Source organism: Sphingopyxis sp. LC363 (genome assembly GCF_000756385.1).
Lineage (GTDB): Bacteria > Pseudomonadota > Alphaproteobacteria > Sphingomonadales > Sphingomonadaceae > Sphingopyxis.
In genome coordinates, this window is sequence record NZ_JNFC01000001.1 from 113,081 (window position 1) to 170,751 (window position 57,671).

A 57,671-nucleotide genomic window follows, 5' to 3' on the forward strand; every position below is an offset into this window, starting at 1 on the left:
GTGGCAAGCCGCTCGTCGCGCATACGATCGGCGCATGGGCGCCCGAGAGCGAGATCGCCGACCTGCTCCGCCTCGGCGAAAAGGAGCATCCGGGGGTTGCGATCGGCAGCTATCCCTTCTTTCGCGATGGCAAGGTCGGGGCGAATTTCGTCATTCGCTCGACCGATGGCGCCGAGGTCGCGGCCTGCATCCAGATGCTGACCGCGGGCTTCGATGCGCTCGGCTATGCGGTGACCGACGGCGGCATCTGATCGGCCGGCTGCGCGCGCGGCAGGCGGCGGAGCATGGCAATCGCTAGCAGGCCAAAGACGGCGGCGACAATGAAGGCGGCGCCCGGAAAATGCACCGGCGCCTTGTCGGCGGTGAAATAAGCCATCGTTCCCGTGAGCAGCAGCGGGGCGACGAGCTGCCCCAGCCCCATCGCCATCGCCGAAATCCCCTGAACCTCGCCCTGCGTCTCCGCCGTCGCGCGGCGCGACATCATCGCCATCAGCGACGGCTGCACCGGCGCCTGCAGCGCGATGGGAATCAGCAGCAGGAAGGCGCCGATCGTCGAGGTGGTGAAGGCATAGCCGATATAGACCGCGACCGCGACGAGGATGCCGAGCGTCGCCGCGTCGCGCTCGCCGAAGCGCGCGACCGCGGGCCCGACGACGAACGCCTGCCCCAATGCGATCATCACCCCGACCGCGGCAAGGCTCGCCCCGATCATCCCCGGCGTCCAGCCGAGCTGCGCGATGCAATAGAAGCTCCACGTCATCGGATAGACGAGGCTTGCGATTTGCCACAGCACGAGCACCCCCGCGACGCCGTCCATGCCGGGCAGCGCTCGCATCGTCTGCCACGCGCCCAGCGGATTGGCGCGGCGCCAGTCGAAGGCGCGGCGGCGTTCGGGCGGCAGCGTTTCGGGAAAGATGAACAGGCCGTAGAGCATGTTCGCGGCGGCGAGGATCGCGGCGGCGACGAAGGGCGCGCGCGGGCTCATCTCGCCGAGAAAGCCGCCGATTGCCGGCCCCGCGACGAAACCGATCCCGAACGCCGCGCCGACGAAGCCGAAGTTGCGCGCGCGCTCCTCGGGCGCGGTGATGTCGGCGATCGCCGCCTGCGCCGCGGCATAGCTGCCGCCGAAAATGCCCGACAGCGCGCGCGCGACGAACAGCCAGGGCAAGGTCTCGACCACGGTGAGCAACGCATAATCGACCGCGAGCCCGCCCAATGCGAGCAGCAGCACGCGCCGACGCCCGAAGCGGTCGGAGAGGTTGCCGAGCACCGGCGAGGCGAGGAAGGTCGCGACCGCCATGACGAGGCCGATCCACGCGCCGACCTCGATCGCGTGGGGCAGGTCGATTTCGCCGACCTCCATCACGAGCTGCGGCAGCACCGGCATGATGATGCCGAAGCCGATCGCGTCCATGAAGATCGTCGCGACGATGAACGGGATGGTCCGCGCCGGCGTCACTTGTTCTTTTCCCTTGTCCCGGCCTTTGTCCTATTAAGCGCCACCGAACCCTCCTTGATGCGTTGCCGATAGATGAAACTCGAAATCTCCGCCTCCCTAAATTACCGCCTGTCCGAACCGGTCGACCTGATGCTCCAGATCGAGGCGGCGAACGGCGGCGGCCAGCATGTCGAGGACGCATCGCTCGACCTCGGCGAGCCCGAATCCATTTCGCGCGTACCCGCGGCCGACGGCATCTGCGACCCGATCTGGCTGCGTGCCGAGGGCACGCTCCGCGCCGAATATCGCGCGCGCGTCGCGGTGGACCGCCCCGACATCGATCTCGCTTCGCTGGCCGAAGTGCCGCTGCACCGCCTGCCGGCCGGCGCGGTGCCCTATCTCAACGAATCGCGCTATTGCCCCTCGAACAAGTTTCACGCCTTCGTCGACCGCCGTTTCGGCGAGCTCGAAGGCGGGGCGAAGATCGTCCGCATGCGCGACTGGATCGAGAACCGCTTCACCTATGTCGCGGGCACCAGCGACGTCGATACCGGCGCGCTCGACAGCTTCGTCGAACGGCGCGGCGTGTGCCGCGACTATACGCATGTGATGATCGCGCTCGCCCGCGCCGCGCATATCCCGGCGCGCATGGCGAGCGTCTATGCGCTCGGCGCCCGGCCCATGGACTTCCACGCCGTCGCCGAAGTCTATCTGGATGGCGACTGGCATATGGTCGACGCGACCGGGATGACGAGGCCGTCGGGATGCGCGCGCATCTGCATCGGCCGCGACGCCGCCGACATCGCTTTCCTCACCGCCTATCGCGAGATCCAGCTGGTCGAGCAGTCGGTGAGGGTGAAGCCCTGCGAAGAGAAGTAGGCCCGGCGTGGCAAAGCCACGCCGTCAGTCCCCGCGTCGCGGGGCTGGCCGAGCTTTCGCTGATCGCGATTTGCGAAAACTGGAGCGGTGAAGGGAGTCGAATAGAGCCAAGAATTGGCTAAAAACCGGCCTATTCTCTGATGCATCGTCTATCGGGCCCCCAAATAAGCCCCCGAAGGCGAGGCTTTACCTCGGGATCGGGCACCCGTCTGGGAAACATGACCGCGAAGAATCGAGGCTAGCGGTCCAATCTACGACGGGGGAATTTTTATTTAGGGGCTACTCAGAGGTCAACATCTATAGCGCTGGCTGCGCGCCTTGAAAGGCAACGCAGACCGAAATTCGGATCATTTTGACGGCAGCATAGCCTCCTGTTGAACTCTGCCTTTCAATATTTCCCGATTATTATAGGGCGCTCAGCCCACCTCTAAACCCAGAAAGAAGAACTAAATTTCATGACGTTGAAGAGCACTAGCTTTTCGACGGCCGCTGCTGTTGCGCCGTCGGAAAACCAATCGATGCAACCTCGCAAGCGCGGCCGCAAACCAAAGCCCGTCGTTGAGTTTCCTCAAGCGGTCATCTCTGAATGGACGGACGTCCCATGCTTCCACGAAGCTTTTGCCTTGCACCTCGAACGACACGCCGATTCCATTGGACACCTGCACAAGGCACTCAGCTATTTCGGCGCGAAGATCGAACGCTCGACGTTCGTCCAATGGGCAGCCGGCAAGAAAGCTCCGACTTCCGTAAAGAGCATCGCGATCCTAGCGATGATCGAGCGACGATATCGTCTCCCGGCCGGTTACTTCAAAGCCAAATTGACCAATAATTCACGCGCCGCGAGCGGGCACACTCGGCTAAGCGGCGTCACTCGCTCCGAGCGGCGAAGGCTCGCATGGCATCTGCCCGACGATTTCGATGACCGGCCTGCGCGCGAACGGCAGGAAATATTGCAGTGGGTGCGATCGGTCATCATATCCGGCACGACGGACTATCGGCGCTATCAGGCAGAGGCAGCAAAGCACCGGTTTGCCATACGCTTTCCTTCGCTAACGCACCGTCGGCGCCTGCGTAATTTCGATCCCGCGAACGAGGGCGAGATTCAATCAGCCGATGAAGCAGACTTGGAACTGGCCGTGGCCCGCACAGATGCGCCGCCGCCGTTGGAAGCGGAGATGGCGGACCTCGTGAGGTTCAAGACAGCGACGTTGACGGACATTGGGTTCCACAGGAACGGTGTCTGGAATGAAGCCACGGCCTTTCAGAAAATCGAGCACTTGGGGCTTCTCTTCGGCGCTCTCGCGGCGTCGCCGCGTAGCGTGGTCAAGGGATACGGTGTTCCGACCGAAAGGCTGGCGATGGGACTGCTGGTCTTTCCTGCCATCCTAGATTGGTACGTCCAGTGGCGCGAACGCCGCCGCGGCTTCTATACGGTCTGGGAAGCGAACATGTTCCAGCTCGCGCTCGCTTTTTGCCGTGTCGAAACCGGCTGGCTACGCCAGTCCCCTCACTTGGCCTCGCGTCTTCAACCAATCGCCGGGTTGGTGTCGAGCGCGGACATCGAAGAGGTACGGTCGGATTGGGACGGGGCGTGCGACAGGCTTTATAAGCACGGCCTGTCTCGCGTGAAGGAGATCGAGCGCGTTGCTCGCGTGCACCGTGACCCGTTCGAGCCTATCATGCCCGTCCTTGAGGCCGACAGCCCGGTGGGCGAGTATCGCAAGATCACCGACGAGATCCTCAAGCTGATGCCGAACGCCCTTCGCCATCCTCGCGCCGCGGCGGAAGCCTCCCGATCCTTCCTAATGCTTCGCCTCGGTCTGCACTTGGGCGTTCGACAGAAGAATCTTCGCCAATTGCTAATCTGCCCCAAAGGGCGACTGCCGACGGCCGAACGCCATCTCGAAATGCGGAAACGCGGCGAACTCAGATGGAACGTCAAGGAGCATGGCTGGGAAGTCTTGATCCCAGCGTCGGCCTTCAAGAACGCTAGCTCATCCTTTTTCGGGAACAAGCCCTTTCGCTTGGTGCTGCCAAACCTCGGCGGTCTTTATGAGCATATCGAGGCTTATATCGACCGGTATCGCCGCGTCCTTCTCGGTCGTGCCAAAGACCCCGGAACATTCTTTGTGAAGACGGTCAAGACGAAGACCCGCGATGCCTCGTATAATCAGACGACCTTCTACGAGGCTTGGCGACAGATCATCCAAAGATATGGCATCCGGAACCCCTATACCGGACGCGGCGCGATAGAAGGCCTCTTGCCTCATGGACCGCATAATGTCCGGGACGTGCTGGCTACTCATATTCTCAAGCAGACCGGGTCATATGAACAGGCCAGCTACGCGATCCAAGACACGCCCGACACGGTCGCCGCGCATTACGGACGCTTTCTGCCACAGGATAAGGCCGCTCTCGCGGCTCAAATTCTGAACAGAGTCTGGGACGCGGCTTAGGCGATGGGCGATCCCATTTCGTTCTCTGACTTACTGCCCAATTGTCCGGCCATGACTATTTGATCGGCCGTGCAATTTGCCGCGAGCCCGGAACGGGCGAGCGGCGCGCGATTTTTCGGCTCCAAGGGTAAGGGCGGCGACATGGGCATCGCCGCCCTCAGCTTTACGCGGCTTTACGCTGCGGTTCCTCCTCGGCTCCCTGAGGGGCCGCTTCGCTAGGTGCGACCACGGCAACGATCCCGCCGCGCTCGGTGTAGGCGGCGGGCGGGAAGGCCATCCACCTCGGCACCCACCCCTCGACCTTGGTGCGACCATTGTTGCCGTCCAGATGATCGCGGACGATCGCCTTCAAGGTCACGCCCTTCTCTTTGGCATTGGCGGCGGCAACCTCGCCCCCACCGACCTCCGCAACCAGCGCGGTCAGTACCTCCTTATCGCGAAGACCGGCGAAGAACGCATCGTCGGCGCTCCACCACGCAGCCATGTCGATACCGATGTGGAGGCCCGCCGCTTCGACGACTGCGCTCCCGGCGAACAGAGTTTCGCCCATGACGATAGCGATGACGTCCATTACCGCCCGGTCGGGCAGATCGAGCAGTCGCTGGAACAGGTCCGCGAGCGGCATCGGATTGCCGCCGGTCACGGTCGGTTCCTCGGTATCGAAGCCGAGCAGCGCCAGCACCGCGCGCCGTTTCTCGTCGAACACCGCCTCGGCACTGCTGACCTCGACGCTTTCGCGCACATCATCATTCTTGGCCGACTGCGGCTCGACCCGCACATTCCAGAGCGGTGAGCCAGCGATGGCGTGGGCGACCATCATGCGCAGCGCGACCGGCGGATGGCCGGTCAGTTCAGCGCGGACAGCGGCATGGCGATGAAGATCGACATAGGTCTGCGTCCGCGCAGTCAGTTCGGGACGCGACGCCTTGGGCGCGGCTTCGATCTTTTCGCCCGTTTCAAGCCGTGCCGCTTCCTTGGCCGTGACATAGCCCTCGTGGATATCGACTTCGCCGCTATCGCGAACCTCGATATAGACACGCCCGCCCTTGCGCTTCGCCGCGTGACGATGTTCCCATTCGCGAAAATAGTCGCCCTTGGGCATGACGACCACTTCGCTCCACCCCGCGTCCAGAAAGCGCGCCCGGCGCTCCTCGACGGCGGCAAGCTGCGCCGTCCAGAAAGCATCGCTGTCCGCAAAATAGCGTTCGTCCCCGAACAGGTCGGCAATGATCGCGAGGCCGCTCGCCTCGACGTCGAACAGCGCATGGGCTGCACTGATCGCACCGCCGCCGAACAGCCAGTTCTTGAGCTGCTGCCCCTGCGGGCAATAGGCATCCGCGTCGTCGAACAGCGACAGCCATGCGCGCTGCTGCGACTTGGACGCCATCGTTAGGTGCCGCACCGTGCCCGCGCTGATCTTCTCCTTTGCGTAGAGCGAACGGATGCGCGGCAACAGATTGCCGAGCGCGAGGATGCGCTTCACCATTGCCTCGGGCATTCCGAACGTGTCGGAAATATCGGCAACGCTCCGGCCCTCGCGAACCAGCCGCGTATAGGTGACCCATTGCGTCACCTCGTCGGCATCGCGCCGCGCGACATTCTCGATCAACGAGGCTTCGAGCGCCGCGGCATCGTCGCCTTCTTCGAGGATCGCGCAAGGGAGCGGCTCGGCTTCGCCTCTTTCGCCCGCGACGATGGTCGCCGCCGTGAAGCGCCGCGCCCCCGCCACGATCTCGAACGCGCCCTCGGCGCAGTTTGGCCGGACGATCAGCGGAACGAGAACGCCGCGCGCACGAACGGTAGGCAGGATATCCCCCACATCGGGCGCCTTCTTGGCGTAGCGCATATTGGTCTTGCTGATCGACAGCTTGCCAAGGTCGATAAAGTCGAGTTTCATTGTCTTCACCTTTCTTTGTGGAAGGTGCCGGTCCGTCGAGTTTCGCGATTGGGCGGACCGGCTTTAGGTTCGGCGGCGAGACGCGCCGCCCGCGTCTGCCTCAGCCCTCGGACTTCGGAAGTTCGTCGCCGCGCGCGGCACGGCGGAAATTCTGTTCGGCGGTGATGATCGATCCCGCGCGACGCGCCGCAGCGGCCCAGCCCGACAGCGGAACCTCGGACGCAAAGCTAAGATCGCGCTCGATGCCGAGGCCGAAGGGCAGGCGTACCGACGCCAGTTCGGACAGGCTGAACGAACCGAGTTCGGGGCAGCCGAAACCCAGATCGGCAAGCCCGAACAGCGTATCGCCATCCTCGCCCAATTCGGTCGCGAGCCACGTCGCCGCACCGACCGGCGAGAAGAATTTGGCAACCGGCACGAAGTCCGGTTCCACCGCACCCGCCATCACGGCGGTACGCCGCGCCTCGTCATTCGCGCGCAAGGCGTCATGAAGTTCAGCGGACAGAAGCTTGCCCCCATCGCGGCGCTCTTTGGTCTTTCCCATGTCATCCTCCATTCCCGCCCCCCAACCATCAGGCCCCCGGCGGAGCGGGGGTGGGCGGCGAGAACGACCTGCCGGGCGCGGCCAGGGAGGCGGCCCGCACCCGAAGGGCTGGAACGAAGAGGAAGAGCCGCAGAGCGGCTTGCGGGACGCCGGGACTCGCCCAGAGGGGAGAGCCGGCCAACCCAGCGACAGACGGGAGGCCGATCGATATCGCCGCCGCGTTCAACGCGGCGCCAACATGATCGTCAGCGACGAAGACTAATTCGCCGTTCCGGCGGATCTAGAGAAGGATCGCACTCTCGGAACGGCCGCAGGCGGTGCGGCGTGCGTGCGCAGATGTGCTTAGCCGCCGCACCGCCAAGATTGCCGGGCCGAGTGCGCAGCGCGGTCAAGACAGACGTGCGATCCCTGTCGGCGCCTGCCGTCGGCAGCGAGCGCCCATTTTCAACCGCGCACCGTATCGGGGGCGTCGCGGGGGCGGCCAGCCTCTGCGGAAGGGGTACGGACGGACTACAGGCCGGCCGTCAGGGGAAGGCTTTCCCCTTTCAAAAATCCAAACCGCCGATCCCACGGTGCCAAAATTTCGTGGCAACCACCATGGAACGTCGGAGTCCCAACGGCGCGGGCAGACAAAACTGGTAGCCAGTCCGCGATCAGCCGATTAGCAACGCGGCATGACACCGCACGAATTTATCGCGAAATGGCGCAATAACGAACTGAAAGAACGGTCGGCGTCACAAAGCCATTTCAACGATTTATGCGCGTTGTTGGGCGTCGTTGATCCGATTACGGCCGATCCTGCGGGCGAATGGTTCACCTTCGAAAAGGGCGCGTCGAAGACGAGCGGGGGCGAAGGATGGGCCGACGTCTGGCGCAAGGCCTGCTTCGCCTGGGAGTACAAGGGTCCTAAAAAGGATCTGAAAAAAGCGTTCGACCAGTTGCTGCAATATAGCGTCGCGCTGGAAAACCCGCCGCTGCTGATCGTCAGTGATATGAACCGCATCCGCATACACACAAACTGGACCAACACGGTCCAGGAGGTCCACGATTTCGAGCTGGACGATCTGATCGACGGCGACGTGCGTGAGCGGTTGAAGCGCGCCTTTACCGACCCTGAGCATTTCAAACCCAGCAAGACGCGGCAAGCGCTGACTGAGGAAACGGCCAAGGAATTTGCAGGGCTGGCGCAGCGGCTGCGCGACCGAGGACATGACGCCGGGCAGGTGGCGCATTTCGTCAACCAGCTGGTATTCTGCATGTTCGCGGAGGATGTCGGCCTGCTGCCCGACAACCTGTTCACGAAGATGCTGGATCTGTGTCGCAGCGATCCGGCGAGCTTCGCAGAACATGCCGGAATGCTGTTCGGCGCGATGGCGAAGCAAGGCGGAAAGGTTGGCTTCACGCGGATCGACTGGTTCAACGGCGGATTGTTCGCTGACGACTACGCGCTGCCGGTGACGCGCGACGACGTCGAGGATTTGTACAAGGCGGCGCAGCGCGACTGGTCGCAGATCGACCCGTCGATCTTGGGCACCTTGTTCGAGCGTGGACTGGACCCGGCCAAACGCAGTCAGTTGGGCGCACATTATACCGACCGGGACAAGATCATGATGATCGTTCACCCGGTAATCATCGAGCCGCTGGAGGCCGAGTGGGCCGCATCGCTGGCGAAGATGGCGGCTCTGATCGACGGGGCGCCCAAGCGGACGAAGGAACGGTTGTTAACCCCGGCAGAAAAGCGCCGGGCCGATAAACTGATGAGTGAAGCCGCAGCACTTCATCAGGCATTTATCGAGCGGCTGGTGAATTTCCGCGTTCTCGACCCGGCGTGCGGATCGGGCAATTTCTTATATGTCGCGCTGCGCGCACTGAAAGATATCGAGCATCGCGCCAATCTGGATGCCGAAGCGCTGGGGCTTTCGCGCGGGTTCCCGCGGGTCGGGCCCGAATGCGTACTAGGGATCGAGTTAAACCCCTATGCCGCTGAACTCGCACGGGTGTCAGTCTGGATCGGCGAAATCCAGTGGATGCGGCGTAACGGCTTCGATGCGGCGAAGAATCCAATTCTGCGCAACCTCGATACGATCGAATGCCGCGACGCTGTGTTGAATGACGATGGCACGCGGGCAGAGTGGCCGGTGGCAGATGCCATCATTGGTAACCCGCCATTCCTCGGATCAAAATATCTGAGGAAGGGACGACCAGCCACCAAGAGCAAGCCTGCCCTAGAGGGCCTCGGAGATGCCTATGTTGATGCGCTGTTCGCAGCATATAAGGGAGAGGTTCCCGCCTCAGCTGACTTGGTTAGCTATTGGTTCTCTAAGACGTGCGCAGCGATAAAAGGAGTCCGCCTCCATTCGTTCGGTATGATTGCCACCAAGTCGGTCGGGAAGGGCGCTAGCAATCGCCCTTTGGCGGCCATCCAGGAGAAGACGGATTTCCATATCTTTCACGCGTGGCGGAATGAACCCTGGGTGGTCGATGGAGCGGATGTACGGGTAGCAATAGTATGTGCTGGTTTAGACCCTACGTCCTTTCTGTTGGACGGGGTCAACGTCTCAAAGATCAACGCTGACCTAACGACGGGGATAGATCTTAGCAAAGCCCTGCCGCTTCATTCAAATCGCGGGAAAGCGTTTCAGGGCGTCAAGCTCAATGGTCCATTCGAAATAGCGCATCCGGAGGCGCGAAGTATGCTTCGCGCGCCCTTAAACCCCAACAACTTGCCAAATGACCGCGTAGTGAAGCGTTTTTGCGGCAACGATGATGTGACGATGCGTGATGCTGATTGCTGGGTAATCGACTTTACCGATTACCCCCACTTAGATGATGCCTCACTTTTCGAGCGACCTTTCGCTATCGTGCGCGAGCGCGTAACAGCGCATCGGTCTCAATTGGCGGTCGGAAAAGCTACTGAGGCGGATCGCCTCAGTAGCTACTGGCTAATGCAACGGCCGCGAACAAAATTGCGCGCGGCGGTTGGCGACCTCCGTCGGGTGATCGCGGTTCCGGAAACGAGTGAGCATTTGTTATTTAGATTTCTGCCGGCAAATTCCGTTTTCAGCGGAAGTCTCTTCGTTATTGCGATCGACGATATGACAACCTTCGGCATCCTTAGCAGTACATTCCACTCCGTATGGGCTAAGTCTCAGGGAAATCAGCTAGGCGTGGGAAATCAGGGTCGATATAATGCGACGCGAACATTCCAAACCTTCCCATTTCCTGAAGGACTGACCCCCGACATCGCCACCGCCAATTGTGCCACCGATCCGCACGCGATCGCGATTGCCGCCGCAGCGGCGCGGCTGAACGAATTGCGCGAGAACTGGCTGAATCCAGCAGACCTGGTGGTGCGGGAGTCCGAGGTGGTGGCGGGATGTCCCGACCGCATATTGCCGAAGGACGAGGTGGCGGCGAGGGAGCTGGCGAAGCGAACGCTGACCAATTTGTACAATGCGCGCCCGGCGTGGCTAGACAATGCTCATCGCACTTTAGACGCCGCGGTCGCCGATGCCTATGGCTGGAGCGACGACTGGCGCGCGGGAATGCTGTCCGATGAAGAAATCCTGTCACGGCTATTCGTTTTGAATCAAGCGCGAGCATCGGGACAGGGCTGAAGGACAGAAGAAGCATCCTGTTCGCGAGCATGCGTGCTGGCCCAATTCTCAGGTCTTGAGCTAGGTCTGAGCGCACAAGCGGGAGCTGGCGCTCGCTTAGTCGACGCTCCATGGCAAGGACCGGTAAAATCCATCGACGGAAGCAAAGCATTCATCAAAATCGGGCAATTCGCCGATTTCGATCGCGAGCGTATCCCATTCCTTGCGCGCGCGTTCCTTGATTTCGGCCCTCGAAAGTGCCTCCGAATCGGGTTCGATCGCCCGCGCCTTGCTCTTCTCGCAGAGCGTGTCCAGCAAGGTCTGCTTCTCCTCATCGTCGAGCGTGAAACAGGCCAGCAGCGAAGCGATGTCATATATGTCCTGCCGGCGATTACGATTGCGGATCTCTTGCTGAAGGAGCGCGCGCAGCTTTTCTGCTATGAGATCGATGAGCGAATAGGCGCGAAAGGTTTCGCCACTCTCGCCAAGCCTTATGAGCTGGATCGCGTTTACCGGTTCGCGAAAACTGATATCGACGTCGAGGATCGTCGGCGAGCGCCCGGCGCGGAACTTCGCCTCCTGCGGAGCGCCGCGCCGCGCGTAACCGATCCGCAGGCTAAGCGCAGGTCCCCGCGCTTTCTCGAACATCTGTTCCGACGGCATGAAGCGCGAGCTTTGCACCGCGCACAGGATGTCAGGATAGCCGAGGCGCGCCGCGGCGCGAGGGAGAGCTTCGCTCAGCGCGGCCTTGAGCGCGTCCACGGTTTCGCTCGTCGGATCGCTGATCGCGGTGAGATCGACATCGCCCGTCTGGCGGGGGCTCTCATAGACGACCCCCATCAGGATGCCGCCCTTGAGGAATATCTCATGCGCGAAGGGCGTCGTCATTCCGAGCGCAGCGAGGAATATCTCGGTGACCTGCCGCTCGAGATAGGCTTCGGGATCAGCTTTCGCCTTTTCGATCCATTGGTCGATGTCGACGGTACAGCTTTCGATTTCGACCGGATCAGACATTGAGTGACAGCATCCACTTCTCTGAAAACTCGCTGGCGAAGGGTTCGCCGGCGACGAGCACGCGGCTCGACCCGCGCTGCGCAAGCGCCAACCACGCCGCGATGCGGGAATCGGTTACGCCCAAACGTTCGTCGAGGATATAACCGGCGCGGACCTTGAGGATCGGCTTAGTTGCTCCGTCGATCGTTGTCAGGACATCGTCCAGATAGGTGCGGACATGCTCCGACCAGATCTCCAATATATGCGCCATACCTCCGCAGCGCGCAGGCTCATCCAACATATCGAGGAAGGTCTGGCCGATCGTCGCGATGCGCGCGAGGCTGCCCTTGATCGCAACATGCTCGCCCACATGCTTGGTCGAGAGAATTTCGAGGCGGCGGCCGCGAACGCTCGCCGGATGGCGCACCGCCGTAGGCCGCTCGGCCGGACCGCTGAGCCCGTCGAGGTCATTGTCGAGCCGGATATTGCCGCTTGGAGTCTCGGCCTTGACGAGCTGCCGCTTCAGCGCAGCCGTGGGCTCGGTCAGGAACAGCGCTTCGGGACGGCGATTGGTGAGGCCGTAGCGCTGCATCGCCGACATATGCGAAATATAGCAATAGGGATCGACAGAGCAGGCGATATCCTCGGCGGCGGCATCGGACTTGCTCATCACGCGGTAGAGCGGATGATAGTCATTGTCGCTGCGGATGATCCCCTCGGCCACAAGCAACGCGCGCGTACGGCGGAAAATATCGTGGTTCGGCTTGTCGCCGCGAAGATAACGTGCGTCGCCATCCTTATAAATGCGTGTCAGGATAGCGAAAATCTCGTAGTTTGAGAGGACCGGCTTGTCCTGAGCGTCCAAACGACGCGCCAGCGATTCGGCAAGATTGGTCATCCGCTTGCGCAGCTGAAAGGGCCGGGCCGCTTCCATTTTACCTCCTACCATATACCCTATGTCCTTAGGACATAGGGTATATGGTAGGACATAAAAAGTCAAGCCTCTCCGCCGGGATTGACTTTCATACAGTGCCGTTTATCCTATGTCCTTAGGACATAGGATAAACGGCACTGCTCCAAACTTTACCCATAGTGACGCGGAAGATCGGCGAAATGCCCCATTGAAACCCATCGCGCCCACCTCTCTAGCCAAATTCGCAGCCGGCTTTGACTGGTTCCTGATATGCCTGCTGGCGCGGTGCAATTTTCTAAAGGTAAGTGCCATTTCCTGAGTGACTGGAATGCTTGGTGCGGCTAGGCGGCCGTGAAATCTGATTCAGGAGGACCTAATGAACAACTCTGATCTCGCCGAGGCAATCGCGACCGAGCATGGCGTTTCGAAGGCTGATGCTCGCAAGCTCGTCGATGGTGTTTTCGCCGCTATTGCAGATGCCGCCGCCAACGGCGAAGAAATCTCGCTGAATGGGTTCGGCAAATTCAAGGTAAAGGCGAGCCCGGCGCGTGAGGGACGCAATCCTTCCACCGGTGCGACGATCCAGATCGCCGCTTCGAAGAAACTTACCTTCGCGGCCGCGAAGGCCGTCAAGGACAAGCTCAACGGCTGACTGCGAGAATCGCACTGATTATCAGTCCGCTCTTCCTCCACGGCGGCGGTGTTCCGTCGCGGATTTTGTGAGGCCGATTTCTGTATGTTGGGCCTCGCTAATAATACAGCCTACAACTTGTTGTGGACTCGGTGTGCCAGATATGATTCACCGGCGAAGCGGGTTTAGGGGAGGACGCTGTGGGGGGATCTGCGGCCGTTGCGGCAATGGAATATCGAGGACCGGACGTGGCATTTGAGCAGAGCTACCAGGAACGCGTTGCGGACTGGCTGCATGAATGCTTCGGCTCCGAGGTCGCGTCGTCGAAGCTCGAACGGACCCACCGTTTTCTCGAAGAAGCTCTCGAACTGGCGCAGGCGGGCGGGTGCTCGCGCGCTGACGCGCTTGCCCTTGTCGATTATGTCTATTCGCGGCCAGTCGGCGACGTCAGCGCCGAGACGGGCGGCGTCCTCGTCACGCTTGCAGGAATGGCCGAGGCGTACGAGATCGAAATGGCCGCTGCCGGCGAGACCGAACTGGCCCGCAATCAGGCCCGCACTTCTGAGATTCGCGAAAAGCGCGCGCGCAAGCTCCGCAATTCGCCGTTGCCGTAACGGGCGTGACGGCGCGAGGATTAGACGGTGCTGGTTGTTTCGTACCAAAGCCGCGAGCTAGCAGACCGATGCACCAAGCTGGAGGCTGCGCAGCAATGGCTTGGCGCCACCGAAGCGCAGGCGCTGATCGACTTGATCGCCGATCTCGAGGCGTTCTCCAATGCGGACGAAGCGATAAATTTCTGGGCAGCCACTATAGATGGCGGGGCGTTAGTTATGATAGATTTTAGCCGAAAGCATCGTGCCGTCCTGCGTCCGCTTGGCAACGCGCCATTTGATTGGACCCAAGTTCGACGCTTGATGCTTGTCGAAATTGTGGAGTTGTGACGATGGACACGGCCACATCTCAATCTGATTGGTTTTCGCGCCCGGGCGACAGTCTTTTGGCGGCCATGCAGCGCAAGAAAGTCGCGCCTTCGGCCGTGGCAGGGAGGCTTTCGGGAGGCATGGAGCAGCTTCGCGCCTTGCTTGCTGGCACAGCAGAAATTGATGAGCCCGCTGCCGCTGTAATCGGCGATCTAGTTGGCGGCTCGGTCCATTTCTGGCTGATGCGTCAGAAAAATTATAACCGCGATCTCGAACGGGCGATCGCAGCAGTTCCCGAGGCCGAAGCGAAGGTGTGGCTTGCATCGATCCCGGCCCCCGGACCGGCTGCTCGTGGAAAGCTCGACGAGGCTAAACTCCATGCGGAGCTCCGCAGGCGCCTCGCCTTTTTTGGCGTTGGAACTCTTGGCGCTTGGCAGTGCAAATACGGCCGTGACCGCGACACGACGCGGTTTCGCAAATCGACGAAGCTATCTTCCGATGATGGCGCGATTTCGCTTTGGTTAAGGCAGGGTGAGTTGACTGCTGCTCTCGCCGAAACCGCGCCTTGGAATCCGGCCGCTCTTGAAGAGCGGATGGCGGATATCAAGCGCCTCTCGCGGATTAGCCGTCCGGCGCGCTTTTTGCCGCTATTGAAAGCGCTTCTTGCTGAAGCGGGCGTTGCGCTCGTCGTGCAGCGGGCACCGAGCGAGTGCAAGGCCAGCGGCGCGAGCCGCCTTATCACGCCCGAGCGCGCGATGATTCTTTTAAGTTTCCGCTTCCGGTCAGACGAGCAGTTCTGGTTCACCCTCTTCCACGAGATAGGCCATCTTCTGCTTCACGGCGCGCAGCCGTTCGTCGATGAAGAGGGGATGGCGGAAGACGAATGCGAACGCGAGGCCAACGCCTTCGCGGCCGACCTGATAGTGCCGCAACACCGGCAGGCTGAGTTCGACGCGCTCGGAACGCGCTACAAGGACATCACACGTTACGCGGTCGCGGTCGAAGTCGCGCCGGGCCTCGTGCTGGGTCAGTTGAACCACCGGGGTCTTCCGCGCAACCGGCTGACCTTCCTGCGCAGGATATGGTCCTGGGCTGAGATCGACGAAGCGATTGCTAGCCTTTGAAGTGAACGAACAACGCGGGCGATTTTTGCCAATTGCAGAGCGCGTCCTCCATCACTTCCATTCCAACGCCGATGTGTTGGTCGAGCTGATCGAGCCACATTTGGACCGCGGCATCGGACGCGTTTCCGTTGCGATCGTTCTGGAATAGAAGACGGGCGCCGCCGGCAGGCCCCGTCGCGCCCTTGAGGTAAGCCGTGCCCGCCGACGCCGGGACAAGCCCGTAGCGTCCGAGCATTGACACCCAGTCGAAGCGGCCTAAGCGACCGAAGCCGTTCACCGGTAACGCTCGATAGAATTTGTCGAAGATCGCATGTGGATCGTTGCCGGCCTCCAAAACGAGCCCGGCGAAATGCTGCTGGTGCCCCCCGCCCTGCTGAACCCAGGCGACATAGGTCTCAACCGCTGGCCCCATCGCGCGACGAGCGTTCGGCCGCAAGCTCTCATACTTGCGGTGATTGCCGAACTTGCCGCCGATAGCCTGCCAATTTGCGGCAAGCCAAGCAGTGAATTGCTGCGGCGCTGCGCTAACCGTCGCCCAGTCCCAACGTCCGTTCCCCAGCCGCCCATAGACCTGTTTCAGGCGAGTCCAGCCGCTGTCCTCAGGCTTCGCAAAATAGACCATTAGGAATATCAGCCAAGCGGCTTCGTCTAGCTGGCCGGTTTGCAGGAGGTGCACGATACCGAGCTCGGCCTCGAAAGCGGCGTTGTGCGGATTGGCTCGATTGGCTGCGATCGGACCGCGATTCTGAATGACCCGGAAATATTCCTCGCGCCGCAGACTGGCGACGAACTGACGGCTCAGCGTTTCCTTCTCGATATTGGAAATCAGTCCGGCCATCGGCACGGTCTGCGCGGCGGCGGTCAGCCCATTGAAAATCTGAACCCTCTTTTTTTCCCAGCTTGGCCACTTCATGTCTTCTCTTCCGCTTCTCTCGCGAGTTTCGCGATCCGTCGGTCGCGCAGATCATCGATATAGGTGCCGTAGCTACGGTTCCCAAGCTGTGCCGTGATCGCGTCTAGCTTTGACGGATCGGCCGTGAAATGCGCTTGTACGAGCCGCATCAAGTCGGCCCAATAGTCCGGAAGCGTCCCGATGGCCTCTCCAGCCGCTTCGTGACCGGTGCGGATCATTTCTTCAACCCTTAGCACCTCAGGGACGATTAAGAAGGGATCTCCGGCCGGCATTTCCTGCATTTGAGCAAGGCTGTGATGCCCCTCTTTAACATAGTTGGCGGCCCTATTCTCATGCTTGTCGTAGAGGTGGAAACTACCAACCATCTGCAGATACTCCCCGACATCGACGTTGAGGCGACGGGCCATCATTTCTTGGAGCATCGTGAAGCAAAAAACATCATGCGGCAGCCCCAAGTAGGCGTCGTTCGATCGCAGGGACGCCATCAGATGTAGGCGGCCATCACGGATGAAGAATTGCAGGCTGGTGGTACATGGCACTTCATTGTCGGTTTCGAGGTCCCTCGCCGCATAGATCTGAATGACCGCGCGTCGAGTGTTCGGTTTCCTCTCCAGCAGTTTGATGACACCTTCTATCTGATCGAGTCCGTGCCGCGAATAAATCCGCGGGCCGTAGGCACCGTTGATTGCTCCGGTTTCATCGATCTCGTCTTCATACGCCGAAATATAGGCGGTGATGAAGGCGACATCGTCGGATTTCGTTAGATACCAGAGAAACTCGCCGAGAGCGCTGAAGGGCAAACCACGATTGGCTGATCGACTCAACCGAGCGCGCGGATGTGCGATACGCAGGCCAACGCCAATGATCTCCTTATTGGGACCGCGCGTGCCAACGTTCGGCAAGCCCGATGCCTGCAACCGGTTGTAGGCTTCGATGAGTATCTCATCGAGGCTGTCGCCCTGAATATCCACCCCCGTCTCCCTCATCGCAATTTCGCTGGATACGTTGGGCTCCTGCGGCTTGCCCGCAAGACTTTATGCCAAATCGGGGCAAATTATACGGCATTTCTCGATGCCCTGGCCAATGCGCGGGCCATCTCTTGCTATGAGGCGCGTGGCTGCCGGCAATCACGCAGATGCCGTTGTCCGCTGTTAGTTCACATCGGGATGGTCGTAATGGCCGAAATCGAGCGCAAAGCCATCAAATGCCGATAGATTATTCCAGTCTTGCAGCAGCACGCCGACACCGAGCCAAGGCCCGCATCATATGGTATTCAACGCCTTTGTCACCGACGCCGAGCTGGTCCGCAATTGCACGATACGACATGCCTTTGAGTCGATGCATCAAGAATATCCGCCGCGTTCGCCTCGGCAGAGCTAGTAGCGCTCGTCGATAGGCTGCTCGAAGCTCTTGCCCCTCGATCTTCCATTCCTGTTCCGGTGAGAGTGGCGCATCGCGCGCCTCGTCCAGCGGGTAAAGCATGCACCCCTTTCGGTACCATGTCCGCGCCCGGTTGATCACCAGATTGCGAGCCGTCCTCGTCAAATAGCCATTGGGATTTTCGAGACTTTCGAACACCCCGCTTCGCAGCACACAGGTAAATGCCTCCTGCACGAGGTCCAGAGCTTCATCACGCCCAACTTTCCTCCGGAAGAAATGGAACATCCGATCATGCTGCGCCCTGTAGAATGCTTCGAACGTGGGGTAGGGTCCCGCGGCGGTCATGGCCGGTCTCCCTCGCGCTCGCGGGTGGGCAGCGGCGCATCGCGCGACGCACGATAGAGGGTGATCCCGCCCTCGATCCGATCGAGAATGAAGGTGTCGCGCTCGGCCTTTGCGGCGCGGATGTCGGACTTCGAGTAAATCCCGACATCGACGGCACAGCGATTGCCAAGCTCGCGGTCAATGGTCGCACGCGCGCGGCGCCAACAACGCTCGTCGGCAAAGAGCGGATGATTGACGAAGACCCAGAATTCATAATCGGAAAATTCGATCGTCCGGCTGTCTTCGTACCAGGATCGCCGCGCATAGGGACCGATCAGGATGACGCGCTTGATGCGTCCGGGCTCGGGCGCCTGAACCTGCGAGGAGTCGAACAGGCCGCGCAGGATGCGGGTGATCCGTTCGATTTCGCGCTGTTTGCGACGGATGAGATGGCCGACGCGCGCCATCACGACTTCGCGCGCGTAAACGTCGGTTGTTGGGGGTGTCATTTGCAACTCGCACCGCGGCGGTCCGCGCGATTGCGCGCGGATGGGCAAGCGGTGTTCGCTGTGATGCCGCCGGAGCGGCGATCAGCAACCGTCCGACACGCGGCCGGACCTACATGATGCCTGGCAGGATAATCCCCGAAATGGCCGCCAGTCGTTCCATTCCGTGAGACGGATTATGTCAGAATCCGGGAGTCCCGGCAAGCCGTCCGGGGCCATCGCCTACCGGTGTGCCGCCGCCTCAAGCTCGGCGATCTTGTCCGAGCAGACCTGATGGACCACGCGACCGAGTTCCTCCACGCGCTCGCCGAGCCAGGTGAGTTCCTCTTCGCTTATCCGGTAATGTTTTGAGTACCTTGCCTTCGTGTAAGCTTCTTTCAGCTTCTGGAACATCGACCTCTCGCGATGGGTCCCCTCCGGCCAGATACCAAAAAGGCGACGGTCGAGCCCCTCTGCGAGCGAACGCAGGAAGGCGATGTTGTGGTTGTACGGTGTGTACAATGTCAGGGTGAGCAGCAGTCCTTGGTACAGTCGTTCCGTCGCTTGATGGAGATCAAAGGCAGCGTATTTAAGCTGATTGTCACCGACGCTCTTTCGCGCGCGTTCGAGAGAATATTGAGCCGCCGGCATGTACTCGTCGAAATAATCTTTTGCCGCGGCCAACGCTTGGCTCGGTGTTTTCGGCTTCGGGTTGGCCAACTCGCTATCGTCAGCTTCGTAAAGCGCAATGCCGTCCTTCGCGACCTCCATGAAGAAGACGCGGCCATGCGAGAGCCCGTCATTCACCTCGTGCAAGCTGTGCACGATGAAATTGACCGGCGTGTGGAGCGTCTTCTCAATCGTATAGGCGCGAATGAGACGCTCCTCGGCCTTCGCCCAATAGGCGGCGCGGTCGGTCATCTCCTTCTGACTGACGATGACGAGGATGTCGTAGTCAGATTTATACTGGTTCGCCGACAGCGGCGCATCGACCCAGTCGCCTCGCGCGTGACTGCCGAACAGGATGATCTTGAGGATACGCGCACCTTTGCGCGGTCCCGTCGCGTTCTCGGTCGCGCCCCGAAACTCCTCGAAGATCGTCTCGACGATCCGTTCGAGTTCGCGCTGCTTGGCGGCGGGAAGATGGGTGAGATCGTTACGCATGTGGCGGAATCTTCGGGAAGATCGCATGCTTTGGCAAGAGCTAAAGCCCCATGCCGGGCAGCGAGGTCGCGGCCTGCGAAACCGCCGCGCTGATCGCCTTGTCGGCAGCGGGCGCGGCGATGGTGGCTTGCGCCATGGCCGCGGCCGCGGCGGGTGCCTGTGACAGCGCGGTCTGGACGACCCCGGCGCGTTCATTGATCGCCGACGTCAGTTTCGTGCGATCGTCGGTGACGATCGTCGCCGACTCCTTCGCGCGCGAGATGCCGACATAGAAGCTCTTCTGGTCGACCAAATTGGTCGCCTTGCTGTCGGCGTGGATAATGACATGATCGGCGGTGCGCCCCTGCGCGGCGAAGGCGGTTTCAACATAGGCATGGGCGATATGCCGGTCGCGCGCGGCATCGAGGTGGAGCGTCTGTGCCTGACCGCGCGCGCCAAGCACCGTCGCGGTCCGTGCCTGCTCGTCGATTGCGGTGATTTCGCCGCGCGCGCCGTTGATCCGCCCGGTATCGCGATCGTTACGGGTAAAGCGGATGCTGTCGCCGGTCCTGAGGTCCATATTCTGCGGCGCGAATAGCTGCACCTTGCTGGCGCCCCATTGGCGGAGCCGCCAGTCGACCTCACGCCCGTCCTCGGACCTCAGCGCAATCGCAGCCTTCGCCGGATCGACCGCCTCGACCCGATAGGCTTCGCCACGCGCGACACCCTTGTCAGCATAATCGCGGGTAAAGCGAACGACATCGCCACGGTCATAGCTTAGCGGGTCGCGCGCCTCGGCGCGCGTGAGACTCTTGTTGGCGAGGCTTTCGACGGCGACGGCGGGACCGGAAAGCGCTCCCGACTTGGTCAGCGCCGCCCTTATGTCCGCCGTCAACGCGTCGCGGCCCTCACGCGATGGTTCGATGACCAGAGTTCGCGCCCGCGCCGCCTTGTCGAGCCCGGCATAGCGCTCGGCGATGGCGGCGAAGCGGCCAGTGCGATCGGCGTGTTCGACGATCTGGCCACCGCCACGATCGAGCGCTGCGAGCGCTTTCTTCGCATCGCCCTCGATCGACGCGAGCACCGCCTCCTTCGTGGCCGCGTTGCTCTGCCGGACGATTTCGCCCAGCGTGGCGGTTTCCATACCGGCGCCCTGAAGCTGAGCGAACGCCGCGCCGGCCTCAACCGATCCGAGCTGCTTCACATCACCCACCAGGATGACGCGGGCATCATGCTGCTCGGCCAAATCGAACAGCCGCGCGGTATCGCGCGCCGACAAGAGCGAAGCTTCATCGACGATCCACGCGACCGGCTGACCGGGCACAGAACCTTCCGGCGCGAGCAAATGGCGCGCCACAGTATCGCCGCGCGTACCGAGCGCCTCGCCAAGTGTCATCGCCGCCGATGCGGTCGGCGCCAGCGCGACCACCGACACGCCGCGTGCTTCAGCCTCGCGCGCGAAAGTTGCGAGCACTGTCGTCGTCTTGGCGGTGCCAGCATAGCCCTGCACCGCAGTGATCCGATTGCGACTGGTAAGGAGCTGCTCGGTCGCGGTCTTCTGGTCAGGGTTCCAGCCAAAGCCGGACCGCTCCGCCTGCGCCGCCGCACCCGCGACAGCCTTGGCGGCGGCGAGCGGCGAGGCGATCGGCGCGAGCGCGCCGCGCCCTTGCGCTTCGATACGCAGCAACGTCTTCTCGGCGGCGATGTTCTGGCGGGTCGTGAACCCGGCAAACGCGGCGCCCCGCCGATCGACGAACGTGCGGTCAACCAACTCGTCCTCTCTGGTGGCCCGTCCGATCGCATCACCAATCTCGGCATAGCTGACTTTCCCAAGGCCAAACCGCCCCGCTTCCTCGTGCAGAGCCGCGACCGCAAACACCGATTGCCGCTCGCCAAGCTTGTCGGCGGCATGGGCGACGGCGCGGTCGGCGATCGATGGATCGGGAAGACGAACGCCGCTCGCCGCCCTGCCCTCGGCCTCGCGCACCAACGCCAGCCGGGCCTCGGCATCGAACCCAGCCCGGTCGGCGGTCGCGCGCCAGTCGGCGACAAGCGCGCTATGGTCAGTCGCCACCTTCGCCTGCCGCGTGTCGAGCGCGGCAACCTGCTTTTCGGCGGCGCTGGCTTCGTCGCGCGATGTGCCCCGCTCGCCGAGCGCGGCCTCGATCTCGGCGCTACGCGTGCTGAACGCCGCCATCACGTTGGCCGAGACGCCCCTTATCTCGAACATCGAGTCCTTGCCCGGCGAAATCTCATAGCCGAGTTCGCGAACCTTCAACGCCAGCTCCTGCCGGTAGATCGAGCCAATCTGTTTCTGGAGCTGGTAGATCGCGCGCGGTTCAAAGCTGCGCCACGATCCATCTTCGCCCTGCGTCGCATTCATGATCACATTATGTGTGTGAAGCTGCGGGTCCTGCGCCCGGCTCGTCCCATGCTGGAAGCTGGCGACGACGAGATTGCCAGTCGCCTCCCGGGTCACGCTGCCGCCGTGCCGGACGCGGGTCGCGGCCATATGCGCCTCGACATGCGCGAGCGCGGTCTTCACCGCCTCCCCATGCGCCGCGATCAACCGCCGATCGCCGGCAACCTCGGCCATGATCGACACCGACTTGGGCGCACTCAGCGTCACATCCCAGCCGGGGCGATGCTCAAGCTGCCCGTCACGCACCGTGCCGAGTTGCTGGCCCGCGACCTTGCCGTCGAGGAGTTCGCGAAAGGCGTCGCGATCGACGTCACCCGACAGCCCAAGCTCCTCGGCGCCTTTGCCGTGCCATTCGGACGGCGACAGCCCGCCTTCGGCGTAGTAATCGTCGGCCTCATAATAGCTGCTCGCCTGTGCTGAGCTGGTGAGCGCCGATACCGACGCGACCATCAGATCGGCCCACCATCATCTGCGGGCGGGGGTGCCGGCGGCTTCTTCCTTGGTTTTGGCTTCTCCGCCGCTGGCGGCGCAGCGTCCTCGGCTTTCTCCAGCGCAGGCGCTTCTATCGACCGGTGCCAGAGGGTCGTCTCTGGGTTCGCCGCGACGAAGGCAGGCTGGCGCGGCTCGCCGCGTTTCTCGATATGGTCGGCGGTGAGCGCGATGCGCGCGACCGGGAGCCCGTCAGGGAATAGCAAATAACCCTCATAGCGTGCGAGGCGGAGTTCGCTTTCGAACACGGCGGGACGGGTCTTGCGCTGGCGACCGAGCGTCATCCGCGGTTTGTCGTCGCCCTCGCCCAGCGCGCCGGTCATGGTCTGGATCTCGACCTCGCAGGTGCCGATCGTGTCGCTAGCCCAGCGGCGGGATTCGCCGTCGCCCATCTGGAGGAAGAGCTTGGTGTTGCAGCAGCCGAGCATGGATTCGGCAAGGTCATCGCCGTAGCGATGCCGCATCTGCCCGACGCCCTGGAAGGTCAGCACAACCGCTGCCCCGAACTTGCGGCCCTCGGGCAGCAACCGCGTCAGATTATCGACACGCGGCAAGTCGGCAAGCTCGTCGAGCAGGAACCAGACGCGGCGGTCGGATGACGGAGCAAGGCCCAGCATGGCGCTCGCGGCGCATTCGAGCCAGCAGGCGAGCAGAGGCTTGAGCGCCGCAAACTGCTCTTCCTTCCGCGGCACGAAGATCCAGGGCTTGGCGCCCTTCATCTCGTCGAGGCCGGCGATGAAATCGCGGAACGAAAAGGCCTTCTCGCCCTCTTCGGGCATGCGAAGGAACTGGATTAGGTTCGCGGCTTTTGCGAGCATGAAGAGCACGCTGCCGGTGGCCCGGTCGGCGTCGTCGGAGAAGGTGCGCGCCGACGACGTATCCTTGAGCCAGGTCTTGAGCTTGTCCTTGTCCATCTTTTGCAGCGCTTCGAGCAGGTCGGGCAGTGTGCATTTCTTCTCCTTCCAGAGTTCCCGGATCATGTTCGCGACGAGGATGCGGCTGGTTTCCAGCCAGACGTCATCGTCCTGCTTCCCGGTCTCGGTAACGAGCTGCTGCGCGATGCGATCGGCGTCGGCGGGGTGGGCGATCTCGGCGAAGGGCGACCAATAAACGCAGCGGGCGTCGAACGGATTGAGGATGACGTCGCCGCATTCGGGCCGGTAGTAATGGGCGATGAATTCGCCGCTGGTGTCGTAGACCAGCGCCGCCTCGCCGCGCGCGGCGATCCCGTCGAGCATCTGGCGCAGCACCGTCGTTTTGCCGCTGCCCGTTGTGCCGACCATCGCCATGTGCCGGGTTTCGAGGCGGCGGGGAAAGGGGACCGGACCGATCGTCAGCGGATGCGAACCGGCTTCGGCTCGCGCCAGCTTCACAAGCTCCTTCTCGCTCGTCACCCTGGTGCCATCGATCACGCGATCGCGAAGAGCGCGTTCACGTCTGCGCGCGGCGACATCGCGGAGCAGGAACAGGGCGGACAGCCACCCGACAAACCCCAGCATGGCGCCGCGCATGACGAACGACTTGGCGATGCTCGCCCGGCGGACAAAATAGGGATCGGTGGCGACCGTGCGAGCGGGCGTCAGATAGTCCGTCCCCTCATAACGGATGACGATCCCCGGATCGCCACCGCCACTTCCCGCAAACCACGACAGCATCTTGGCGTGATAATGGGTGCCGGTGTCCCGAAGGATGCTCGGGTCGAGCATCAGATAGGGCGCCGCCAAACCGCCGAGCGCGATCGACGCGACCATGATCGCACACTGTCGTTTGAACCGCCGCGTCTGACTGTAGCGAAGATGACGCCGCAGCGCCTCGGCATGGAGCCGGAGATCGTGAGGTTCGCTCATGGCCGTTCCCCCGCTGCCGCGCGTTGCCGATCATAGGCCCGCTGCGTCTCGGCGGTGATGACCTCGTCACTCTTGCCGCCGCCCATCGCGGCGCCGCGCGCATAGCAATAAGCGGCGCAGGCCGTGTGCAGGGTGCGGTCGAGCAGGTGTTCGACGTCGGCCAATCGCGTGCTGATCGACGCCACCTCGGCGACCAGTTCGCGATCGTCTGCGCTGCTGACGGTGGGATTTATTTGCCCGTCGATCCCCGCCTTCACGCAGCGGCGGAGCATCGCGTAAACCGTCTTGCCCTGCCGGTCGGCCAGCGCGCGAAGCGCGGTATCGAGCGCCGCGGGCAGGCGAATAGAATGTTGGACGGTCTTCATCGGACCGCCTCCGCGAGGGTGCGGATCGCACCCTCGGATTTTGGCGGAATAGCGTCACTTCGGCGAACCAATGACGGAGCGCACTCTGATCGCACCCTCAAAAAGCGGCGGAAAAGCTGGATGCACCCGTGCGTGAGGTGTGTATCCAAATTACGGGTCCGATGCGTAGCATCGCGGCCCTGCGACCTTGCATTAAAGACGATCGATTCAGACATGATCAGGACCCTCCGTGACGGGGCGTTTTGCTCCCTTGCGAGCGGCCCAATCGGCGATCATTGTCTTCGCTTCGCGGTCGGCCGTTTGGCGGTCGTAAGGATTTCTTGCCGGTGGAGATTTGCGACGGCCATTGTCCACAAGCCAGGCGAGGATAGCGCGCTCAATAGCGGCCCGCATATGTTCGCGAAGATCGTTCGCCTCGAAGGGATCGAGGGCAATCGTGACGCCGCGGCTGAAGATTTCTCCGCCCAAGGGAAGCGCAAAATCGCCCGCCATTTGAAGCGGACCATCGATGTGACAGTGGCTCCCATCTCCGTCGTAGGTGGCAAGCGGCGGTCGCTCGGCGTAGCGCCAGAAATTGACCGCAGCGCGGTAGGTGTCGCCATCCTCGCCGTGGGCGAGCAACTTTTCGATGATCGGCCACATGTAGATGGCGGTCTGAACATCGGCGTCGATGTGCATGTCGGGCTTGGGCTTCGAAGAAAAGAAACGGGCGAGAGCGTTGCGAAGAACGGACATGTCTTGTCCTCCTGAATCGAGAGGCGATCGAAATGCGCAGGCGGCAATTCGCCGCGTCGGTATCAAGTCTCGGGGCGAGCCTCGGTGAGCCGCGCGATGGATGCCGTCGTGATCAGCGTTCGCGTGCCGATCTTCAGCGCATCGATCTGGCCGGTCTTGATGAGCTTGTAGATTGTGCTCCGGCCCACGCCGAGCGCCTTGGCCGTGCGGTTGATCGAGTATGCGAGTTCATCCATTGTCGCCTCCATTGGAGTGCCGCGATGCGGCGGGCGACAGGATCATTTGCAGCTAATCGCCGGCAGTTCCAACGGCATGCGGATGTACGGGGAATCCGCCGTTCGCGGCTGTTCCCCGGTAACTGCCATCGAATAGAACGCGCACAAATGCGCCGTTCCCCGGTAATTCAGGGTCGAATTAAGACGAACGATTTTTCGCGATCGTTTCCAGAATCTGCTTGGCGTAACTCGAAAGCTGGGTTTCGCCGGGCACCTCGCGGCGCCTGCTACGATACCAATCCTCCAGAAGCCCGACGACCAGCTTTTGATTGCCGCGCTTCTTGGCAATGTCGATCTTCCGCACGTCGGGATGTTCGATCAGCGACATCACCGCATCGGTATAATCGTACTTTCTGGGTGCTCCGACACGGCTCGGTTCGGCTTTGGCATCCGCGATCAGTTTGAGGACCTCCGCATCCAGAAATAGTTCTCGGTCGAACCAGAAACCGACCGGGCCGAAGAGCGCACTGCGAATCGTCCCGTCCCTTGCAACATGAGCCGCCCGAAGCTTGCCGAAAAAATAGCGGTGGTCGATATCGCGCCGCGCCCCTTTCGTGGTTCGATAGAAGGCACGCAAAGTCGACTCGCGTTGGAGCAGGGAGAAGAGCCGTTCAAGGTTCCGCGCCGCAGGGTCGTCAGCATTGGCATAAAGAGCCGTCTGCGGCGCTGAGGCCTTCATCCCGCCATATTGGAACACGCGCCATGACGCGAACACGGCCATCGTCAGCACAAAACAAACCAGCCCGATGATAACCACGGTATCGGCGCCAGGGGTTTCGCTAAGAGTGAGAAAGATACCGGGACCAAGGGTAATCATCGTTGCAAAAGCCGTGGCGGCAAGCGCCGAGCATAGGAGCAAATAGCGACTTTGAATGACACGTGAGGCATCGGCCGCAATGCGATCTAGTTCAATAAGGCCCGCCTGTTCGTCAGCGCTGATGAAGCGGGCCGCGACGATGCGTAGCGGCAGCACTTCCTTCCGATCGTCCACCATCTTCTCCTAGCGAGGGATGGCTACATTGCCTCCATCACGGAGCTGACACAAATAATCACTCCACCACTGGGCCATTTCTACGCGCTCGGTCCAATAGGCTGACTGATTGTATATGCGCCGGATGCTGCCCGCGACCATGTGGGCGAGTGCCCGTTCGATGGCATCCGGATTCCATTTACCGCACTCGTTCAAAAGCGATGATGCAGATGTGCGGAACCCGTGGGCTGTCATCTGCTCTTTGGAGTAGCCAAGACGACGAAGAGCCGCATTGATTGTATTGTCGCTGATCGGTCGTGCCCGTGTCCGTACCGACGGAAAAACATACTTCCCGTTGCCAGAAAGGCCTCGCATACTTTCCAGAATCGCGAGTGCTTGGCGCGATAATGGCACAGCGTGCGGTTGGCGCATTTTCATCTTGGCAGCCGGCAGCGTCCAAACCGCCATCGCGAAGTCGATTTCTGTCCATTCCATCTGGCGCAGTTCGCCGGGCCTCTGAAAGACATGCGGGGTCAGCTTGAGTGCATGCATCACCGCTGGATCACCCACATATCCGTCAATCGCACGGAGTAGGGCGCCAAACTCTATTGGGTCAGTGATCGACGCGAAATGTTTGACGGTCGGTTGGATTAGCGCGCCAAGCAGCATCTGTGCGGGATCGCGTTCGGCTCTCGCCGTAGCGGCGGCGTAGCGGAAAACGCGGCTCGCGAAAGACCGGACCTGCTTGGCGGTTTCTAAACGCCCGCGCCGTTCCTGCTTCTTCAACTCGTGGAGTAACTCCGCAGGCGTGATGTCGGCCACCGGCCGCCGCCCAAACTCCGCGCCTAGCAGACGCAAAAGCCAGCGATGCTTTTCGAGTGTTGCGGCTGCGACACCTTCCTTCTCGCGCTTCGCGATCAGCTCTTCGGCCACCGCCGAGAAGCTGTTGCCCGCGCTGATACTTGCAGCGATTCGAGCCTGTCGCTTGGCAGTATTGGGATCGACCGCATGGGCGAGCTGCTTCTTCGCATCATCTCTCGCCGCTCGCGCTTCGGCGAGCGTAATTGCAGGATAAGCGCCGAGCGCCAGTTTACGCTCCACTCCATGAAGGCGATATTTAACGCGCCAAAGCTTGCTGCCGATCGGATTGACCAAAAGATAAAGGCCGCCCGAATCCGAGACCTTATAGGGCTTATCTTTTGGCTTCGCTTTGCGGATCGCGGTGTCGGTGAGCGCCATTTGGGGGCCTCGCAAATCAGGGGCTTTGGAAAGGCCCCCGGATATGCCCCCGAATCGTTCAACTACGTGCGATCATGGACAATCACCGGAAGCCAGTGAATGCTCAAAAACTAGCGGATTTTCGGGGATTTTTCAACCATCAGCGGCTGCGCGTGGGCAGCAAGATGGAGCGGGTGAAGGGAATCGAACCCTCGTCGTAAGCTTGGGAAGCTTCTGCTCTACCATTGAGCTACACCCGCATTTCAACCATTTAGCTGCTGCATGGCGCGCTGTTTTACAGTTCGTTTTACCGCAGGGGTCGAGGCACCTGCCTTTGCCGCCATCCGGATCGCCGGTCAATGGGTTCATTTCGATTTGCAGGCCGCCGGGGCCAAATGGAGCCCCGGCTAGACCTCGAGGCGGAATATCTGGCCCGATCCGTCGAGGACGAGCTCGTGGATCATGTCGATCCGCTCGCCGTCCCAGTGATAGCGAAAATGGCGGCCTTGCACGGGCTTGGCGATGACGTCCGGCCAGAAGGCGGCGACACATTCGCCGCCGGGATTGCGAACCGAGGGATAGACGATCCCGTCGCTGCCGGCGTCGCGCTGCCGGCGCGCGAAATTCTGCGACGGCGCGTAATCGTCGGGGGCGAGGAGCGCGTCGAAGCCGCCCGTCCGGATGTCGATGAGCGCGGCCTCGACGGCGCCGACGAGTTCGCGCATGTCCGAGATCCAGCCCGGTTCGTCGCGGGTGTCGAGCAGGCGCCGGGCCTGATGGTGGGTGACTTCGGCAACCGCCGTTTCGAAATTTCCGGCAGCGTAATAGGCGCCGAAATGGCCGTCATGGAATCGCCCCGGCCGGTCGGGCGAGCAATGGGTGAAGGGCGCCATCACATAGCTCGCGCCCGGTCCCGCGACGCGTCGTTCGACCGGCACGAGGTCGAGATTGCCGATCGTCTCGGCGATCCGGGGGTTCGTCTTCGCTTCGGCCGCGGCGAGCAATTCCCAATCTTCCGGCTCGGCGAGATCTTCGAACAGGTCGATCGGCGGATATTTGCTTTCGATCAGGCGGACGGCCGACGGCCAGTCGACGCGGGACAGCGGCGCGCCCGGCATCCCTCCGTCACCACGCGCCGCGATAGCTGTCGAGATAACGGCGCACGCGCATCAGGTCGGTCAGCTGGCCGCCGAGCATGATCTCGAGCGCCGAGCGGTCGCTGAAGGCGCGGTTGGGCGCCTTGACCCAGCGATAACCGCGGTCCGCCTCGGTATAGAGGAGCCGCAGCGCCTTGTGGATGCCGATGAGGTTCGAGAGGCGCGCCGCCAGATCGACGGTCCAGCGGCCATATTCGCCTTGCTTCCAGCGCTGATAGGTTCGCACGGCGATGTCGCCGAGCAGCACCGCCGCCTGCGCGTCGGTCACGCCCCAATGGTCGAAGAGCCGGATCACCGCACGCTGCATGGCCTGCACTTCCGCATCGGAGAAGCGGAGAGCGGGCGGTGGCGGTGCGCTTTTGATGGCAACGAGTTGCATAAGCCTTCCTATGACAATTGGCGTATATATAGATAAATTGCGTCAATTGTCAATTGGGATGGCGAATCCGCGGGGCGGCCATTCCTTCAGCGCGCCGATTCGAGGATCGTTTCCATCGCAACGAAGGTCGAGGTGCTTGCGACATGGGGCAGGCTCGAGATTTTTTCGCCCAGCACGATGCGATAGCGGCGGATGTCGGGGGTGCGGACCTTGAGCAGATAGTCGAAGCTGCTCGCGATCATATGGCATTCCTCGACCTCGGGAATCCGCCGCACCGCATTGTTGAACTGCTTGAGCGCTTCCTCGCGCGTGTCCGACAGCTTGACTTCGGTAAAGGCGACATGGTCGAGCCCGACCTTGGCGGGATCGACGATCGCGCGGAAGCCGGTGATCAGCCCGCTGTCGACGAGGCGCTTGACGCGCTGCTGGCAGGGGGTTTTCGAGAGGCCGACCTGGAGTGCGAGCTCGGTGAAAGTGATCCGCCCGTCGCGCCCCAGAATCGCGAGGATCTTGCGGTCATATTCGTCCAGTTCGACTGTCCAGGAGCTATTTTTCATGTGAATCGACTAGGATCAATCCAAAACTTGGTCAATTCGTATATGGAATCCCCGTAAACAAGTCGGATCGACTTACGGCGATATGGTAACAGGGGGCATGACCCAAAGCCCCGACCGCGCCCCCCTCCGCACCTTGGCCCGCCGCAGCGAAGCCGACATCGTCGCCGGTCTGCGGACCGCGCTCGCAACCTCCCCGGCGAGCGTCGAGGCGGTCACCCGCCGCGGGCTCGAACTGATCCGCAAGGCGAAGGCCGACGGCGAGCGCGAGACGCTCGTCGCGCAGTTGATGAACCGCTATCGCCTCTCGACCGAAGAGGGCGTCGTGCTGATGTGCCTTGCGGAGGCGCTGCTGCGCGTCCCCGACAATGCGACCGCCAATGCGCTGATCCGCGACAAGATCGCCGGACGCCACTGGGCCGAGGGCGACGATGACGACAGCCCGCTGGTCGTTGCGCTGTCGGCGCGCGGGCTGTCGCTCGGTTCTGCGACGTTGATGCTCGATGCAATGGGCAGCAAGGCGAACCCGCTCAGCCTGCTCAAATCGATGATCCGCCGCTCGGGCGAGCCGGTGATCCGCCAGGCGGCGCTCGCGGCGATGAAATTGCTCGGCCAGCAATTCGTGATGGGCGAGACGATCGACGCGGCGGTCAAGCGCGCCGACAAGGAAAAGAGCGAACTCGCAAGCTTCGACATGCTCGGCGAGGCGGCGCGTACCGCCGAGGATGCCACGCGCTACTATGACAGCTATGCGAATGCCATCGCGCGCATCGGCAAGGGCGCGAAGCCCGGCGATCCGCACGCCAACCACGGCATTTCGATCAAGCTGTCGGCGCTCCACCCGCGCTACGAATATCTGCAAGCAGCGCGCGTGCGCGATGAGCTGATCCCGCGCGTGATCGAACTCGCGAAGGCGGCGCGCACGGTGAACATCCCGCTGATGATCGACGCCGAGGAAAGCGACCGGCTCGAACCGCATATGGACGTGTTCGCGGCGCTGATCGACGCCGGGATCGCCGATGGCTGGACCGGGCTCGGCATCGTGATCCAGGCGTATCAGAAGCGCGCGCCCGCGGTGATCGACTGGCTGGCCGAGCGAGCCCGCGCGCGCGGGGTCAAACTGTCGATGCGCCTCGTCAAGGGCGCTTATTGGGATACCGAGATCAAGCGCGCGCAGACGCTGGGCTTGAGCGACTTTCCGGTGTTCACCGCGAAGCTCCACACCGATCTCAACTATATGCGCTGCGCGCAGCTGCTGCGCGACTGTCAGGACTGCATCTATCCGGCGTTCGCGAGCCATAATGCGATGACACTCGCCTTCGTCGCCGAACTGTTCGCGGGCGCCGATTACGAGCTGCAGCGGCTGCACGGCATGGGCGAGGGCGCGCACGACGCGCTCGTAGCGTTGTTTCCGCCGCCGCGCCCGGTGCGCGTCTATGCGCCGGTCGGCACGCATCGCGATCTGCTCGCCTATCTCGTCCGCCGCCTGCTCGAAAATGGCGCCAACTCGAGCTTCGTGCATCAATTCTCCGACCCCGACGTCAGCGCCGAACAGCTCGCGGTCGACCCGCGCAGCGTGGCGAGCCCGGCGGTGCCCGTCATCGCGACGGGGCTCGGCCTGTTCGATCCGGTGCGGCGCAATTCGCGCGGCTACGACCTTGGCGATCCGGGCGTGTCCGAGGCGCTGGTCGCGGCGATCGGCGCGGCGCGGCGGAGCGATATGGTCGCGGCGCCGATCGTCGGCGGCGTCGCGCGGGACGGCAAGGCCGAGCCGGTGCGGAATCCCGCGACGGGCGCGGTCGTCGGGCGGGTGATCGAGGCCGACGCGGCGACGGTCGCCGATGCCGTGACCGCGGCGCGCGCGGCGCACGACAATTGGAGCCTCGCGGGGGGCGCCTTCCGCGCCGAACGCCTCGAACGCGCCGCCGACCTGCTTGAGGAGCATGACGCGCTGTTTCTCGGCCTCGCGATCGACGAAGCGGGGAAGACTCTCGTCGATGCGGTCGCCGAGGTGCGCGAGGCGGTCGATTTCCTCCGCTACTATGCCGCGCAGGCGCGCGCCGATTTCACTTACCCGGTCGCGCTTCCCGGCCCGACGGGCGAGCGCAACGAGCTGATGCTCGAGGGCAAGGGCGTATTCGTTTGCATCAGCCCGTGGAACTTCCCGCTCGCGATCTTCCTCGGGCAGGTGTCGGCGGCGCTCGCCGCGGGCAATGCGGTGCTCGCGAAGCCCGCCGAGCAGACCCCGCTGATCGCCCATGCCGCGATCGAACTCCTGCTCGAAGCCGGCATCCCCGGCGATGTGCTTGCCTATCTTCCCGGCCGCGGCGAAAGTGTCGGCGCGGCGCTGACGAGCCACGACGACATCATCGGCGTCGCCTTCACCGGATCGACCGAGGTCGCGCGAATGATCAACCGCAGCCTCGCCGGGCGCGACGGGCCGATCGCGACGCTGATCGCCGAAACCGGCGGCGCGAACGCGATGATCGTCGATTCGACCGCGCTTCCCGAACAGGTTGCGCGCGATGCCGTCGCGTCGGCCTTCCAGTCGGCGGGCCAGCGCTGTTCGGCGCTGCGCCTGCTTTGCGTGCAGGAAGATGTGGCGGGCACGATGATCGAAATGGTCGCGGGCGCGATGGCCGAGCTCAATATCGGCGATCCCTCGGTGCTGTCGACCGACGTCGGCCCGATCATCGACGAGGAGGCGCGGGCGAACATCGCCGCCTATGTCGCCGAAGCGCGCGCCGCGGGCCGCGTGATCGCCGAGGCCGGGCGGACGAACATGCCCGCGGGCGGCCATTTCGTGCCGCCCGTCCTGATCCGGCTCGACCATGTAACTGACTTGAAGCGCGAGATTTTCGGTCCGGTGCTGCATGTCGCGACGTGGAAGGGCGGCGAACTCGATGCGCTGATCGATGCGATCAACGCCTCGGGCTATGGGCTGACCTTGGGCGTCCACACGCGCATCGACGGCGTCGCGGCGCACATCGCGGCGCGCGCGGCGGTCGGCAACGTCTATGTCAATCGCAATCAGATCGGCGCCATCGTCGGGTCGCAGCCCTTCGGCGGGCGCGGCCTGTCGGGGACGGGCCCCAAGGCCGGTGGTCCGCATTACCTGCACCGCTTCGCCGAGGAAAAGTCGATCTCGACCGACATAACCGCGGCGGGCGGCAATGCGGCGCTGATGGCGGGGTGAGGCTGGGACGGGCCTCTACTTTCCTCGTCATCCCGGCGAAGGCCGGGATCTCGCCCGAGCATCTTTACGCACCGGCGAGATCCCGGCCTTCGCCGGGATGACGATTCGGGCGGGAATGGTCGGATTGGTCCGGGCTCCAGCCGGAAAACCACGAGGCCCGATACAGAGTGGACGGCTGTCCCGGGCAATACGTCCGAAAGCGTCTCGCGGCGAAATGCCGCGGCGACCCTGTGTTCTGGTTGCCCCCCGCAGCGGCGCCGGATTAGCCTTTTCCCGGCGGTGCGCCAATGGGGATTTTTACGCGCCCGGCACGCCCAGTAGCTGCGCCTGCGCCGTCAACCGCCCAGCCGCCGCCGGGTTCGCCGCGATGCCGTCCTTCAGCGCCTGCGCGGCCTTCGCCGTTTCGCCCAGCGTCATGCGGCTGCGCATCAGCATGATCCAGCGGTCGACGTCGGCCGGATTGGCCTTCAGCTTGGCTTCGAGGCCGCTCACCATGCCTTCGATCATCGCGTCCTGCTGCCCCTTGGGGAGCTGCGACGCGGCTTCCATGTCGGCGCGGCTCGGCCCCGGGATCGCGCGCGCGGCGACGGGCATTTCGTCGGGCGTCAGCGCGCGCGGCTGCGTGGCGGCGAGGCGCGCGGCGACCTCGATTTTGTGGATCTGGCCGACCTGTTCGATCGTCCGGCGCAGATCGGCTTCCCACGGCGCCCCCTGCGGCGTGTCGGCGAGCAGCGCGAACCAGTCGTCGATCGCGCCTTTGTGATCGCCGCCGATGTCCTTTTTCACCGCAAGGAAGTAGCGCGCGCGCGGATCCTTCGCGTCGAGCGCGATCGCCTTGTCGAAAGCATCCGAAGCGGCGGCGGGCATCGGGTCGCTGTCGCTCGCCATCACCCGCGCTTCGCCGAGCGCCGACCAGAGTCCCGCCGATTCGGGCGAAAGCGCGACGGCCTTTTCATAGGCGGCCGCCGCGCCCGCGAAATCGCCGAGGTCGAATTTCGCCGCGCCGAGCGTCGTCCACGCGTCGGCACTGTCCGGTTCGCGCTGCGTCCGCGCTTCGAGGTCGGCGAGCTGGTCGGACGGCGCGGCGGCGGTTTCGCTGGCCGGACCCGTGGCGGACGGTGCGGAATCGCGCCAGATCGCATAGCCGATGGCCGCCGCGAGCAGCACGAAAGCGGCGATCAATATCATGCGATTGTTTCGCGTCATGCCGCCGGTCATGCCCCCGCCATCCTGTTGCTCTCGCTCATTTTTACCCCTCATCATACGGCGCACGAAAAATGCCGGCTGTGCGCTCCGTCATATTGCCTTTGCCCGGCGATGGTGTAGCCTTTGGTCCATAAGGTCGGTCAACGATAAAATCGTCAGGGGTCGCACCGGCTTTCCCAGTCAACAGGGGAGGGGTGCATGGCAGTTTCGGATCACGTCGATTTTGCGACGTTCATGGAAGGCGTGAAGCGGCGCAACCCGGGGCAACCCGAGTTCGTGCAGGCGGTGCAGGAAGTGTCGGAGGACATTTTCGACTTCATCGCCGACAAGGAAGAATATCACGCGCAGCAGATATTGCGGCGTATCGCCGAACCCGACCGGGTGGTGTCCTTCCGCGTCTGCTGGGAGGACGACAACGGCAATATCCGCGTCCAGCGCGGCTGGCGCGTCCAGAACAACAATGCGATCGGACCCTATAAGGGCGGGATCCGTTTCCACCCGAGCGTCACCGAAAGCGTGCTCAAATTCCTGGCGTTCGAACAGACGTTCAAGAACGCGCTGACCGGGCTGCCGATGGGCGGCGGCAAGGGTGGGTCGAATTTCAACCCCAAGGGCAAGAGCGTGCGCGAGATCATGCGCTTCTGCCAAAGCTTCATGACCGAGCTTTATCGCCACATCGGCGCCGACATCGACGTGCCCGCGGGCGACATCGGCGTCGGCGGGCGCGAGATCGGCTTCATGTTCGGCCAGTATAAGCGGATCACCAACGAATTCACCGGCGTGCTCACCGGCAAGGGGCTCGAATGGGGCGGCTCGCTGATCCGCACCGAGGCGACGGGCTATGGCGCGGTCTATTTCCTCGCCAACATGCTCGCGGCGAAGGGGCAGGATCTGGTCGGCAAGAGCGCGGTGATTTCGGGATCGGGCAATGTCGCGACGCACGCCGCCGAAAAGGTCGTGCAACTCGGCGGCAAAGTGCTGACGCTGTCCGATTCGGGCGGCTTCATCCACGATCCCGACGGGATCACGCAGGACAAGATCGACTGGGTGAAAGCGCACAAGACGCATCGCCGCGGGCGGATCGAGGAATATTGCGAAGAGTTCAAGACCGCGACCTTCACGCCCGGCAAGACGCCGTGGGGCGTGAAGTGCGACGTGGCCTTGCCCTGCGCAACGCAGAACGAACTGCTCGGCGAGGATGCCAAGACGCTGGTCAAGAACGGCTGCATCGCGGTCAGCGAGGGCGCCAACATGCCGACCAACCTCGAGGGCGTGCACGTCTTCAAGGATGCGAAGATCATGTTCGCGCCGGGCAAGGCCGCCAACGCCGGCGGCGTCGCGGTGTCGGGACTCGAAATGAGCCAGAACAGCGGCCGCCGCGCGTGGAGCGAGGGCGAACTCCAGCAGATGCTCAAGGACATCATGGACGGTATCCACAAGAATTGCCTGACCTATGGCGATCAGGGCAATGGCTATATCGACTATGTGAAAGGCGCCAATATCGCGGGATTCAAGAAGGTTGCCGACGCGATGCTGGCTTTCGGGGTGGTGTAAATCGATCCAGAGCGTAATAAGCGCCGGATTGGGAAAAAGGGGTACTGCGGATGACGGCGCACGCTGGGAAGGAGCGCGGCGATCGGCCTCGGGCGGCATTTGCCGCCCGTCGTCCCACGCGCGCGGCATTTGCCGCCCGTCGTCCCACGCGCGCGGCATTTGGCGTTCTGGCGGCGATGTTGCTCGCGCTCGCCATTGCGGCGTTCGCCTTTGCGCCGCCCGCGCGGTCGCAGGGCGAAAGCGGCGCGCGCTACACCGGCGTCGCTTCGTGCGCGGGGTCGACCTGCCACGGCCGGATGGAAGGCGACGGCACAATCGTCCGCCAGGACGAGCTGATGAAATGGCAGGAGCCCTCGACCCCCGGCGGTGCGCACAGCCGCGCCTGGGCGGTCCTCAATAACAATCGCAGCCAGTTCATCGCGCGCAATCTCGGCATCGGCGATCCGTCGAAGGCGCAGATGTGCCTCGGCTGCCACAGCACCGCGGGCACCGCGCGCGCCGTTCCCGCCGAGGACGGCGTCGGCTGCGAATCGTGTCATGGCCCTGCGGGCGGATGGCTCGCGAGCCATTATGCCGGCGTCGGCACCAACGCCGATCCCGACCGCGAAATGCGCGAAAAGCATCTCGCCAACCTGTCGGCGGGGCTCAAGAAGCTCGAGGATCCGATGGTGCGCGCGGGCGTTTGCGTCGACTGCCACTTCGGTTCGGCCGCCGACGGTCAGTTCGTGACGCACCGCATCATGGCGGCGGGACATCCGCGCATCTCGTTCGAGCTCGACCTTTTCTCGTCGCTGCAGGCGCATCATCAGGAGGATGCCGATTACGGCTGGCGCAAGTTCGGCGCGCCGAACCGGCGTACCGATCATGTCCAGATGTGGGCGGTGGGGCAGGCGACCGCGATCGAGCGCAGCCTCGCGCTGTTCCAGACGCGGCGCGGGACCGAGGGGATATTCCCCGAATTTTATTTCCTCGACTGCCACAGCTGCCACCGCCGCATCTTCGACCAGGCGAAGCCGGTGCGCACCGGGCTCGACAATGTTGGGCGCAATCTTCCCGAGGGCATGCCGCCCTATAATGACGAGAATCTGATCATGCTCGCTGCCGCGGCGCGCATGGCCTCGCCCGCGCTCGCCGACCAGCTCGCGGCGCGCACCGCGGCGTTCCACAAGGCGATGGCGGCTGACCGGCAAAGCGCGGTGCAGGCCGCGGCACAGCTGTCGCAGACGGTCGCGGCGCTCAAGCGCGCCTTCGCGTCGCGCAGCTTCTCGGGCGCCGACGCCTTCGCGATGGTGGACGCGATTTCGGCGAAGGCGATCAGCGATCGCTACACCGACTATTCCGGGTCGCAGCAGGCCGTCATGGGCGTCGATACCCTGCTCAACGCGATGGTGTCGTCGGGGCGCGTCACGGTCGGCGCGGCGGCGGGCATCCGCAGTGACATCGATCGCGCTTACGCGGCGGTGAAGGATCCCAACGCCTATAAACCGTCCGAATTCCAGGCCTCGTTCGGCAGCGCGGTGCGCGCGATCGGGGCGCTGCGGTAAGATCATGCGAAGCAAGACCTCTCTTTTCCGTTCGGCCGCCTTTGCTGCGATGGCTGCGCTGCTGCTCACCTCTTGCGGCGGCGGCGGCGGCGGAACGCCGACCCCGACACCCATCCCAACACCGACCCCGACGCCCACGCCGACGGGCGGGCTCTACACCCCGCCCGCCGTCGCGGCGCTGACCACCGCCGACGTCGAACGCGTGCTCGCGCAGGCGATCGCGGAGGCGCAGGCGCGGGGCCTGCCGTCGGTGATCGCGGTGACCGACCGCGTCGGCAATGTGCTCGGCGTCTTTCGCATGACCGGCGCGCGCGCCACCGCGACGACCTCGCCCGCGCCCAATGGCGACAATATCGACGCGCAGAACGTCACCTTCCCCGCCGAGGGGGGCGCGATCGCCAAGGCGGTGACCGGCGCGTACCTCTCGAGCGGCGGCAACGCCTTTTCGACGCGCACCGCGAGCCAGATCGTCCAGGAACATTTCCCACCCGCGCCGACGACCGCCGGGCTCGAAAGCGGGCCCCTGTTCGGCGTGCAGTTCAGCCAGCTGCCGTGCAGCGACCTCGCGGCGCGCTTCGGCGCAGCGGGTGCGGCGGCGCTGATCGGGCCGAAACGCTCGCCGCTCGGCCTCGCCGCCGATCCGGGCGGGCTGCCGCTCTACAAGAATGGCGTGCTCGTCGGCGGCATCGGGGTGATGGGCGACGGCGTTTACGGCAGCGACCCCAATATCCTCGATGTCGACAATGATCCCGAGGAGTATATCGCGCTTGCGGGGACGCGCGGGTTTGAGGCGCCGGGCGCGATCACCGCCGACCAGATTGCCGTCGACGGCACGACCCTGCGTTTCTCCGACGCGACCTTCGCCGGAGTGATGACGAGCGGCGGCGCGAGTTTCGCGAGCCTCAACGGAACCGCGGGCAGTCTCGTGGCGGTCATCGGCTATGCCAATGCGTCGATCACCGCGGGGACCGCCTATGGCACCGAAGCGTCGGGCATTCGCGCGTCGACCGCCGCCGAATTTTCGAACCGCGACGCCTTTGTGCTCAGCGACGGCAGCGGCGCGAACCGCTACCCGATCCGCGCCGGCACCGACGGCGCGAGCAACAGCGCGCCGCTGACCACCGCCGAAACGCGCGCGGTGCTCGAAGAGGCGTTCGCGGTGATGAGCCGCGCGCGCGCGCAGATCCGCCGCCCGCTCGACAGCCGCGCGCAGGTGACGATCAGCATCGTCGACACGCATGGCGCGGTGCTCGGCATCGTGCGTTCGCCCGACGCGCCGATTTTCGGCACCGATGTCAGCCTGCAGAAGGCGCGCACCGCCGCCTTCTTCTCGGGCGCGCAGGCGGGGGCTGAACTGAACGCCAACGCCAGCGCCGACGTGCGCCAATTCGTCGCTGCGACGCGGACATTCCTGAGCGATCCGGCGGCGCTCACCGGCACGATCGCCTTCGCCGACCGTTCGGGGGGCAATTTGTCGCGGCCCTATTTCCCCGATGGCGAGGTCGGCCGGCCGCACGGCCCGCTGTCGCGCCCGATCGCACAGTTCAATCCTTTCTCGACCGGGCTGCAGTCGGCGCTGATCATCGGCAATCTGGGGCAGCATCTCGGCTTCGTGTCGGGCGCCAGTCCGACCGACACGCCGGTGCGCTGCACGACCTTGCCCGACGTCGCGCCGGGGCGGAACCGGCTCCAGAACGGCATCCAGATCTTCCCCGGATCGGTGCCCATCTATCGCGGCAACAGCCTTGTCGGCGCGATCGGCGTGTCGGGCGATGGCATCGACCAGGACGATATGATCAGCTTTTTGGGGACGCACAACGGCGGCGCGCGCGTCGGCGGCATCGGCAATGCGCCGAAAGCGATCCGTGCCGACACGATCGTCGTGGGCGTCGGCGCCGGCGTGCGCCTGCGTTATATCAGCTGCCCCTTCGCCCCCTTCCTCGACACCGCGCAGCAGAATGTCTGCGAGGGGCTATAGATGATGATGACGGGGGGCAGCCTTTGGCCGATCATCGCGACGCTCGCGGCGCAGGGTGCGCCGGGCGCCGATGTCGCGCCGCCGCCGCCCGCGCCCGAAGAGCCGCCGGTCGCGGAAAACGCCGCACCCGCCGAGCGGCCCGCCGAAGAGCTGATTCCGCCGCCGCCGCCGGTCGACTGGCAGGACAGGATCAAGGATGATCTGGTCACCGAGATCATCGAGGGCCGCCGCCGTCCCGGCTATCGTCCCGATCTTCCCGATGCGCTGAGCCAGGACAATGTCGGCGCGCTGCGCCCGCCGCCGCCGCAGGCCTTTCCCGGGATGGAGGATCAACTGCCGATCCCCGACCGCTGGCGCCTGATCGAGACATTGGGCGTGGTCAAGGAACGCTGGTTCGATCCCTATAACCAGAACACCTACAAGGGCGACCGGCCGATCGACCGCAGCAAGGTCAAATGGCTTCCGATCAAGGGCGACGACTGGTTCATCGTCGCCAATGCCGTGTCCGACACCGTGTTCGAACCGCGCACCTTTCCTATCCCCGTCGGCGTCCAGACGACCGAGCGGCCGGGCAGCCTCGACGTGTTCGGCAAGGACCGCAGCTTCGTCTTCGCGCAGACCTTCATCGCGGGCGCGGCGCTGATCAAGGGATCGACCGCGTTCAAGCCGCCCGACATCGAATATCGCGTCACGCTCGCGTACCAAGCCAATTATGTCGACGTGCCCGAACGGCGCGTGCTCGACGTGCGCCCGTCGAAGGCGAGCCATCGTTACGACAGTTTCCTGGGGTTGCAGGAACTCTTCGTCGACAAGCATCTCGGCAACACGTCCGACCGCTATGATTTCTATTCGGTCCGCCTCGGCATCCAGCCGTTCCAGAGCGATTTCCGCGGCTTCCTGTTCAACGACAGCCAGCTCGGCATCCGCCTGTTCGGCAACCGCGACAACAACCGATTCCAATATAATCTCGCCGCCTTCTGGCGGCTCGAAAAGGACACGAACAGCGGCCTGAACGACATTACGCAGACGCCGCGTGACGATTTCGTGCTCACCGCCAATCTCTATCGCCAGGATTTTCCGGTCGTCGGGCTGACCAGCCAGATCAGCGTGACGTACAATATGAACCGCGAAAAGAACGACGTGCAGATCGACCACAATGGTTTCCCGGTGCGGCCGGCGCTGCTCGGCGACCTGCGCGGGCGCGAATATGACGTGGTTTACCTCGGTTACAGCGCCGACGGGCGGATCGGGCGGATCAACCTCACCGCGAGCTTCTATGCCGCGCTGGGCGAGGATCGGAACAGTTTCTTCACGAGCAAGCCCGCCGAAATCCGCGCGGGCTTCGGCGCGGTCGAACTCAGCTACGATCATGACTGGATGCGTTTCCGCCTGTCGGGGCTCTACGCGACCGGCGACGGCGATCCGTATAACAGGACCGAGGGCGGGTTCGACGCGATCTTCGAAAACCCGATCTTCGGCGGTGCCGACACAAGCTACTGGATCCGCCAGACGATCCCCTTCGCGGGCGGCGGGCGCGTCATCGCGATCAACGGGCGCAACGGCATATTGAACTCGCTGCGCTCGTCGAAGGAGGAGGGGCAGTCGAACTTCAACAACCCCGGCACCGTCTTCGTCGGCGCGGGCGCCGATTTCGACCTGACCCCCGAATTTCGCGTCAGCACCAATTTCAACCATCTGTGGTTCGAAAATACCTTGAGCCTGCAGGCGCTGCGCGTGGAAGGGTCGATCCCAAAGGATATCGGCTTCGACCTGTCGGTAGCGGCGATCTGGCGGCCCAAGGCGACGCAGAATATCGTCGGGCGCCTCAGCGCTGCGGTGCTGCTGCCCGGCAAGGGCTTCAAGGATTTGTTCGACAACAAGCAGAAGAATGACGCTTACGTCTCCATCCTCGCCAATGTGATCCTGAGCTTTTAGGGCGATGACATTGAACCTATCACCCTTCCCGTATCCCCGAACGAAGACGAGGGGCCCATTCGAGCGAAGCGAGAATCCTCCAGGAAGCTGGCCTCGACTTCGCTCGGCCTGGCCCCTCGTCTTCGCTCGGGGATACGGGGTGGGAGGCCGACTTCTCCTTCTCTTCGCCTTCATTCTGACGTCGCTGGCAATCGGCGCACAGGTCAGCCGTGCGGCCGAGGAGGAAAAGCCGGTCAAGGTCGAATATCGCTTCACCCCGCCCGCGCCGCGCGAGCAGGGCGACGCCGAGGTCGCGACGAAATCGAACGGCTGCTATTCGTGCCACACGCGCACCGACCAGCCGTCGATGCACGCAACCCCCGCGGTGAAGCTCGGCTGCACCGACTGCCACGGCGGCGACGCCAGCCAGCGCGGGACACCCGGCCTTGGCTACCAGCATCCGACGAACAAGGCGGTGATGAAGCTCGCGCACCCGCAGCCGACGCTGCCCGGCGCGTGGCACGACAGTTCGGCGAATCCCGAGCGGAGCTATACCTTGCTCAACAAGGAATCGCCCGAATTCATCCGCTTCGTAAACCCCAGCGACTATCGCGTCGCGCGCGAGGCGTGCGGTGCGTGCCATCTCGAAGTGATCGAGGCGACCGAACGCTCGATGATGTCGACCGGCGCGATGCTGTGGGGTGGCGCGGCGTACAACAATGGCATCGTCCCGTATAAAAACTATGTGTTCGGCGAGGCTTATACGCGCACCGGCGAACCCGCGTGCATCCTTTCGCCCTCTTCGCGGCTGACCGCCGAGGAATATAAGGAAGCGTGCAAGCCGGGCTTCGGTTTCGACAAGATACTGACCGACGAAGAGAAAAAGCGCGGCGCGCTCGCGAAAATGTATCCGCTGCCGCGCTGGAGCGTGCTGCCGCCCGGCGATGTCTTCCGCGTCTTCGAGCGCGGCGGGCGCAACATCAACACGCAATTCCCCGAAATCGGCCTGCCCAACCCGACGGGCAGCATCCAGCGGCTCGAGGAGCCCGGGCGCCCCGACCTCAAACAATCGAACCGCGGTCCCGGCACGGGCCTGCGCGTCTCGATCCCCGTGCTCAACATCCACAAGACGCGCCTCAACGATCCGCTGTCGTGGTTCATGGGGACGAACGACCAGCCCGGCGACTATCGCCATTCGGGCTGTTCGGGCTGCCACGTCGTCTATGCCAACGACCGCGAGCCGCGGCACAGCCTGACCTACGCCAAATTCGGCCGCGACGGCGAAACCGCGACAATCGATCCGACGATCGCCGAAAAGAAACGGAAGCCCGCGGGCTATGGCGACGGGCATGGCGACGACGCGCACGGCACTGAAGACGGCCACGAAGCTGTCGGCGGCCATGGTTCGTTGATCGATCCCGCCGATCCCGACGTCCCGGCGCGCCCCGGATCTCCGGCGCGCGGCGAATCGGGCCATCCGATCAGCCACGCCTTCACCCGCGCGATTCCGACCTCGCAGTGCATGTCGTGCCACATGCACCAGCCGAACATCTTCCTGAACTCCTACCTCGGCTACACGATGTGGGATTATGAATCGGACGCGCCGCAGATGTGGCCGGGCCCCGAAAACACGGCGCCGCGCCCGCCGGGGATGAGCGACGAGGAGTATCGGAAGAAATACAAGCAACAGCGCTATCCGACCGCCGCCGAAGTGCATCAGGTGCTCGAACGCAATCCCGAGGCGGCGGCGGCACGCGGACTGTGGGCCGATGTCGAATTCCTGCGCGACGTCTATGACGTCAACGACAGCAACAAGGACACGCAATTCGCCGACTATCACGGCCATGGCTGGAATTTCCGCGGCATCTTCAAGCGCGACCGGAACGGCAATCTGCTGAACGCCGACGGCAATATGGCGACTTACGGCACCGATACGGCGAACATCGTCGACCCGAAGGACCCCGAAAAGTGGCGCAAGAGCTGCAGCCACTACAGCGATCTGAAGGAACGCGATCTTTGCCTGTCGAGCGCCGATCCCGGCAAACCCGGCGTCGAGGGCAAGTTCGTGCCGCCCGGGCTCAACCCCGGCAAGACGGTCCATATGATGGACATTCACGCCGAAAAAGGGATGCAATGCGCCGACTGCCACTTCGCGCAGGATAGCCACGGCAATGGCTATATCCAGGGCGAAGTCGCGAACGCGGTCGAGATCGGCTGCAAGGATTGCCACGGCACCGCCGATGCGTTCCCGAATCTGCTGACCTCGAACGTTGCCGCGCGGCCGCAGGGGACCAACCTCGCGCTGCTCCGCAACCCCGACGGGCGCCGACGCTTCGAATTCCAATATAATGACGATGCCGAGGTGATCGGCCTCATTCAGCGCTCGATCGTCGATCCGAAGCTCGAATGGCAGGTCAGCCTCGTCAAGCAGGCGGTGACCCCGGGACCGCATTTCAACGCCAAGGCCGCGCGCGCCAAGCTGATGGCGCGGGCGGGCAGCGAGGACGGCAAGTTCGAGTGGGGGCCGGGGGTCGCCAAGGAAGACCGCGCGCACGGCGACGAGAAGATGACCTGCTTCACCTGTCACCTGTCGTGGACGACGAGCTGCGGCGGCTGCCATTTGCCGATCGAGGCGAACTGGAAAACCAAGATGCACCATTTCGAGGGTGAGGAGACGCGGAACTTCGCGACCTACAACCCGCAGGTGGCGCGCGACGAAATGTTCCAGCTCGGCCGGCACCAGCTCACCAAGCCCGGCGAGCCGGGCCCGAACGGCGAGGTGCGCGGCATCATCACCCCGGTCCGCTCGACCTCGGCGCTGGTGCTGTCGTCGACGAACATCAATCGCGAGCGCATCTATGTGCAGCAGCCGCCGGTCTCGTCGGCGGGCTATTCGAGCCAGGCCTTTGCGCCGCATTTCCCGCACACGGTCCGCCGGTCGGAAACCAAGCAATGTTCGGACTGCCATCTGTCCGCCGCCGACGACAATAATGCGATCATGTCGCAGCTGCTGCTGCTCGGCACCAATTTCGTCAATTTCGTCGGCCTCAACGTCTGGTCAGGGATGGAGGATGGCTTCCAGGCGACGCGCGTCACCGAATGGGACGAGCCGCAGGCGGTCATCGGCAGCTATCTCCACCGCTATTCCTACCCCGATTATTGGAAGCTTCACGTCGATCAAAACGGCCGCGAGCTCAAGCAATGGGTGCGCGGCAAGACTTTCGACAAAAAGGGATCGGGCGAAACGCAGGCGCTCGAGGAGTTCGCCAATATCGTGCAGGACACGAGCGGCCGGGTGAACTGCCTCCAGCAGCGCGGCGAATATATGTATGTCGCCGAGGGCAAGGGCGGCTTCCGCGTCTATGACGTCGCGTCGATCGGCAACAAGGGTTTCTCCGAACGCATCGTCCGTGCCCCCTTCTCGCCGATGGGACACGATACGCATGTGAAGACCAAGAACGCGACCTGCATGGCGATCGCAACGACGCAGCCGATCAGCGTGTCGCGCAACGAGAATATCGTGAAAAATTTCCCCGAGAACCACGAACAGGTGATGCACGACATCTATCGTTACGCCGCCATCACCGACAGCGTCGAGGGGCTGGTGCTGGTCGACATCGACACGATGGCCGACGGCGAATTCCGCAACAACAAGCTGAAACGCGCGCTGACGTGGAATGAAGGCAATGTGCTCGCGGGGGCGCGGCACATCACGCTCGCGGGCAGCATCGCCTATGTCACCACCGACGCGGGGCTCGTCGCGCTCGACCTGACGGTGCCGCTCCAGCCGAAGGTTACGGCGCAGCTGCCGCTGACCGATGCGCGCGCGAGCGCGGTGCAGTTCCGCTATCTCTGGGTCACCGACGCCGAGGGGGTAAAGCTGTTCGACGTCACCGATCTGGCGCAGCCGGTCGCGGTGCCGTCGGGCACGGTGCGGCTCACCAACGCGCGGAAGATCTATATCGCGCGCACCTATATGTATGTCGCGGCAAAGGCGGACGGGCTCGTGATCGTCGATGTGACGCGCCCCGCGGCGCCGATCGTCTGGCCGGGGCTGACCTTCGGCGGTACGCTCAACGATGCCGAGGATGTGATCGTCGCGTCGACCAACGCCTCGCTGTTCGGTTATGTCGCCGACGGGCGGAACGGTATCAAGGTGCTCCAGCTCACCAGCCCCGACAACCCCGGCCTCTATGGCTTCTCGCCCAGGCCGACCCCCGAACTCATCGCCTGGGCAAAGACCCCGTCGCCCGCGCTCGCGCTGTCGAAGGGGCTCGACCGCGACCGCGCGGTCGACGAAACGGGCGGGCAGATGGCGGTGTTCGGCCGCCTCGGCTCACGCCCCTTCACGCGCGGCGAGATGGAGAAGCTGTTCCTGAACAGCAAGGGGACGGTGTACAAGGTTCGCGACGAGGTCGACGAAAGCGCGTGGCGACCGCCGCTGCTGTATGCGAATTGAGGAAAACCGTCTGGTTTCGACCGGAAGCGGCCCTTTAATCCTCCCTGTGGCGCCGCCATGGGGAGGTGGCAGCGCGCAGCGCTGACGGAGGGCCATAGCGCGGCCGTCGCGGCCCCTCCACCACCGCCTGCGGCGCCTCGCGGGAAGCAACGCACCCCGCGCGTTGCTTTTACCCCGCTCTCTCCCCCTTCCCATCGCTGCCCGAAGGGCAGTTCATCCTGAGCGGCCGGCCTGCCGGCCAGCCGAAGGGCGACAGGGAGGATCTTGCCATCGTCATCCTCTAACGAGACACGTGGCTCGTTAGACTTGATCCGGGATCCATAACCGCGCCGTCGTCGTGGATCCCGGATCAAGTCCGGGATGACGAACGACTGGAAACCACCCCCTAACCCGACGAAGGCAGCCGCCTAAAGCCGCTCCGCCTGGACCACGCTGTCCGATGCGCGCAGCGCCGACAGGATGCGCATCACATGCTGGACGTCGCGCACCTCGACGACGACGTCATAGGTGTGAAAGCCGCCCTCGCGGTTCGACAGCCGCAAATTGGTGATGTTCGCCATATTGGCGGCGAGGATGCCCGACATTTCGGCGAGCGTCCCGGGCTCGTTGCGGATGACGATGCACAGCCGCGCATTGCCGCCCTCGCTGTCCTCCTGCCATCTGAGGTCGATCCAGTCGGCATCGACGCCATCGGCGAGGCTCGGGCAGTCGATGACATGCACCTCGATCCCTTCGCCCGGGCGCGACAGGCCGACGATGCGGTCGCCGGGCACCGGGTGGCAACAGTCGGCGAGCTGAAAGGCGACGCCGGGGGTGAGGCCCGCGATCGACACCGCCGCGCCCTGCACCAGCTTGCCGGGCTTGGTCTTCATCTCGGCGGTGATGCCGGGGACGAGCGCCTCGAGCACCGCATTGTCGGTGAGCCGCTGCTTGGCGATCGCGACATAGAGCGCGCTATCGTCGTCGAGCTTCAGCCGCTCGCGCGCCGCGGCGCGGGCCTTGTCGCCGACCTTGTTCGGCAGCCGCGCTACGATCTCGTCGTACATCGTGCGGCCCAATGCGGCGAGTTCGACCTTTTCCTTCGAGCGGACATGGCGGCGGATCGCCGCGCGCGCCTTGCCGGTGACCGCGAAGCCGAGCCAGGCGGGCTGGGGCGTCTGCTTGTCCGACGACAGGATTTCGACGGTGTCGCCATTCGAAAGCTGGGTGCGCAGCGGGACGAGCCGGCCGTTGACCTTTGCCCCCACCGTGCGGTCGCCGAGCCCGGTGTGGACGGCATAGGCGAAATCGACCGGGGTCGCGCCCTTGGGAAGCTGGTGCAGGCTGCCCTTCGGCGTGAAGGCGAAGATGCGGTCCTGATACATCGCGATGCGCGTGTTTTCGAGGAACTCCTCGGGATCGTGCGTCTGCTCGAGGATTTCGATGAGGTCGCGAATCCACCCGGCCTGGCCGTCGGGGGTGCTGCCGCCCTGCTTGTAGGCCCAGTGCGCGGCGAGCCCGAATTCGGACTGCTGGTGCATGCCGAGGCTGCGGAGCTGGATTTCGATCCGCATATTCTGCTGGTGCATGATCGTCGTGTGCAACGACTTGTAGCCGTTGCGCTTCGGGGTCGAGATATAATCCTTGAAGCGGCCGGGGACCATTTTCCACTTGCGATGGATCAGGCCCAGCGCGGCATAGCAGTCGGCGTCGGTCGGGGTGACGATGCGAAAGGCGATGATGTCGGTCACCTGCTCGAAGCTCACGTGGCGTTCCTGCATCTTGCGCCAGATCGAATAGGGATGCTTCTCGCGCCCCGACACCTCGGCCTCGATCCCCGCGGCGGCGAGCAGCTCCTTGAACTCGCGGGTGATCGCGGCGACCTTGTCCTTGCCCCCCGCGGTCAGCTTGGCGAGGCGGCCGGTGATCGTCGCATAGGCTTCGGGCTCGAGCTCGCGAAAGGCAAGCAGCTGCATCTCGCGCATATATTCATACATGCCGATCCGCTCGGCGAGCGGGGCGTATATGTCCATCGTCTCCTTGGCGATGCGGCGGCGCTTGTCGGGATTCTTGATGAAATGCAGCGTGCGCATATTGTGCAGCCGGTCGGCGAGCTTGACGAGCAGCACGCGGATGTCGTCGGACATGGCGAGCAGGAATTTGCGCAGATTTTCCGCGGCGCGCTCATTTTCGGTCTGCGCCTCGATCTTGCTGAGCTTGGTCACCCCGTCGACGAGCCGGCCGACGTCGCTGCCGAACAGCCGCTCGATCTCCTCGGGGGTCGTCAGCGTATCCTCGAGCGTGTCGTGAAGCAGCGCGGTGACGATCGTCTCGCTGTCGAGGTGAAGGTCGGTCAAAATGCCCGCTACCTCGACCGGATGGCTGAAATAGGGGTCGCCCGACGCGCGTTTCTGGCTGCCATGCTTCTGCACGGTGAAGACATAGGCGCGGTTGAGCAGCGCCTCGTCGACGTCGGGATCATAAGCGCGCACGCGCTCGACAAGTTCATATTGCCTTAGCATCACACTCAATGTCGTCCATGTTGCATATATTGCAATGCGAAATTTGATTGCGCCCGGCGCCAATGCGTTAGCAACTTTGGTAAAGCCCGTTGGAAGCATCGTTCGTCGCGGGTAGGAGAATCCGCGAGATGGGGACCGATGCTCTCGATTCGACCGCGCCGCCGCGGGTGTCGATGGTGATGCCCGTGCACAATGGTGCGCGCTGGCTCGCCGAGGCGATCGATTCGGTGCTGGCGCAGGATTTCGGCGATTTCGAACTGGTCCTCGTCGATGATGCGTCGCGCGACGCCTCGCCCGCGATCATGGCGGAGGCCGCGGCGCGCGACCCGCGCGTGCGGCTGTTGCGCCTCGACACCAACGCCGGGCTGCCCGCGGCGCTCAATCACGGCTTTGCCGCGGCGCGCGGCGAACTGCACAGCTGGACCTCGGACGACAATCTGCTTCGGCCGCAGATGCTGGCGCGGCTCGTCGCCGTGCTGGATGCGCAGCCCGGCGCCGACATCGCTCACGCCGATTTCACGCTGATCGACGATGCGGGGGGCGAACTCGGCCGCTCGCGCGTCGGCCCGGTCGAACGGTTGCTCTATGGCAACAATGTCGGCGCCTGTTTCCTCTATCGCGCGCGCGTGACCGAGGCGCTCGGCGGCTATGACACCGCGCTGTTCGGCGTCGAGGATTACGACTTCTGGTTGCGCGCCGCGCGGCGCTTCACCTTCGTCACGCTGCACGAGGACCTCTACCTTTATCGCAAGCATGGCGGCAGCCTGACGAGCCAGCGCGCCGAGCATATCCAGGCGCTGACCGCCGAGATCGTCGAACGCGCGCTGCCCGACGCGCTGCCCGTGCGCAGCCGCAGCGAAATCCTGCTCGGGCTGGCCCTACGCAGCCAGCATCGCTGGCGGCTCGACCTGGTGCACCGCGCGTTTCGGGCCGATCCGGCGCATGTCGCGGCGCGGCTACCCGCGATCGCGCGCTGGTCGCTCGTCGTCGCGCGCAACCGCATCGCCGCCTGATCGGCCAACCCGGACGTGAAAAGGCCGCCGCCCCTCGCCGAGAGGGCTGCGGCCTTTTTCGGGGTTGTCCGGTTATTTCGTTCCGTTGCAGCGGGCGAGTTCGTCGGCGTCGAGCGCCTTGCCGCCGGCGGTGAAACTCGCGACCGGGCCGGCAGCCTTGGCGAGCGCGGCGCACATGATCAGCGGACGGCTCGTCCCCAGGCCCGCGGTGCAGCTGGCATCCTTGCACGCCCAGACGACGTCGCGCGAGACGAAACGGGCCTTGGGCGCGGGGGCCGCGAGCTCGGCGCGATAATAAGCGCCGCCCGCCGCGGTCGCTGCAGCCGGAACAAGCGCGAGGCCGCCGGTCAGCGCGGCGCCGGCGAGCGGCAATGAAGCGAAGAGGGGAGAAAGTTTGAAAATGGGCATCTGGACCTCCTGTTTTGTGCAACCCAAAAGGGTTGCGAATCGCAACTAGCGTTTGAGTTGCGAAATGCAACGGAGGCCCTATATTTTTTTGGCACGCCGGCAGATTTTACGTTAGGGCATTGGGCATGGGAAAATTACGCGAAGTATTGAACGACCTGCACGGGGACAATTGCGCCCTGCCGCTCGCGCTCGAGGCGATGGGCGAGCGATGGTCGTTCATGATCCTGCGCGCGGCGTTCAACGGCGTGCATCATTTCGAGGAGTTCCAGCAGGAACTGAACATCGCGCGCAACATATTGTCGAACCGGCTGTCGAAACTCGTCGACCATGGCATCATGGCGCGCGAGGTGATGGCCGAGGACCGGCGCAAGGTCCGCTACCAGCTCACCGACAAGGGAATCGAACTGCTCCCCGCGATGATCGCGCTGCGCCAGTGGGGCGAAAAATGGGGCGCCGGCGTGCCCTCGACCCCGGTGCTCGTCGACGCGCGCGACGAACAGCCGATCGGCCCCGTCACGCTGACCGCGCACGACGGGCGAGTGATCGGATATAAAGAATTGCTGTGGAAGCATCGGTCGGAACTGCAGCCGCTGGGGCAGGCGCGCGTGCGCGCCGATAATCCCGCGGCGCCGGTCGCGGCCGAATGATGCGCCCCGCTGCCGTCCGCGACCCTGCGCACGGCCACTGACATAGCCAACGCACGGACCCTCATGCCGCTGTTTCGCCTGACTTCGCCCGGGCCCTTCTTCGACAACAAGGTCCGGGCCTTCTGGAATTTGCAGATATTGGGCTGGGCCGCGTGGCTCGGGCTGCGCGGCGTGTCGGGGCTTGCCAACGGGCAGGCCTTCACCTTTTTCATCCCGCAGACGATTTCGGCGATCACCGGCTTTTCGCTGACGCTGATCCTGTCGGTCTGTTACCGCGCGCTGATCAACCGCCGCCCGCTTTTGATGTGGGGGGTCAGTTTCGGCCTCGCCGGCGTCGCGACCGCGCTCTGGGCCTTTATCGACGCGTGGGTCGCGCAGATCCAGAACCCGGCGAGCGAGGCGGGCTTCACCAGCCTATTGCTCGGTGCGATGTATATCGACGCGACCTCGCTCGCGGCCTGGTCGGCGCTTTATTTCGCGATCAACTATTTCCTCCAGCTCGAGGAACAGAATGACCGCGTGCTGCGGCTCGAGGCGCAGGCGGCCTCGGCGCAGCTCGCGATGCTGCGCTACCAGCTCAACCCGCATTTCCTGTTCAACACCTTGAACAGCATCTCGACGCTGGTGCTCCTGAAACAGGCCGAGCCCGCCAATGCGATGCTGTCGCGCCTCTCGGCCTTCCTGCGCTACACGCTCGCCAACGAGCCGACCGCGCAGGTGACGCTGGCGCAGGAGATCGAGACGCTGAAGCTCTATCTCGACATCGAGAAGATGCGTTTCGAGGAGCGGCTGCGCCCCCATTTCGCGATCGATCCCGCGGTTTCGCGCGCGCGTTTGCCGTCGCTTTTGCTTCAGCCGCTCATCGAAAACGCGATCAAATATGCGGTGACCCCGCAGGAGGAAGGCGCCGATATCACGATTTCCGCACAGCTGGCCGGTCAAAATGTCCGGATCACCGTGTCCGACACGGGCGCGGGATTGTCAGCCGACCCCACCGACCCCACCACTGGCGTTGCAACGGAATCGACCGGTGTGGGTTTAGCCAACATCAGGGACCGGCTGGCGCAGGCTTTCGGCGATCAGCAAAGGTTCGACGTCCATATGGGCGCTGATGGCGGATTCACGGTGGTGATCGAGTTTCCGTTCCAGCCCGACGGGCAAATGACGATTGGAACCGAACGCACATGACGATCAGAACCATCCTGGTGGATGATGAAAAATTGGCGACCCAGGGCCTGCAACTCAGGCTCGAAGCGCATGGCGATGTCGAAATCGTCGACACCGCACAGAACGGCCGCGAGGCCATAAGAAAGATCAAGACCCACAAACCCGACCTCGTCTTCCTCGACATCCAGATGCCGGGGTTCGACGGCTTTTCGGTGATCCAGGGGCTGATGGAGGTCGAGCCGCCGCTCGTTGTCTTCGTCACCGCCTATTCGGACCATGCGATCCGCGCCTTCGAGGCGCAGGCGGTCGACTATCTGGTGAAGCCGGTCGAGCCCGAACGGCTCGCTGACGCGCTCGACCGCGTCCGCCAGCGGCTCACCGAAAAGCGCGGTGCGGCCGAGGTCGAACGGCTGAAGAATGTGCTCGCCGAAGTCGCGCCCGAAGCGGTCGAGGATTATGACGCCGAGACGCAGCCCGACGCGCACGCCGCCGACCGCTATGAAAAGATGATCAACATCAAGGATCGCGGCCAGATCTTCCGCGTCGACGTCGACAGCATCGAGCGGATCGACGCCGCGGGCGACTATATGTGCATCTATACCGCCGACAACAGCCTGATCCTGCGCGAGACGATGAAGGACCTCGAAAAGCGGCTCGACCCGCGCAATTTCCAGCGCGTCCACCGCTCGACGATCGTGAATTTGAGCCAGGTCAAACAGGTCAAGCCGCACACCAACGGCGAATGTTTCCTCGTGCTCGGTTCGGGTGCGCAGGTGAAGGTCAGCCGCAGCTATCGCGACGTGGTGGCGCGGTTCGTGCATTAAATTGGCTCGCACGGAGGCACGAAGCCACAAAGAATCCCTCTCATCCCGTTCGTGCTGAGCTTGTCGAAGCACCGTCCTTTCTTCGCCGCCCAAAAGAAAGAACGGCCCTTCGACAAGCTCAGGGCGAACGGATTGTAGAAGTCTTTGTGGCCTTGTGGCTTCGTGCGAGTCCCGAAGCGGGCACGGCGCCTAAAGTTGGTGCCCGGTCCTATCCCGCTTCGTCGCGAGATATTGCTCGTTATATTTGTTCGTCGGCAGCGCGAGCGGGATGCGTTCGACGACCTCGACGCCTTCCTTCTCGAGCCGCGACACTTTTTCGGGATTGTTCGTCATCAGCCGGATGCGCGGGATGTTGAGCAGGTCGAGCATCCGCCCGGCGATCGCGAAGTCGCGCGCCTCGACCGGGAAACCCAGCCGCAAATTCGCGTCGACCGTGTCATAGCCCTGATCCTGCAGCGCATAGGCGCGCAGCTTGTTGACGAGCCCGATGCCGCGCCCTTCCTGCCTCAAATAGAGCAAAACCCCCCATGGGGCGTCCGCCATCGCGTGGAGCGCCGCGTGAAGCTGCGGCCCGCAATCGCATTTGAGGCTGCCGAGCACGTCGCCGGTCAGGCATTCGCTGTGCAGCCGCACGACCGGCGGGTTCGCATCGCGCTTCCCGATGACCAGTGCGACATGGTCCGACGCCTCCTCGGGCGAACGGAAGGCCACGATCTCGGCGCTCTCGCTCGCCTCGACGGGCAGCCGCGCGCGCGCCGCGATTTCGAGCCGGGCGGGATCGAGCAGCGCGGCGACATCGTCGACGCCGCATGCGGTCTCCGCATCGCCGGTCGCTTCGCGCACGAAAAAGGCCGGGAGCAGGCCGGCATGACGGGCGATCGTCATCGCGGCCACGGCAGCGGTTTCGCTTCCGGTCGAGACCGTGCGGAAGGGCCCTTTAAGCGGATTCGCGAGGTCGAGCGCCGGGTCGGCAATCGCCAACGCCGCGGCGACCGTATCGGCCGCATGGGCCAGCCGCACCGGTCCCGGTGTCGCGGCGGCGCGCTGGTTGGTGAGCTTGAGCGTAACGGCGCGTTCGCCCGAAAGCAGCACATCCTGGCTGGCGAAGTCGGCGAGCGCCCCATCGCGCGCGCTTTCGACGGCGAGCAGGTCGAGTGCGCCATCGCCGCCCGCGATGCGGAACGGCCAGCCGCGCCGCAGCGCGTCTATGGCGCGGGCTGCCCGGCGAGCTCCGATATCGTTCAAAAGTCGAACTCGGTGATCAGCGGAATATGGTCCGACGGCCGCTCCCAGCTGCGCGCCGGCTGGACGATGCGGTGCGATACCGCGTTCGCCGTCAGGTCGGGGGTCACCCACATATGGTCGAGCCGGCGGCCGCGGTTCGACGCTTCCCAGTCCTTCGCGCGGTAGCTCCACCAGGTGTAGAGCGGCGTCGGCGCTTCGATGAAGTGGCGCCCGAGGTCGACCCAGTTCGACGCCGCCTGCAACCGCGCGAGCGTTTCGACCTCGATCGGCGTGTGGCTGACGACGTCGAGCAGCGCCTTGTGGTTCCAGACATCGCTTTCGAGCGGCGCGACGTTGAAGTCGCCCGTCAGCACCGTCGGGGTGCCATTGAGCGCCCCCGACCATTCGGTCATACGGCCGAAGAAGTCGAGCTTCTGTCCGAATTTGGGGTTGAGGTCGCGGTCGGGAATGTCGCCGCCCGCGGGAATATAGACATTGTCGAGCCGCACGCCCGACGGCAGTGTCACCCCGACGTGGCGCGCCTCGCCGTTCGCCTGCCAGTCATATTTCCGCACGTCGGTCAGCGGCACCTTGCTGACGATCGCGACGCCATGGTGCATACGCTGGCCGTGGGTGACGATATGTTCATAGCCCAGCCGCCGGAACATCTCGGGCGGGAACAGGCTGCATTCGACTTTGGTTTCCTGAAGGCAGAGGATGTCGGGGGCCTCTTCGCGCAGGAATTTTTCAACGATGCCGATGCGCGCGCGAACGCTGTTGATGTTCCACGAAGCGATGCTGGTACGAGTCATGGTTCGGCTCTATCGGCGCGCGTTCGCGTTCGCAATGGCCGCTGCCGCGGACGGGATGCGTGGGAGCGGCGGGAAGTGGCCGTAATCAGCATAGCGAGCCAACTATAGAACCCGCATCCCCGAGCGAAGTCGAGGCAGCGTGGCTATGCGGTTCTCGCTTTGCTCGAACGAGCCCCTCGTCTTCGCTCGGGGATGCGGACTATTTCGGATTTCTTGCAACAGAAGCTATGTCCGCTCCCCACCCCCTAGCGGCTACCTGGCTCTTGACCGCCAGACAAATTAAACCCCCGTCCCAGGGGCGGTGGAACGGGGGTTCAAGGTCAGCGTTCGTCACGCTCTTGAATGAAGGTGCCTGGCAACCCGGGTGGGGCAACAGGGGGAAACCCAAATCCGGGGCCGTGTTGGCGCCTTCGAGAGTTGGAATAGCGGCTCTTCCCTGTCGCCAAGCTGAACAAAAAGGACTGTCGGCCGCCGGTCCTGCAGTTCGTCGATAGCGGGCGACGGTTGGTCTGGAAAAATGGGCGCCGGTCGTGAACCGGACCGGCGCCATGACGGCAAAAGGGTTAGCGGCCGCGCCGCTTCGGGCGGGGATCGGTCCAGCGGAACGCCGAATCGGCGACCGCGACGTTGAACTTCTGGTTGCTGAGATCGATCCGCGTGCGGTTGTTCTGCGAATCGAGCGCGACCCAGCCGCGCAGGCGCAGCCCGCCGGGCGCCGCGCCGTCGCGAACGAACACCATGGTGATCGTGCCATATTCGGGGCGCTTCGGATCCTTGACCTCGACGCTCAGCACGTCGTTGTTCCCGGTCGGCTGGATCTTGGCATATTTCGACAGGTCGCGGTCGGGGTCGAGCAGCGCACCGAGCGGCGAATTCTTCACCGGCCAGCTCTGCACCTGATTGACCTCATAATCGATCATCGTCAGCCGGCTGCCGTCGCCCACGATCAGCAGCGGCACGCCCTTTTGATATTGGAAGCGGATCTTGCCCGGGCGCTTGAGGGTCAGCTTGCCCGACACGCGCTGGCCGTTGCGGTCGGTCTGCACGAAGTCGGCGGTCATCGAACTGGTCGATTTGAGGTGCGACTGCACCGACGCCAGCGCGTTCGCCGACTGGGCGATCGCGGGCGAGGCGATCGCGAGGCCGACGGCGGCGAGGGGAGTAATCATTTTCTGGAAGGTCATCTGCTTCTCTGTCTTGCTTGCGGACCCGCATCGTGAGGGTCAGGCGTTTAACTCGGTCTGAACCGACACTTCATCTCTCCGTCATCCCGGCGAGATCGTGTTCGGAGTCACGTGCCTCCGAAACACCCTTCGCCGGGATGACGGGTAGGGAAGGCTCCTACCGCGGCTGGCCATATTGATCGGTGAGCACGTCGCGGCGGCCGACATGGTTCGGCGGGCTGACGATGCCTTCCTCCTCCATCCGCTCGATCAGGCGCGCGGCGCTGTTGTAGCCGATGCGCAATTGCCGCTGGAGCCAGCTCGTCGAGGCCTTCTGGCTTTCGGCGACGATCTGGCAGGCCTTGGCGTACATGCGGTCCTCGGCGCTGTCGCCGCCGGCGGGGGCGCCCTCCATCGCGAAGCCGCCGTCCTCGGGATCCTCGGTGACGCTTTCGATATAGTCGGGGCGGCCCTGCGCCTTCCAATGTTCGGCGACCAGCCGCACCTCGTCGTCGGAGACGAAGGGGCCGTGGATGCGCGTGATCTGCTTGCCGCCGGGCACGTAGAGCATGTCGCCCTTGCCGAGCAGCTGCTCGGCACCCGCCTCGCCCAAAATGGTGCGGCTGTCGATCTTCGACGTGACGTTGAAGCTGATGCGCGTCGGGAGGTTCGCCTTGATCACGCCGGTGATGACGTCGACCGACGGGCGCTGCGTCGCGAGGATCAGGTGGATGCCCGCCGCGCGCGCCTTTTGGGCGAGCCGCTGGATCAGGAACTCGACCTCCTTGCCCGCGGTCATCATCAGATCGGCCAGTTCGTCGACGACGACCACGATCTGCGGCAGCGGCTGATAGTCGAGCGTCTCTTCCTCATAGACCGGCTGGCCGGTGTCGGGGTCGTAGCCGGTCTGGACGCGGCGTCCGAGCGATTTGCCCTTGGCGAGCGCGCCGCGCACCTTGTCGTTGTAGGACGCGAGGTTGCGCACCGACAGCGACGACATCATCCGATAGCGGTCCTCCATCTGCTCGACCGCCCATTTGAGCGCGCGGATCGCCTTCTTGGGTTCGGTCACGACGGGCGCGAGCAGGTGCGGAATATCGTCATAGACGCTGAGTTCGAGCATCTTGGGGTCGATCATGATCATCTTCACCTGATCGGGACCAAGGCGATAGAGCAGCGAGAGGATCATCGCGTTCAAACCGACCGACTTGCCCGACCCCGTCGTGCCCGCGATCAGCAGGTGCGGCATCGGCGCGAGGTCGGCGATCATCGCGTCGCCGCTGATATTCTTGCCGAGGATGATCGGCAGCGCGCCGGTCTGGTCCTGGAACAGCGCGCTGCCGATGATCTCGTGCAGCACCACCGCCTCACGCTGCGCGTTGGGCAGCTCGATGCCGATGACGGTGCGGCCGGGGATCGGCGCGATGCGCGCCGACAGCGCCGACATGTTGCGCGCGATATCGTCGGCGAGGTTCGACACGCGGCTGGCCTTGGTGCCCGGCGCGGGTTCGAGTTCGTACATGGTGACGACCGGGCCGGGGCGCACCGCGGTGACGACGCCCTTGACCTGGAAATCCTCGAGCACCGATTCGAGCAACCGCGCGTTGCGTTCGAGCGCCGCCTTGTCGATCTGGCCCGCCGGCCGGTCGGGCGCGGGGGCGAGCAGGTCGATCGAGGGCAGCTGGTAATTGGTGAACAGCTCGGTCTGCGGCTTGGGCCGGGGTTTCGAGGGCGCGCTACGCTGCGCGGGGTCGGCGATTTCGGGGGGGGCGCGGTCGACCGGCTCGGCCACGGCGCGCGGCCGCACGGCGGACTCCAGCGGGCCCGGCACCCGGTCGTCGGCGCGCGGCGCGCGGACGGGCTCGGCGATGCGGCTGCTGGTCGCGGCGGGCAGCCGGAAGCGCGATGCCCAGCCCTTTTCGAGCCTGAGCGCGCGCCACGCGAGCCACAGCCCCAGCCCGACGAGCAGCAGGATCGTCGCAAAGCGGATCAGCGCCGCGGCGGGTTCGCCGGC

Annotated in this window: 45 protein-coding genes and 1 tRNA gene (2 of these 46 running past the window's edge); 18 read left to right on the forward strand and 28 right to left on the reverse strand. The window is 63.8% G+C overall.

Features of this window, described 5'->3' with window-relative positions; translation table 11 throughout:
- Window positions 1-251 carry the final stretch of a competence/damage-inducible protein A gene (locus FG95_RS00505; protein WP_037553215.1) on the forward strand. It extends 511 nt beyond the left edge of the window, so only the last 251 of its 762 coding nucleotides appear in the window; its start codon lies beyond the left edge, outside the window; its stop codon occupies window positions 249-251.
- On the opposite strand, the gene FG95_RS00510 is transcribed toward FG95_RS00505, so the two are convergent.
- A complete protein-coding gene (locus tag FG95_RS00510; RefSeq protein ID WP_037553216.1) occupies window positions 224-1,459 on the reverse strand; it encodes a tetracycline resistance MFS efflux pump in 1,236 nt (411 codons plus the stop codon). The two genes, FG95_RS00505 and FG95_RS00510, sit on opposite strands and share 28 nt — an antisense overlap.
- Window positions 1,460-1,531: 72 nt before the next feature.
- Here FG95_RS00510 and FG95_RS00515 point away from each other — a divergent pair, with 72 nt between their 5' ends.
- A complete protein-coding gene (locus FG95_RS00515) occupies window positions 1,532-2,317 on the forward strand; it encodes a transglutaminase-like domain-containing protein (RefSeq protein WP_037553217.1) in 786 nt (261 codons plus the stop codon).
- Window positions 2,318-2,772: 455 nt separating this feature from the next.
- Window positions 2,773-4,773, forward strand: a complete 2,001-nt coding sequence (locus FG95_RS00520; RefSeq protein WP_235211410.1) for a hypothetical protein — start codon at window positions 2,773-2,775, stop codon at window positions 4,771-4,773.
- A 163-nt stretch (window positions 4,774-4,936) separates the two neighbouring features.
- Here the strand turns inward: FG95_RS00520 and FG95_RS00525 are convergent, their stop codons facing one another.
- Together FG95_RS00525 and FG95_RS00530 are read right to left on the reverse strand one after the other, a co-directional pair.
- Window positions 4,937-6,670, reverse strand: a complete 1,734-nt coding sequence (locus FG95_RS00525) for a ParB/RepB/Spo0J family partition protein (RefSeq protein WP_037553219.1) — start codon at window positions 6,668-6,670, stop codon at window positions 4,937-4,939.
- A 100-nt stretch (window positions 6,671-6,770) separates the two neighbouring features.
- A complete protein-coding gene (locus FG95_RS00530) occupies window positions 6,771-7,214 on the reverse strand; it encodes a DUF2958 domain-containing protein (RefSeq protein WP_052181946.1) in 444 nt (147 codons plus the stop codon).
- A 674-nt stretch (window positions 7,215-7,888) separates the two neighbouring features.
- Between FG95_RS00530 and FG95_RS00535 the strand changes: the two genes are divergently transcribed.
- On the forward strand, window positions 7,889-10,831 hold the full coding sequence (locus FG95_RS00535; RefSeq protein ID WP_037553220.1) for a class I SAM-dependent DNA methyltransferase: 2,943 nt from the start codon (window positions 7,889-7,891) through the stop codon (window positions 10,829-10,831).
- Window positions 10,832-10,927: 96 nt separating this feature from the next.
- Here FG95_RS00535 and FG95_RS00540 read toward each other — a convergent pair whose 3' ends face one another.
- Both FG95_RS00540 and FG95_RS00545 read right to left on the reverse strand, forming a co-directional pair.
- Window positions 10,928-11,824: a nucleotidyl transferase AbiEii/AbiGii toxin family protein gene (locus tag FG95_RS00540; protein ID WP_037553221.1), complete on the reverse strand. Its 897-nt coding sequence runs from the start codon at window positions 11,822-11,824 to the stop codon at window positions 10,928-10,930.
- On the reverse strand, window positions 11,817-12,737 hold the full coding sequence (locus FG95_RS00545; RefSeq protein ID WP_037553223.1) for a hypothetical protein: 921 nt from the start codon (window positions 12,735-12,737) through the stop codon (window positions 11,817-11,819). Before FG95_RS00545 ends, FG95_RS00540 begins: the two co-directional genes overlap by 8 nt.
- Before the next feature lie 340 nt (window positions 12,738-13,077).
- On the opposite strand from FG95_RS00545, the gene FG95_RS00550 reads away from it, so the two are divergent.
- From FG95_RS00550 to FG95_RS00565, 4 genes are all read left to right on the forward strand, one after another.
- The gene (locus tag FG95_RS00550) at window positions 13,078-13,368 is read left to right on the forward strand and encodes an HU family DNA-binding protein (protein WP_327195715.1); all 291 of its coding nucleotides are present in this window, start codon (window positions 13,078-13,080) and stop codon (window positions 13,366-13,368) included.
- A gap of 227 nt (window positions 13,369-13,595) precedes the next feature.
- Window positions 13,596-13,961 (forward strand): hypothetical protein, encoded by a 366-nt coding sequence (locus tag FG95_RS00555; protein WP_037553226.1) that lies wholly within the window; start codon window positions 13,596-13,598, stop codon window positions 13,959-13,961.
- Between the two features lie 27 nt (window positions 13,962-13,988).
- Window positions 13,989-14,288, forward strand: a complete 300-nt coding sequence (locus FG95_RS00560; RefSeq protein ID WP_037553229.1) for a hypothetical protein — start codon at window positions 13,989-13,991, stop codon at window positions 14,286-14,288.
- A 2-nt stretch (window positions 14,289-14,290) separates the two neighbouring features.
- Complete coding sequence (locus FG95_RS00565) at window positions 14,291-15,391, forward strand: ImmA/IrrE family metallo-endopeptidase (protein WP_037553231.1); 1,101 nt, start codon at window positions 14,291-14,293, stop codon at window positions 15,389-15,391.
- Here FG95_RS00565 and FG95_RS00570 read toward each other — a convergent pair.
- From FG95_RS00570 to FG95_RS00640, 16 genes are all read right to left on the reverse strand, one after another.
- Window positions 15,381-16,304, reverse strand: a complete 924-nt coding sequence (locus FG95_RS00570; RefSeq protein WP_037553232.1) for an alpha-glutamyl/putrescinyl thymine pyrophosphorylase clade 3 protein — start codon at window positions 16,302-16,304, stop codon at window positions 15,381-15,383. The two genes, FG95_RS00565 and FG95_RS00570, sit on opposite strands and share 11 nt — an antisense overlap.
- Window positions 16,301-17,275 (reverse strand): thymidylate synthase, encoded by a 975-nt coding sequence (locus FG95_RS00575; RefSeq protein ID WP_037553384.1) that lies wholly within the window; start codon window positions 17,273-17,275, stop codon window positions 16,301-16,303. The genes FG95_RS00570 and FG95_RS00575 overlap by 4 nt, the downstream gene beginning before the upstream one ends.
- Before the next feature lie 244 nt (window positions 17,276-17,519).
- Complete coding sequence (locus FG95_RS20040; protein ID WP_081932946.1) at window positions 17,520-18,029, reverse strand: RNA polymerase sigma factor; 510 nt, start codon at window positions 18,027-18,029, stop codon at window positions 17,520-17,522.
- On the reverse strand, window positions 18,026-18,517 hold the full coding sequence (locus FG95_RS00580) for a hypothetical protein (protein WP_235211411.1): 492 nt from the start codon (window positions 18,515-18,517) through the stop codon (window positions 18,026-18,028). The genes FG95_RS20040 and FG95_RS00580 overlap by 4 nt, the downstream gene beginning before the upstream one ends.
- A gap of 219 nt (window positions 18,518-18,736) precedes the next feature.
- The gene (locus FG95_RS00585; RefSeq protein WP_037553233.1) at window positions 18,737-19,657 is read right to left on the reverse strand and encodes a HEPN domain-containing protein; all 921 of its coding nucleotides are present in this window, start codon (window positions 19,655-19,657) and stop codon (window positions 18,737-18,739) included.
- Between the two features lie 40 nt (window positions 19,658-19,697).
- Window positions 19,698-22,508, reverse strand: coding sequence for a MobF family relaxase (mobF, locus tag FG95_RS00590; protein WP_037553234.1), 2,811 nt, complete (start codon window positions 22,506-22,508; stop codon window positions 19,698-19,700).
- Window positions 22,508-24,394 carry a type IV secretion system DNA-binding domain-containing protein gene (locus FG95_RS00595; protein WP_037553236.1) on the reverse strand — a complete coding sequence of 629 codons (1,887 nt, stop codon included), beginning with the start codon at window positions 24,392-24,394 and terminating at the stop codon, window positions 22,508-22,510. The genes mobF and FG95_RS00595 overlap by 1 nt, the downstream gene beginning before the upstream one ends.
- Window positions 24,391-24,759, reverse strand: a complete 369-nt coding sequence (locus FG95_RS00600) for a hypothetical protein (RefSeq protein ID WP_037553238.1) — start codon at window positions 24,757-24,759, stop codon at window positions 24,391-24,393. The genes FG95_RS00595 and FG95_RS00600 overlap by 4 nt, the downstream gene beginning before the upstream one ends.
- Before the next feature lie 207 nt (window positions 24,760-24,966).
- Window positions 24,967-25,437: a hypothetical protein gene (locus FG95_RS00605; RefSeq protein ID WP_152567540.1), complete on the reverse strand. Its 471-nt coding sequence runs from the start codon at window positions 25,435-25,437 to the stop codon at window positions 24,967-24,969.
- Window positions 25,438-25,556: 119 nt separating this feature from the next.
- Window positions 25,557-25,730, reverse strand: a complete 174-nt coding sequence (locus FG95_RS00610; protein WP_037553387.1) for a helix-turn-helix domain-containing protein — start codon at window positions 25,728-25,730, stop codon at window positions 25,557-25,559.
- Between the two features lie 178 nt (window positions 25,731-25,908).
- The gene (locus tag FG95_RS00615) at window positions 25,909-26,763 is read right to left on the reverse strand and encodes a hypothetical protein (RefSeq protein WP_037553240.1); all 855 of its coding nucleotides are present in this window, start codon (window positions 26,761-26,763) and stop codon (window positions 25,909-25,911) included.
- 6 nt (window positions 26,764-26,769) lie between these two features.
- Window positions 26,770-27,978 (reverse strand): tyrosine-type recombinase/integrase, encoded by a 1,209-nt coding sequence (locus FG95_RS00620; RefSeq protein WP_037553241.1) that lies wholly within the window; start codon window positions 27,976-27,978, stop codon window positions 26,770-26,772.
- Between the two features lie 165 nt (window positions 27,979-28,143).
- A tRNA-Gly gene (locus tag FG95_RS00625) sits at window positions 28,144-28,217 on the reverse strand.
- A 147-nt stretch (window positions 28,218-28,364) separates the two neighbouring features.
- Complete coding sequence (locus tag FG95_RS00630; RefSeq protein WP_037553242.1) at window positions 28,365-29,075, reverse strand: RES family NAD+ phosphorylase; 711 nt, start codon at window positions 29,073-29,075, stop codon at window positions 28,365-28,367.
- Window positions 29,076-29,082: 7 nt separating this feature from the next.
- Window positions 29,083-29,493 (reverse strand): MbcA/ParS/Xre antitoxin family protein, encoded by a 411-nt coding sequence (locus tag FG95_RS00635; protein ID WP_235211412.1) that lies wholly within the window; start codon window positions 29,491-29,493, stop codon window positions 29,083-29,085.
- Between the two features lie 86 nt (window positions 29,494-29,579).
- Entirely contained in the window at window positions 29,580-30,050 is a 471-nt protein-coding gene (locus FG95_RS00640) for an Lrp/AsnC family transcriptional regulator (protein WP_037553244.1), read from the reverse strand.
- A 97-nt stretch (window positions 30,051-30,147) separates the two neighbouring features.
- On the opposite strand from FG95_RS00640, the gene putA reads away from it, so the two are divergent.
- Window positions 30,148-33,243 carry a bifunctional proline dehydrogenase/L-glutamate gamma-semialdehyde dehydrogenase PutA gene (gene putA, locus FG95_RS00645; RefSeq protein WP_081932947.1) on the forward strand — a complete coding sequence of 1,032 codons (3,096 nt, stop codon included), beginning with the start codon at window positions 30,148-30,150 and terminating at the stop codon, window positions 33,241-33,243.
- A 297-nt stretch (window positions 33,244-33,540) separates the two neighbouring features.
- Here the strand turns inward: putA and FG95_RS00650 are convergent, their stop codons facing one another.
- Complete coding sequence (locus tag FG95_RS00650) at window positions 33,541-34,461, reverse strand: tetratricopeptide repeat protein (RefSeq protein ID WP_037553248.1); 921 nt, start codon at window positions 34,459-34,461, stop codon at window positions 33,541-33,543.
- Window positions 34,462-34,647: 186 nt separating this feature from the next.
- Between FG95_RS00650 and gdhA the strand changes: the two genes are divergently transcribed.
- From gdhA to FG95_RS00675, 5 genes are all read left to right on the forward strand, one after another.
- Complete coding sequence (gene gdhA, locus FG95_RS00655; RefSeq protein WP_037553250.1) at window positions 34,648-36,003, forward strand: NADP-specific glutamate dehydrogenase; 1,356 nt, start codon at window positions 34,648-34,650, stop codon at window positions 36,001-36,003.
- Window positions 36,004-36,179: 176 nt separating this feature from the next.
- Window positions 36,180-37,547: a multiheme c-type cytochrome gene (locus FG95_RS00660; protein WP_037553252.1), complete on the forward strand. Its 1,368-nt coding sequence runs from the start codon at window positions 36,180-36,182 to the stop codon at window positions 37,545-37,547.
- Window positions 37,548-37,551: 4 nt separating this feature from the next.
- Window positions 37,552-39,525 (forward strand): heme-binding protein, encoded by a 1,974-nt coding sequence (locus tag FG95_RS00665; RefSeq protein WP_037553254.1) that lies wholly within the window; start codon window positions 37,552-37,554, stop codon window positions 39,523-39,525.
- Window positions 39,526-41,460 carry a hypothetical protein gene (locus FG95_RS00670; RefSeq protein WP_037553255.1) on the forward strand — a complete coding sequence of 645 codons (1,935 nt, stop codon included), beginning with the start codon at window positions 39,526-39,528 and terminating at the stop codon, window positions 41,458-41,460.
- A 139-nt stretch (window positions 41,461-41,599) separates the two neighbouring features.
- Window positions 41,600-45,898, forward strand: a complete 4,299-nt coding sequence (locus FG95_RS00675) for an LVIVD (protein WP_037553256.1) — start codon at window positions 41,600-41,602, stop codon at window positions 45,896-45,898.
- 407 nt (window positions 45,899-46,305) lie between these two features.
- Here the strand turns inward: FG95_RS00675 and FG95_RS00680 are convergent, their stop codons facing one another.
- Window positions 46,306-48,399 carry a RelA/SpoT family protein gene (locus tag FG95_RS00680; RefSeq protein WP_037553257.1) on the reverse strand — a complete coding sequence of 698 codons (2,094 nt, stop codon included), beginning with the start codon at window positions 48,397-48,399 and terminating at the stop codon, window positions 46,306-46,308.
- A 128-nt stretch (window positions 48,400-48,527) separates the two neighbouring features.
- Here FG95_RS00680 and FG95_RS00685 point away from each other — a divergent pair, with 128 nt between their 5' ends.
- The gene (locus FG95_RS00685) at window positions 48,528-49,412 is read left to right on the forward strand and encodes a glycosyltransferase family 2 protein (RefSeq protein ID WP_052181949.1); all 885 of its coding nucleotides are present in this window, start codon (window positions 48,528-48,530) and stop codon (window positions 49,410-49,412) included.
- Window positions 49,413-49,484: 72 nt separating this feature from the next.
- Here FG95_RS00685 and FG95_RS00690 read toward each other — a convergent pair whose 3' ends face one another.
- Complete coding sequence (locus FG95_RS00690) at window positions 49,485-49,820, reverse strand: CC_3452 family protein (protein ID WP_052181950.1); 336 nt, start codon at window positions 49,818-49,820, stop codon at window positions 49,485-49,487.
- 125 nt (window positions 49,821-49,945) lie between these two features.
- Here FG95_RS00690 and FG95_RS00695 point away from each other — a divergent pair, with 125 nt between their 5' ends.
- The 3 genes from FG95_RS00695 to FG95_RS00705 all read left to right on the forward strand — a co-directional run bounded on the left by FG95_RS00695 (window position 49,946) and on the right by FG95_RS00705 (window position 52,458).
- Complete coding sequence (locus FG95_RS00695) at window positions 49,946-50,467, forward strand: winged helix-turn-helix transcriptional regulator (RefSeq protein ID WP_037553258.1); 522 nt, start codon at window positions 49,946-49,948, stop codon at window positions 50,465-50,467.
- Window positions 50,468-50,530: 63 nt separating this feature from the next.
- On the forward strand, window positions 50,531-51,655 hold the full coding sequence (locus FG95_RS00700) for a sensor histidine kinase (RefSeq protein WP_037553259.1): 1,125 nt from the start codon (window positions 50,531-50,533) through the stop codon (window positions 51,653-51,655).
- On the forward strand, window positions 51,652-52,458 hold the full coding sequence (locus tag FG95_RS00705; protein ID WP_037553260.1) for a LytR/AlgR family response regulator transcription factor: 807 nt from the start codon (window positions 51,652-51,654) through the stop codon (window positions 52,456-52,458). The genes FG95_RS00700 and FG95_RS00705 overlap by 4 nt, the downstream gene beginning before the upstream one ends.
- A gap of 189 nt (window positions 52,459-52,647) precedes the next feature.
- On the opposite strand, the gene ribA is transcribed toward FG95_RS00705, so the two are convergent.
- The 4 genes from ribA to FG95_RS00725 form a co-directional block, all read right to left on the reverse strand.
- Window positions 52,648-53,694, reverse strand: coding sequence for a GTP cyclohydrolase II (ribA, locus tag FG95_RS00710; RefSeq protein ID WP_037553391.1), 1,047 nt, complete (start codon window positions 53,692-53,694; stop codon window positions 52,648-52,650).
- Window positions 53,695-53,699: 5 nt separating this feature from the next.
- Window positions 53,700-54,494, reverse strand: a complete 795-nt coding sequence (locus tag FG95_RS00715) for an exodeoxyribonuclease III (RefSeq protein ID WP_037553262.1) — start codon at window positions 54,492-54,494, stop codon at window positions 53,700-53,702.
- 563 nt (window positions 54,495-55,057) lie between these two features.
- A complete protein-coding gene (locus FG95_RS00720) occupies window positions 55,058-55,678 on the reverse strand; it encodes a LolA family protein (protein WP_037553263.1) in 621 nt (206 codons plus the stop codon).
- A 157-nt stretch (window positions 55,679-55,835) separates the two neighbouring features.
- Window positions 55,836-57,671: the 3' portion of an FtsK/SpoIIIE family DNA translocase gene (locus FG95_RS00725; protein ID WP_037553265.1), read on the reverse strand. 477 nt of this gene lie beyond the right edge of the window; only the last 1,836 of its 2,313 coding nucleotides appear in the window; its start codon lies beyond the right edge, outside the window — the gene reads right to left on this strand; it ends in the stop codon at window positions 55,836-55,838.

What these genes read in the sequence shown, in the direction of transcription:
- FG95_RS00565 (WP_037553231.1), top strand. Translation starts at nt 14,291, where the DNA reads ATGGACACGGCCACATCTCAATCTGATTGGTTTTCGCGCCCGGGCGAC.
- FG95_RS00585 (WP_037553233.1), bottom strand. Translation starts at nt 19,657, where the DNA reads ATGCGTAACGATCTCACCCATCTTCCCGCCGCCAAGCAGCGCGAACTC.
- FG95_RS00650 (WP_037553248.1), bottom strand. Translation starts at nt 34,461, where the DNA reads ATGACCGGCGGCATGACGCGAAACAATCGCATGATATTGATCGCCGCT.
- FG95_RS00665 (WP_037553254.1), top strand. Translation starts at nt 37,552, where the DNA reads ATGCGAAGCAAGACCTCTCTTTTCCGTTCGGCCGCCTTTGCTGCGATG.
- FG95_RS00685 (WP_052181949.1), top strand. Translation starts at nt 48,528, where the DNA reads ATGGGGACCGATGCTCTCGATTCGACCGCGCCGCCGCGGGTGTCGATG.
- FG95_RS00705 (WP_037553260.1), top strand. Translation starts at nt 51,652, where the DNA reads ATGACGATCAGAACCATCCTGGTGGATGATGAAAAATTGGCGACCCAG.
- FG95_RS00570 (WP_037553232.1), bottom strand. Translation starts at nt 16,304, where the DNA reads ATGAAGTGGCCAAGCTGGGAAAAAAAGAGGGTTCAGATTTTCAATGGG.
- FG95_RS00670 (WP_037553255.1), top strand. Translation starts at nt 39,526, where the DNA reads ATGATGATGACGGGGGGCAGCCTTTGGCCGATCATCGCGACGCTCGCG.
- FG95_RS00690 (WP_052181950.1), bottom strand. Translation starts at nt 49,820, where the DNA reads ATGCCCATTTTCAAACTTTCTCCCCTCTTCGCTTCATTGCCGCTCGCC.
- FG95_RS00660 (WP_037553252.1), top strand. Translation starts at nt 36,180, where the DNA reads ATGTTGCTCGCGCTCGCCATTGCGGCGTTCGCCTTTGCGCCGCCCGCG.
- FG95_RS00680 (WP_037553257.1), bottom strand. Translation starts at nt 48,399, where the DNA reads ATGCTAAGGCAATATGAACTTGTCGAGCGCGTGCGCGCTTATGATCCC.
- FG95_RS00615 (WP_037553240.1), bottom strand. Translation starts at nt 26,763, where the DNA reads ATGGTGGACGATCGGAAGGAAGTGCTGCCGCTACGCATCGTCGCGGCC.
- FG95_RS00635 (WP_235211412.1), bottom strand. Translation starts at nt 29,493, where the DNA reads ATGCAACTCGTTGCCATCAAAAGCGCACCGCCACCGCCCGCTCTCCGC.
- FG95_RS00640 (WP_037553244.1), bottom strand. Translation starts at nt 30,050, where the DNA reads ATGAAAAATAGCTCCTGGACAGTCGAACTGGACGAATATGACCGCAAG.
- FG95_RS00545 (WP_037553223.1), bottom strand. Translation starts at nt 12,737, where the DNA reads ATGGAAGCGGCCCGGCCCTTTCAGCTGCGCAAGCGGATGACCAATCTT.
- FG95_RS00535 (WP_037553220.1), top strand. Translation starts at nt 7,889, where the DNA reads ATGACACCGCACGAATTTATCGCGAAATGGCGCAATAACGAACTGAAA.
- FG95_RS00720 (WP_037553263.1), bottom strand. Translation starts at nt 55,678, where the DNA reads ATGACCTTCCAGAAAATGATTACTCCCCTCGCCGCCGTCGGCCTCGCG.
- FG95_RS00715 (WP_037553262.1), bottom strand. Translation starts at nt 54,494, where the DNA reads ATGACTCGTACCAGCATCGCTTCGTGGAACATCAACAGCGTTCGCGCG.
- FG95_RS00515 (WP_037553217.1), top strand. Translation starts at nt 1,532, where the DNA reads ATGAAACTCGAAATCTCCGCCTCCCTAAATTACCGCCTGTCCGAACCG.
- FG95_RS00630 (WP_037553242.1), bottom strand. Translation starts at nt 29,075, where the DNA reads ATGCCGGGCGCGCCGCTGTCCCGCGTCGACTGGCCGTCGGCCGTCCGC.
- FG95_RS00610 (WP_037553387.1), bottom strand. Translation starts at nt 25,730, where the DNA reads ATGGATGAACTCGCATACTCGATCAACCGCACGGCCAAGGCGCTCGGC.
- FG95_RS00695 (WP_037553258.1), top strand. Translation starts at nt 49,946, where the DNA reads ATGGGAAAATTACGCGAAGTATTGAACGACCTGCACGGGGACAATTGC.
- FG95_RS00600 (WP_037553238.1), bottom strand. Translation starts at nt 24,759, where the DNA reads ATGAAGACCGTCCAACATTCTATTCGCCTGCCCGCGGCGCTCGATACC.
- FG95_RS00520 (WP_235211410.1), top strand. Translation starts at nt 2,773, where the DNA reads ATGACGTTGAAGAGCACTAGCTTTTCGACGGCCGCTGCTGTTGCGCCG.
- FG95_RS00525 (WP_037553219.1), bottom strand. Translation starts at nt 6,670, where the DNA reads ATGAAACTCGACTTTATCGACCTTGGCAAGCTGTCGATCAGCAAGACC.
- gdhA (WP_037553250.1), top strand. Translation starts at nt 34,648, where the DNA reads ATGGCAGTTTCGGATCACGTCGATTTTGCGACGTTCATGGAAGGCGTG.
- FG95_RS00540 (WP_037553221.1), bottom strand. Translation starts at nt 11,824, where the DNA reads ATGTCTGATCCGGTCGAAATCGAAAGCTGTACCGTCGACATCGACCAA.
- FG95_RS00580 (WP_235211411.1), bottom strand. Translation starts at nt 18,517, where the DNA reads ATGACACCCCCAACAACCGACGTTTACGCGCGCGAAGTCGTGATGGCG.
- FG95_RS00530 (WP_052181946.1), bottom strand. Translation starts at nt 7,214, where the DNA reads ATGGGAAAGACCAAAGAGCGCCGCGATGGGGGCAAGCTTCTGTCCGCT.
- FG95_RS00620 (WP_037553241.1), bottom strand. Translation starts at nt 27,978, where the DNA reads ATGGCGCTCACCGACACCGCGATCCGCAAAGCGAAGCCAAAAGATAAG.
- FG95_RS00595 (WP_037553236.1), bottom strand. Translation starts at nt 24,394, where the DNA reads ATGAGCGAACCTCACGATCTCCGGCTCCATGCCGAGGCGCTGCGGCGT.
- FG95_RS20040 (WP_081932946.1), bottom strand. Translation starts at nt 18,029, where the DNA reads ATGACCGCCGCGGGACCCTACCCCACGTTCGAAGCATTCTACAGGGCG.
- mobF (WP_037553234.1), bottom strand. Translation starts at nt 22,508, where the DNA reads ATGGTCGCGTCGGTATCGGCGCTCACCAGCTCAGCACAGGCGAGCAGC.
- FG95_RS00700 (WP_037553259.1), top strand. Translation starts at nt 50,531, where the DNA reads ATGCCGCTGTTTCGCCTGACTTCGCCCGGGCCCTTCTTCGACAACAAG.
- FG95_RS00605 (WP_152567540.1), bottom strand. Translation starts at nt 25,437, where the DNA reads ATGCACATCGACGCCGATGTTCAGACCGCCATCTACATGTGGCCGATC.
- putA (WP_081932947.1), top strand. Translation starts at nt 30,148, where the DNA reads ATGACCCAAAGCCCCGACCGCGCCCCCCTCCGCACCTTGGCCCGCCGC.